The organism is Pectobacterium actinidiae, assembly GCF_000803315.1.
GTDB lineage: Bacteria > Pseudomonadota > Gammaproteobacteria > Enterobacterales > Enterobacteriaceae > Pectobacterium > Pectobacterium actinidiae.
Window position 1 is genome coordinate 2,592,135 of record NZ_JRMH01000001.1, and the last position, 57,671, is coordinate 2,649,805.

Consider the following 57,671-nt stretch of genomic DNA (forward strand, 5'->3'; position numbering starts at 1 on the left):
AGTGAAGACAGTGGTCGCGAAACGCACATAAAAATCGATGATCTTACGGTTCGGCCAGCCGCCGTATTCCGTCACCAGCGTCAGCGGCATTTCATAATGTGACAGCGACACAATCGGTTCGATGTTGTGCTTACGCAGTGCGTCAAAGACCTTATCGTAAAACTGAAGCCCCGCTTCATTAGGTTCCTGCTCATCACCACGCGGGAACAGACGCGTCCAGGCAATCGACATGCGAAAACACGTGAAGCCCATCTCGGCAAACAGCGCGATGTCTTCCTCATAGTGGTGATAGAAATCGTTGCCTTGTCGTTTGGGATAGTATTTTTTACTGTTGGGATCCTGCGCTTCCGCTACCTGCGCGTGCGTCATGCCAGCCCATTGATCCAGCCAGCGCGCTTTCGGCGCACTAGCATCAAAAATGAAGACATCAGAAGCAGACAGACCTTTACCATCAACATCGTGCGCACCTTCCAACTGGTTTGCGGCTGTCGCACCGCCCCACAGGAAATCTTCAGGGAATGTTTTATTAAAATTCATCATTTCTCCTTACACCGCAGCAGCGGACAGTTTCAAAAATGCTTCGCGGGAATCGACGTCATTCTCTTTTATCACGCTGATTTCCTGATAATTTTCTGTATTGGTTACAATCATAATGACGCTCGGATCAATGTTTTCCGCACGCAACGCATCAAGATCAAAGCTAATCAGCAGGTCACCCACCGACACATTTTGTTCATCCTCAACATGACGAGTAAAATGGCGGCCATTGAGCTTAACGGTGTCGATACCGATGTGGATTAGCACCTCAGCTCCCGCGCGACTTTCCAGCGTAATGGCATGATTGGTGGCAAAAATCGAACCGACAGTGCCATTAACCGGTGAGCGCAATTCCCCTTTTTGCGGCACAATCGCAATCCCTTTGCCAAATACTTCATCGGCAAAAACCGGATCGCTAAGCTGATGTAACGGCACAACATGACCGGCCAGCGGCGCGAAAAGCGTTTCGTCTTTTGTCGCCAGCATCGTGCTAGCCGTTTTTCCCTCATCAGGTGCTGGCGGCGCGTTGGTTTCTTCTGTTTTATCCACCGGATCGTCAAACCCAATCACGTACGTGATGGCTGTCGCCACCGTAAATGCGATAACCAGACTGACTAATGCCCAACCAAACGTTTCGCCCACTAAGGCAGGCAGGCCAGGAAGACCACTTAACGCATAGGCATAGGTTTTCACACCAAATGCTGACGCGAAACCACCGCCGCAGGCACCGCCGATTAATGCCGCTGCAAATGGGCGTTTAAACCGGATATTGATGCCGTACATCGCCGGTTCCGTCACCCCCATCAGGGCGCTGAAAGAGGTCGACAGTGCCAGCGATTTGATTTTTTTGTTACGGGAACGCAGGAATACGCCGAATGCCGCGCCAGCCTGACCGAAATTGGCGACGAAGATAAGAATTTTGATCGGATCGTAACCGAGCCGAGTGATGTTATTGATGATGATCGGCACCAGCACATAATGCATACCGGTAATAATCATCAGAGACAGCGTGCCGCCAACGATAATGCCTGCCAGCGGCCCCATGTTGTCCACCAGCCAGATGATGCCGCCGGACAGAGAATTACCGATAAAAATCCCCGCAGGTCCAATGAGAATGAGCATAATCGGGGCGACAATCAGTAAGCTCAACAGCGGGACAAACATCATCCTGAGTGCGGAAGGCATATATTTACTGATAAACCGCTCCACATAGCTCAGCAGCCAGACGGAGATGATAATTGGGATTACCGATGACGCGTATGACACCGGAGAGACGCCAAACCCCAAAAATTCGACGGGCTGCCCTGATTTCAGCAACGTTGTTATGGTGGGATGAAATAGCGTCGCGGCCAGTGCCACGCTGACAAACGGGTTAGCGCCAAATTTCTGCCCAGCGCTGAACGCAAGCACCATAGGGATGAAATAAAACACGCCGTCGCCAATCGCGGACAGAATCAGGTAGGTCTGGTTAGTGTTGGCGACCCAGCCAAACGAGATAACCAGCGACAGCAGGCCTTTTAATATCCCCGCACCAGCGATGGCAGGAATAATCGGTGAAAAAATGCCAGAAATAATTTCAAAGGCCGCCGAGATAGGATTTCTTTTTTTCGGCTTATCACCCGATTTTTCGTTCTCAGCATCACTATTAATTTGCACATGCGGTAATTCGTCAAAAATAGCCTGACAAACCTGCGCCACTTTCCCGCCAATAATAACCTGAAATTGATCGCCCGACAGGTTTGTCCCCATCACACCCTCAAGATTTTCCAGCGCATTGCGATCAACTTTGTTGACATCTTTCAGGCTAAATCGCAATCGCGTAATACAATGGAACAAGGAAATGATATTCGGGGCACCGCCCAAATGTTCAATAATCCTTGACGCTGTCTGTTTATAATCCATAGATTATCTACTCCAGAAAGAAACACAGTTAAGGTCGAATAAATACCGACAGTTATCTATACTCTAAATAATTCAAGTTTCAGGTAGGCGGCAAGAGAAGGAGTCCCGATGAGCTTACTTGAGTAAGTGATTCGGGTGACTAAACGCAGCCAACGCACATGCAAATTGAAGTATGACGAGTATATCGGTTTCATAGCTTCCTCTGGGCTTTGCCTGATTAAACAGTAACAATCCTAAATGGAATTCTTTTGTCGCTGCATCATATTTTCTATATGCACCGTCAGATATAATTTTTCAGAGTCAGTCATTTGATACTGATAATTCTTTTTGATGAAGTCGCCAATCGCATTGACGCAATTCACCGTTTTCTCATGTTTCTTTTTGACCAAATTAAACAGGTCATCGACATCATCATTGAGTTCTGTCTTTCTTAATACACGCTGTGCGAAAAATTTAATATGGGTAATAAAACGCTGGTAGTTGATGCTTTGCTCATCAATCGTTACGCCATACCAGTATTTGACGATATTTTGAATCTGATAGATCAACTTTGTTATTTCAGTCACTTGGCCATCTGCATTTTTCATCCCTGCGTTAACAATATGCAACGCGATACTGCACGCCTCGGCGTTCGGTAATAATACACCACAGCGAGAAGCAATAATGGCCAGCGCCTGCAAGGCGACGGAATATTCGTCTTTATAAAAATGGCGCACTTCCCATTCAAGCGGATTATTGATTTCCAACCCCTGCTTATGCCTCTCAATGGCATAATGCAAATGATCGGAGAGCGAGACATAAAGGCCTTCGCTAATTTTATAATTCAGCGCATGCTGCGCCAAATGCACAATATCATCGGTTAACTGAATAATTTCCATCGGGACTTCATTCAGCAACACCATAAAGCGGGAATAAATTTTATCATCATGCAGGTGAAAAGTTTTCTCGACCTTGTCTGCCGAAATGCTATCCCCTACGTGCGCCTCAAAACCCAGTCCCCGACCGGTTAAAATAAGCTCATTGCCCGACGAGTCCGTGGCGCTGACAACATTATTATTTAATATTTGTTTGATATAAAATGTCATACCACTCCCCAAAAACAAAAAAACGGGCAAAACGTAAATACAGTCAAGGAAAGAAATAAAAATTTCCCTGTATCTGCATCTAGGTTTTGCCCGCTTTGCGGTAACAAGCTCTAAAAGCAAGGTGAATCTAACACCCAGAAAAAATGATAGCAAGACACGCGCACACTTTTACTTAGCAGGGTGTTAAATTTGTGATCTATCCAGCGTTATTCCACCCGCGATTCGATCACCACCACGTACTGTCCTGCGCGAACCGATGCACCGGGCTGGCAGCGTATATCCCGCACAATGCCGCGCTGCGGTGACACGATGGGGATCTCCATTTTCATCGATTCAAGGATCATCAGCGTGTCTCCTTCGGCCACCGTTTTGCCTACTTCCGTCGTCACCTGCCAGAGATTGCCGGAAATCGGGCTTTCTACCCCCACTTGTCCCGGTTGGATCGGTGGTTCACTCGCCTCTTCAATCACCCCATCCACGCTATCCGCTATCGATTGACCGGCCATACGCCAGCGCTCGCGCTCCGCTTCAAACGCGGCTCGCTGGCGCACGCGGAATGTTTCAATCTCTTCCGCTTCACACGATAAGAAATCCTGATAAGCGTTTAACGCCAGTTCGCTTTGTTCGATCCGTAGTGAGTAGCGTCCTAGCGGGAAATCCCGTCGAATGGATAACAATTCGTCAGCCGATACCGGATAGAAACGAATTTGGTCAAAAAAACGCAGCAGCCACGGTTTGCCGTCAAATGCGTCAACGCCGCGATAGCGATCCCACATTTGCAGCGTGCGTCCAACAAACTGGTAACCACCCGGCCCTTCCATGCCGTAAACACACAGGTAAGCGCCACCGATGCCCACCGAGTTTTCCGCGGTCCAGGTACGCGCCGGATTATATTTAGTAGTGACTAAACGGTGGCGTGGATCCAGCGGCGTTGCCACCGGCGCACCGAGGTAAACGTCACCCAACCCCATCACCAGATAGCTAGCGTCAAAGACCGTGCGGTAAACCTCATCGAGATTATCCAGTTCGTTAATACGGCGGATAAATTCAAGGTTGCTCGGGCACCAGGGCGCATCGCTGCGTACCGTGGTCATGTACTTTTGAATCGCCAGTTGGCAGGCGGGATCGTCCCAGGACAGCGGCAGATAAACCACTCGTGATGGCACAGTCAGATTCTGCTGGGTGCAAACGTCCTGCCATAGCGTGGAGAGCACATCCAACACATGCTGTAGCGAAAGCACTTCGGGACGATAGTGCACCTGCAACGAGCGAATGCCCGGCGTCACGTCAATGATGCCATCAAGCGCCTGTTGCTCTAACGCCAGCATGAGTGCATGGACGCGGAAACGCAGCGCAACATCCAACTCCGCTGCGCCCACCTCCAGCAGCAAGTGGGTATCGCCGGATAGCCGTGCAACCAACCGCTTGTCCGCCTCACCGCTATCCAACACCACCGGAGAAATGAGCGCGGCAGGTGACCAATCAATCGCGATCGGAGCAAGCTGTTCCACCTCCGCCTGACGTGCCTGCGCCAGTGCACGCGCCGTCGGGAGATCGACAGGAATAAAGCGCACACGGTCGCCCGCAGTAAGCTGCCCCAACGCCCACAGGTCAGCTTCGATTACCGTCACCGGACAGACGAACCCACCGAGGCTCGGGCCATCCGGCCCCAGAATAACCGGCATATCGCCGGTGAAATCCACCGCGCCGATGGCATACGGGTTATCATGAATATTCGAAGGGTGCAGCCCGGCTTCTCCACCGCTGTCACGTACCCACTCCGGTTTTGGCCCAATCAGGCGCACGCCCGTGCGGCTGGAGTTAAAATGTACTTCCCACTCGGTGGCGAGAAAGGTTTCCATATAAGCAGGCGTGAAATAATCCGGTGCGGCATGTGGGCCGTAGACCACACGCAGTTCACGCACGACAGACAACGTGGTACGCAATTCGTCCGGCAGGCTATCGCCGGTGTATCTGTCCCTCAGGGGAGCAAGGTGCAATACGTCTCCCGCCCGCAGCGCCCTGCCCGCGTGGCCGCCAAACTGCCCCAGTGTGAAGGTGCTTTTACTGCCGAGATAATCCGGCACATCGAACCCGCCGCGCAGGCAGAGATAGCTACGTACGCCCTGATCCAGCATGGTTCCTAAACGCAGCGTGGCACCCGCCGGTATCGCAAATACGCTATCCATCGGTACAGACTGACCATCCAATTCGATAACGATAGCCGCACCAGTAACCACCGCCACGGCGTCCGTATTAAAACGCAGTGTTGGCCCATTCATCGTGACTTCCAGCGCCGCCATTCCCGCCGGGTTCCCCACCAGACGGTTGCCTAAACGCAGTGCGCGATCGTCCATCGGTCCCGACGGCGGCACGCCGACCGCCCAGTATCCGAGACGGCCGGGATAATCTTGTACGGTGGTCTGTGTGCCAGCACTCACCACTTCGCAGGTTGTCGCGTTGTAAACCAACGTATCCAGACAGCGCGTCCACGGCTGGCCGCTGGCAAACGGCTCTGCCGCCAAAATCTGACGCAAATAGTCACGGTTATGTTCAACGCCGTAGAGTCGCGTGTCCGCCAGCGCCCGATCCAATTCGACTATTGCCTGCTCGCGGGTGGGTGCACTAGCGATGATCTTAGCCAGCATCGGATCGAAAAACGGTGGGATCTCGCACCCGGCCGTCACCCACGTATCGATGCGTAGGCTCTGTCCTTCTGACGCGGGGAACGCAACTTCCGTCAATAATCCCGGTGACGGCTGGAACTGTTTACCTGGATCTTCCGCGTACAGGCGCGCCTGAATCGCATGACCCTGCGGATTCAATCTAACGGCCAACTCTCGCAGCGGCGGCAAATCGCCTGCGGCCAGTTCGACCATCCAGCGCACCAGATCCACGCCCCATACCTGCTCCGTTACACCGTGCTCGACCTGAAGGCGCGTATTAACTTCAAGAAAGTAAAAACGGTCCGTCGCGCTGTCATAAACGAATTCCACCGTTCCGGCACTGCGGTAATTTACCGCCTGTGCCAGACTGATTGCGGCAGAACACAGCGCTTCGGCAACGCCATCTGGCAGATTGGGCGCGGGCGTTTCTTCAATCACTTTCTGATTACGGCGCTGTACCGAACAGTCCCGAACCCCTAGCGCGAGCACATCGCCCTGCCCATCGCCAAAGATCTGTACCTCCAGATGTCGGGCGCGTTCGATATATTTTTCAATGAAAACGCCTGCGTCGCTGAAGTTGTTCTGTCCCAAACGCTTTACCGTTTCAAACGCGTCGGACAGTTCCGTGGCGTTATAGCAGACGCGCATCCCGATCCCACCACCTCCGGCTGTGCTTTTAAGCATGACCGGATAGCCGATCGCTGCCGCCGCACCGAGAGCCACATCAATATTGTCCAGCAGCTCAGTGCCTTCCAGCAGCGGTACGTTGTGCTGCTTCGCCAGCGCGCGCGCCGTATGTTTTAAGCCGAATACCCGTAGCTGCTGCGGCGTCGGCCCGACAAAGGCAATCTGTGCCGCTTCGCAGGCTTCGGCAAACGCCGCATTCTCGGATAGAAAACCATAGCCGGGATGAATCGCCTGCGCGCCGCTGCGCTGCGCCGCAGAGAGAATTTTTTCTACATCCAGATAGGTGTGAGCCGCCGCGCCCTCTCCCAGGCTAAGGGCTTCATCGGCGTCCTGAATATGCAGGCTACTGATATCGGCATCAGAATAAACCGCGACGCCGCGGACGTTCATCTCGCGCAACGAACGCAGAATACGGCACGCAATCGCGCCACGGTTGGCAATCAGAAGTGTGTCGAACATACGCTAGACTCATGCAAGGGCGGGTCGTCCCGCCAAAATGCGATCCGCATGATGGTCGTCCATCGCGGTAAATGTCATTGGGTGCAGAGGCCTGCTACCACGCTAGAATCACGGGGTTTTGTCAGACTGAGCACGGCTCGACAGCGGCAGAAAATAGCGATTTGCCCTTGCCTCCAGCGCGCTCACCAGCCACGCTTTCACCCGCTGCCAGCGCGTAGGTTTTTCATCGCCTCGTTCCGACGTCAATTCCATATCAGCACCTCCGCGGGCGTCGGGTTCCAGCCGTTGCACGGATTATTCAACTGCGGACAGTTGGAAATCAGCACAATGACATCCGCTTCGGCACGCAGCTCCACGTATTTCCCCGGAGCGGAAATACCGTCCTCAAAGGTCAGTCCACCTTCTGCCGTCACCGGCACGTTCATGAAGAAGTTGATGTTCGCGCCGATGTCCTTTTTGTTCAGGCGACCATCGTGCAGGCAGGCACAGAGAAAATTGTCGCGACAGCTATGCATGTAGCGCCGATCGAGCGCATAGCGCACGGTGTTACTCTCCTGCGCACAGGCACCGCCCAGCGTGTCATGACGACCACAGGTGTCGGCGACAATCGTCAGCAGCGGATTGCCAAGATTGGAGTACAGCACGCTGCCCGTCGTCAGGTAGACGCTATTTTGGCGGCGCAGCGTACGTTGCGGATCGTAGCGTTCACGCGGATCGTTGACGCGATAAAACAGCGTATCCACCGCCTGATTACCTTCCAAATCCAGCAGTCGCAACGTCTGTCCCTGCTTCACCTCAAACAGATAGGGTTCTCCGGCAGGAATCACATGGCGGAATACCGCATCCTCGGCCGTTTTATTGCTGGCAATTAACGTCATGTCCGGCCTCCTTACAGGCAAAAGCGTTCGGTGTTGTGAAACGCACGTGCATTTTCCTCACGGAATTCACGGCAGTAGCCAGCAGCATCCTCGCTTTCCGCCCGGCGCCAGGTGAGCGCGATTGGTCGCGGCGCATACGTCGGGTTGGGATCCATCGGATGCTGCAAAGCGGTGAGCACCACCAGCGTATCCATCGGCGCATACAGCTCGATGTAGTTCCCCGCCTGAGAATGATTGGCGTGAAAATGAAACTGCCCCTGCGCATCGACGGTCACTTTGCTAAACAGGTTGATGGTCATCAGCAGATCTTGCAGATTAAGATTCCATTTCCCCATCTCGACCAGCAGGTTATCCATGCCATTACGGAAAAAACCGTTACGCCATTCCTGATAGCGCCCCTGCCCGTATTTCGCCTGCACCTCCTGCGCATTGAGCACACCGCCGAAGCTGTCGTGCCAGCCACAGGTATCAGTAATGATTGCCGCCAGCACGCGTCCCATATCGGAATAGAGGCAGTGCCCAGCCGTTAATTTGGCGGTGTGTTGCCCTTTAAGGGTATCCGGCAGGTTCAGGCGTTCGCTGGTCTGGTGCGCGTTGAATAGCAGCAGGCCAACGTTGCCGCCACCTTCCACATCGGTTATCCGTAGAATCTGTCCACGCTTGAGAATGAAGGAGGTATGCCCTCCCCCCGGCACCGTTTCTTCGTCAAACGTTGTTCGGCCTGTTGGTGTCTGTATCTCTGTCATCACACAAAGCTCCTTAAATGGGGGATGTTGCCGCGCTGGCTACAGAAGGCAGCGGCGTCAGCGCACGCTGACGCGTGGCGAGACGCTCCTGATTAAGCGGGATGTCATAGGTAATGCGCGCGCCATAAGCTTCCGGCGCATGGGGATCGACGCGTACTTTGTCGAACACCAGCAAACGCGTGCCGAGATGGAACCCCTCCGGTAAATCGTGGGTAACCATAAAGACCGTTAAGCGTGTTTCTCGCCACAGCTCCAGCAGCAGCGAGTGCATATCGCCGCGAATACCGGGATCCAGCGCCCCGAACGGCTCATCCAGCAGCAGGATGCGCGGCTGGACAATAAACGCCTGCGCAATCGCCAGCCGTTGCTGCATGCCGCCGGAAAGCTGGTTGGGGTATTTATGCATGGCGTGCCCCAGCCCGACGCGCGCCAGCATACGTGCGGCACGGTCTCGAACGTCCTGCTTACGCTGTCCGAACAGCCTGCCGAGCCAAGGGGAACCCGGTATTTCCAGCCCAATCACCACGTTTTCCAGTACGGTTAAATGCGGGAAAACCGAATAGCGTTGAAATACCACGCCGCGACTGGCATCGGGTTCAGCTGGCAGCCGCTTGCCTTCGAGCCGGACTTCACCACGGCTGGGCGTTTCCTGCCCCAACAGCAGGCGTAGAAAAGTGGATTTACCGCAGCCGGATGCCCCAACCATCGTGCAGAACTCCCCTTCCTCAACGTTCAGGTTGAGCCGTTCCAGCACCACGTGGTCGCCGTATTCCTGCCAGATGTTATCGATCTCGATAAAACTCATGCTTTGCTTTCCTCTGACCACGGGAACCCACAGCGATGCAGCCACCGCAGCGCCATGTCCATGAACCATGCCAGCAGCGTGATCCACACGACGTAAGGCAGGATGACGTCCATCGCCAGATAGCGGCGTACCAGAAAGATGCGGTAACCGAGCCCCGCCGTTGCCGAAATCGCTTCGGCAGAAATCAGGAACAGCCACGCCGCGCCCAGCAGCAGCCGCAGTGAAATCAACAGCCGCGACAGCAGTTGCGGCAGAATGACGCGCAGCACCACGACCCAACTGCTTGCCCCCAGCGTCTGCGCTTTAATCAACGTTTCCTGCGGTATGTTGCGAGCACGCTGTTCGAGGTCGCGCGCCAGCATCGGCGTAACCCCAATCACGATCAGCATCACTTTCGAGAGTTCATCCAGCCCAAAAACGATGAAGAGAATGGGCAAAATCGCCAGCGGCGGGATCATCGACAGTACGGTCATCAGCGGCGAGAGCGATGCACGAAATAGCGGGAACGCCCCGGCCATAATCCCGAACAGCAGGCTCAACAGGCTGGCGATCCCCAGCCCCAGCGCGAGACGCGCCAGACTGGCCTGCGTATCCAACCAGAACAGGTAATCGCCGCTGCGTTTGTCCTCGGTCAGTGCCATGCGCTGAATCGCCTCGGCCATTTGTCCGAGACTCGGCAGAAGTTTGTCATTGGGGTTAGCCTCCAGCCGCACTGCCGACCCGATGAGGTACAGCACGAGCAGTACGACAAACGGCAGCAGAACCAGTAACAGCCGTCCGCCCCGACTGGGGTAGCGATTGATCAAGCGCACGATAGTCTCTCCAGTTTGCGGGTCAGAGTTTGTTCTCTGCGGCCAGACGCACGAAGGTGTCGTCAAAGCGCAGTTTCACATTGGCGCTGTCACCCAGCGTTCCCTGCCCAGGGAACGTCATGCCGATAAAATCTGCGCTCTGTGCACCGGTGCCGAGTAACCCCTTGTCGAAGGAGAAATCCGCGACCCGCTTCATGGTATTAGGGAGATCCGGGCTGGTCAGAAACGCCAGATTGTCCTGTGGGGAATAAAACAGATGGGTGGTTTTCAACTGCGCCTGATAGCCGGCTAAATCGGTACCAGAGGCAGCAGCCATTGACTCCAGCGCGGGTTTATCGCCCGCTTTCATTAGCGTCATCATTTCAAACCAGGCACCGGCCAGCGCTTTGCCCAACGCCGGATTGTCCTGTAACGTTTGCGTGTTCACGACCATCATATCGATGAGTTCACCGGGGATCTGACCAGACTGAAAGACTTCCGTGGTGTCCGGCTGGCTTTTGATTGCAGAAAGCTGGGGGTTCCAGGCGACGGCGGCCTGCACGCTGCGAGTGGCAAAGGCAGCGACAATATCGGCATCCGACGTGTTGACGATAGTGACATCCCGCTCACGCAATCCGGCGGTTTCCAGACCGCGAACCAGCAGGTAATGCGAGACAGAGAGTTCAGGCAGGTTAACCTTCATCCCGCGCAAATCACTCAGCGTTTTCCCTTTGCCTTTGAGCACGATGCCATCGTTGCCTGCGGAGAAACTGCCGAGCAACAGCGCTGTGGTATCCACACCGCCCGCGGCCGGAATGGTCAGTGCATCCATGTTGGTCATCGTGCAGCCGTCAAACTGCCCGGCGGTGTATTGATTAATCGACTCGACGTAGTCGTTAAGCTGCGTGACCTTGATCTTGATGCCGTACTTGTCGGCCCATTTATCGATAATGCCCTGCGTGCCGATGAACCCCCACGGCATCCATCCGGCATAGATAGTCCAGCATACGTTGAATTGCGTTTTAGGCGCAGCCTGAGAAGGGAAGCTCAGCAATGCTGAGAGACTGAGGACGCAAACGCCCAGTAAACGAGATAGGTTCATGCCAGACCTCCGGTTGAGTAGGAAAAAAGCGGGAACAGCGCGACACCATGGGTGTTGCTGTCTCCCGGGCTTTTATCCCGCCGTGTAACCTCAACTGGAGGTCGCCAGCTCTCGGACCAGACATCCATATGGTATGGATCGGAACCCTAGCCAGCTATTCAGGTTGTTCAGCGCCATGCGTGGTGCTGTCCCGAAGAGATAAGAGCAAAATGCGTGCCAGTACCGAAAAGCCCAGTACGGCTGTGGTTTATAAGGGGAATTATGCGGGGAAGCACGCCGCTCTCGCGCCATCTCGGTGCAGCAGCGCAGCAGGTGCGCATCACGGCGGTGCAGATACCGTTGGCAGGTGCAAGATTCAGCGAACGGCAGTACTCGCCGCGATTTTTTCCAACAGCACACTAAATACCGCTTGTTCGTCAGAGGACAAGGCCTGAAGCATTCGCGCCTCTATCTGCTTTTCCTGATGCAGAAAAACCTGCGTAAACGCGACGCCCTTATCGGACAAACTGAGCCACACGCTGCGGCCGTCATCCGGATTATCGATCTTGCGGACATAATCACGTTTGACCAGCTCCGCGACCATGCGGGTGATCTGTGCCTTATCGCGCCCCACGGACTTCGCCAGTGACTGAGGCGTAATGCGCCCTTCCGTCGCAATAATCTTGCATAAGCGAATGTGCACCACATCCAGATTGATGTCGTGTGCTTTCATCTGTTCCTGCATCTGTGCCTTAAAACTTTCCAATAAGGCAAAAAGGGGTTTCATCATGGTTTATTGACTCAGTCAATCAATGATCATATAGTTGATTTTATCAACTATCTATCACGAGTTCAATTTACCGGGGGCATTATGGGCAACGTTTATCAGATCACGCTGGAAGAAAAAGCCGAGCAGCAACGTACGCTGTCGTTTGAATTCTCGATTCACGATGATGTGTTTACATTACTGGAAAAAGTCGATGGCAAGATGGACATGACGCCGGAACAGACTCAGGCCTTTCTGGTGGGGTTGAAGCTATTCAGTGAAGTGATGATGCAGAAAAGAAAACATCCGCTGTTTAAGGAATTTGCAGCCCCGTTCAGGGAATTTATGCTTAATCTTAAGAAGCAGTGATCCACACAGGGTCATGCAGAAAAAATGATGCTCCCCACGCTGTTAAAACACCCGCGCGAGGAGCCTTACGTCTTACTCTGCCAGATCGAAGCGATCTGCATTCATCACTTTCACCCAGGCAGCAACAAAGTCATTCACAAACTTCTCTTTGCTGTCGTCCTGTGCGTAAACCTCAGCGTAGGCGCGCAGAATGGAATTGGAGCCAAAGACCAGATCCAGACGCGTCGCTGTCCATTTGACTTCACCCGTTTTACGATCGCGGATTTCATACAGGTCTTTACGGTAGGGCTTCCACGTGTATTTCATATCGGTCAGGTTGACGAAGAAATCATTCGTCAGCACCCCTTCACGATGGGTAAATACACCGTGTTTAGTGCCGCCGTAGTTGGTGCCCAGTACACGCAGACCGCCAACCAACACCGTCATTTCTTTCGCCGTCAGCCCCATCAGTTGGGTGCGATCGAGCATCAACTCTTCTGGGCTCACGGCATAGTCTTTCTTCAGCCAGTTACGGTAACCGTCATGAATCGGTTCGAGGACGTCGAAAGACTCCACATCAGTCAGGGCATCGGTGGTATCGCCACGTCCCGGAGCAAACGGTACGGTGATATGTACGCCAGCCGCTCTCGCCGCTTTCTCAATCCCCACATTGCCCGCCAGCACAATGGTATCAGCCACGCTGGCTCCCGTGGCGGCGGCAATACTTTCCAGAACGACTAATACTCGCGCCAGACGTTCAGGTTCGTTCCCGATCCAATCTTTCTGTGGAGCGAGACGAATACGCGCACCGTTAGCGCCGCCGCGCATATCGGAACCACGGAACGTACGCGCGCTGTCCCAGGCTGTTGCGACCAGTTCACTGATGGAAAGGCTACTGTCGGCAATGCGAGCTTTGACCACATCAACATCATAGTCGGTACGGCCAGCCGGAACCGGATCCTGCCACAGCAAATCTTCCTGCGGCACATCTGGGCCGATGTAGCGCGCTTTTGGCCCCATATCGCGGTGCGTCAGTTTGAACCACGCCCGAGCAAACACTTCAGAGAAGTAGGCCTGATCCTGGTAAAAACGCTCGGAAATCTTGCGATATTCAGGATCCACTTTCAGCGCCATGTCGGCATCGGTCATCATCGGGTTGTAGCGGATAGACGGGTCTTCAACGTCAACGGGCTTGTCTTCTTCTTTAATGCTGACGGGCTCCCATTGTGATGCACCCGCTGGACTCTTCTTCAATTCCCATTCGTGATTGAACAGCATGTGGAAGAAACCGTTATCCCATTGCGTCGGATGTGTGGTCCAGGCGCCTTCCAGCCCACTAGTGACAGTGTAACGCCCCTTACCCGTTCCTGTCGGGTTACTCCAACCAAAACCTTGTTCTGCCACATCCGCACCTTCCGGTGCCGCCCCCAGCAGGCTGGCATCGCCATTACCGTGGGTTTTACCTACCGTGTGCCCGCCCGCTGTCAGGGCAACAGTTTCTTCATCATTCATCGCCATACGGGAGAACGTCACACGCATATCCTGTGCGGTACGCAACGGATCGGGATTGCCATCGACGCCTTCCGGGTTAACGTAAATCAGCCCCATCTGTACGGCCGCCAGCGGGTTTTCCAGCGAGGTACGATCGTCGCTGCCATAACGCCCTGTGCTCTCCGCCAACCACTCTTTTTCCGATCCCCAGTAGGTATCTTTTTCCGGGTGCCAGATGTCTTCACGACCAAAAGCGAAGCCGAATGTTTTCAGCCCCATGGATTCATACGCGATATTGCCCGCCAAAATAATCAGGTCTGCCCAACTGAGCTTATTGCCGTATTTTCTTTTGATTGGCCACAGTAAACGGCGCGCTTTATCGAGGCTGACGTTATCCGGCCAAGAGTTAAGCGGTGCGAAGCGCTGATTACCGGTTCCGCCGCCGCCGCGACCATCGGTCGTACGGTAAGAGCCCGCCGAGTGCCAGGCCATACGAATCATCAGGCCGCCATAATGACCCCAGTCCGCTGGCCACCACTCCTGGCTATCGGTCATCAGTGCATGCAGATCTTTTTTGAGGGCATCGACATCAAGGGTTTTGAGGGCGTCGCGGTAGTTGAAATCGCTGCCTAACGGGTTGGTCTTGGTATCATGCTGATGAAGAATGTCGAGATTGAGGGCATTTGGCCACCAGTCGGTGTTTGATGAGCCAGTAGAAGTATTTCCGCCGTGCATAACCGGACACTTGCCGGCTGGTTTAGTGTTATTTTCGTCCATCGTTATCTCCCAGTATGTTGCATTGCCTTAATCACTGCGCAAGAAGGTGGGGTCGTTCTCCAATAGCCTTACCTTATGGCAGCGGATCACGTCACCGATTCCTTCTTCTTGATGCAAGACAGTGCCAGAGTCTCCCTATCATTTATAATTGTATATGCTAACTTCTGCGATAGCTTAACCTGATTAAAAGCGGCTCAATGCACATTTTTCCTATCTGCATCAATAATCTCGCCGATAGAACAGCTTGCGATAATGAGCCTGCTTATCATGGATAGTTCCCATCGTTTTAGGATTGAGGTATCGGGACTACCGCGACGGCGAGCGGAGTATGAACTGAGTAATTTCGGCGCGTTTCCCTAAGCGGATCGGAAAACCGTTCCACAGGCCCGCGCCGTTGCTCACGTAGAGGTGCATGCCATCCACGTCATAGCCGCCGGACACATAGCCTTCATTCGCCAATTGCGTCACCCAATGCATACCCAACACCTGACCGCCGTGAGTATGGCCGGAGAGCTGTAAATCCACTCCGGCACGCGCATTCTCTTTCGCCCCCGTTGGCCGATGACTAAGCAGAACAACGGCGGTATCCGTCGCTATCCCGCTGAGCGCCGCAGCCGTATCTGGTAGCAGCTGTTGAAAATCAGCAGCGGTGCGATCGGTGATCCCTGCCAGCACAAACGCAGCATTGTCGCGTTCAATCGACACATTTTCATTGAGTAACATACGTAAGCCCAACGTATTCAGTCGTTGCACCCATTGCGTATATTCCACGTAATATTCATGATTGCCCACGATGGCAAACACGCCGTGTGGCGCGGTCAGGTTACGCAGCGGTTCCATATCATCGTGGCGAGCACTGACGGTGCCGTCGGCCAGATCGCCAGTAATCACCGTCAGATCGGGCTTAAGTGCATTGGTTTTTGCCACCACTGCCTCCATCCAGGGGCGCTGTAACAGGCGGCTGGCATGTAAATCCGTTAGCTGCACCAGCCGGAAACCATCCAGGGCGGGCGGCAACTGCTTCAACTCAACCTCTACCGTACGTACCTCGGGAACGCGCACCGCTTCCCACACGCCAATCGCCGCCAGCCCCATCGCCACAACGAAAATTCCGCCACGCAGCGCCATATTGTTCAGCAGAACCTGTCCAGCAGACCGGGATAACAGACGCCCCACGACACCGATAAGATCGATAGCCAACAACAAGAACGCGGATATCAGCAGCGCGCCAAACGCCCATCCCAGAAACATCAGGACAAACGCGGGCACTTCCGGCGACGCCATCGTGCCAAAGAAGGTACGTGTAATCAGATGATGCTGCGACACGAGCAGCAGCAACAGCGCCAGTATGCGCTTCACTGGCACACCGACACGCAAGCGCCAGACCAGACGCCAGATAACATAGAGGGCGATAAGCCCGGTAATGACATGAAACACGGCTAGTTTTCTCTCTTTATCGGTGATGTCGGTATATTGACGCGTAAATTTTACACTATGACGCACACATTGCAGATCAACGCGGTAGAGGTGTTGTGTTGCCAGAAGGTGCAGATTAACATGGCGCCATTCCGTGCTGTACACATCATTGAGCAGAATGAACCCCGCTCGCTGGCGGCAGGTTGTGCATCATTTTGATTAACCAAGGACATTTATGTTCGATTACACCGACTTTCCCGAGCAACGGCAGTCCAAAATCAGGCAGATCCTCAGCGAGGAAGGTAAAGTCGTCTGCGCCCAGCTCTCACGTGAATTGAACGTATCCGAGCACACCATACGGCGTGACCTGAAAGAACTGGCGCAATCCGGTGCCTGCAAACGCGTCTACGGTGGTGCAGTCAGCATGCCACCAGAAGTGATTGATTTTGCCAGCCGAGCCACTATTGATGCCGCCCAGAAAGATCGCATCGCTCAGGCGGTCATCCCGCTAATAAAGCCCAACAGCTGTGTCTTCTTTGACACTGGCACCACCAATCTGGCGGTGGCGAAACAGATCCCAATGGGCCTGAAGTTTACCGCCGTGTGTAATTCGCCCATCATCGCGGCAGAACTGATGCAGTATCCGGATGTAGAAGTGATTTTTCTTGGCGGAAGGATTCAGAAAGAGGTCGGCGGCGCGATTGGCATCGATACGCTCAGGCAGCTAGAGAAGATGTATTTCGATCAATGCCTGTTAGGAGGCTGTGCCTTTGATGCCAATGAAGGCCTGACCGTTTTTGAATATGACGACGCCGAATTCAAAAAATGTCTGGTGATCCGCAGCAGCGAAGTGATCGTGGCTCTGACCGCCAATAAGATCTCCGCATTAACGCGCTATCGCGTGGCGGCATGTGATGAAATCACCACGCTGGTGACCGATGATGAAATCTCTCCTGCCTGCCAGAGCGTATTAAGCGAAAAAAATCTCGATGTGATTATTGCCCGATAAAGCGACGGTAGCCCCAGCGGCTGCCGGTTCACTTTATGAAAGCAGCAGCTTTATCGTTTTTAATACCCCATCGTCGTCATTGCTGCGGGCAATAAAATTCGCCGCTGCTTTAGTTTCCTCAAACGCATTGCGCATCGCAAAGCTGTAAGCCGCACGGCTCATTAGCTCAATATCATTGTAACCATCGCCGAACACCATCGTTTCATCGGGTGTAATCGCCAATTTATCCTGAAGGATTTCGACGGTGTGTCCTTTGTGTACGCCAACGTTGGCAATATCTATCCAGGACGCTTCGGAAACCACGATATAGACATGGTCGTGAAACGCATCGAGGTACTTCGCCGTCTCGTGACAGTGCCCTTCTGGGTCATAAACCGTGATTTTCACAAAATCATCGGTCACAGCAGCAAAACTGGGTATCAGCGTCACATTGGTGTACGACTTTTTCACCTTTTCCAGTAAGGCAGGGCTAATCGTTTCCTTCACCATCGCCCCCTGTGGGGTACAACCGATGACCACGTGCCGATCGTCTACGCTTTCCAACACGCCAATCAGGCTCAAGGCAAGACGGTTTTTGATGAGCGATTGGTAAACGTAATTTCCCTGATGCTTAATGCGCGTCGCGCTGTCACCCAGAATCCAGATATCTTTCGCTGCATCGCCAAAAAGCGCGTCGACCCGCTCGCACTGTTTGCCTGTGCAGACAGCAAACCGCACATCCTTCTCTTTCATTAATGCATAAACGTCGGCAAACAAGGCTCTGTTGTAATCGCCATCGCTGTGAAGAAACGTGCCGTCCAGATCGGTAACTACCAACTTGATCATTCCACTCCCCTTTCAGATTGTACGTACACAGATAGCCGCGAGTCAGGCCGGAATCTGCCTGAACAAAGAGACATCGCTTTTGTGCGGTGTGTTAGATGATTGACGTAATGATTAACCGTCAATGCTCGATATAGCTCGATAACGTCATAAACACACTACAATGAGCATAATACGGACAATGACAATCACTTTTCGTCAGATTTATTGAGATATTACGCGAAAACAAGCATAGCATTTATTGATAATGCGCAACAGGAAGCAACATCAATCAATAATGAGCAATAAAGAAAAAGAGTGAAAAGCAGTGGCAGAGCCGCGATGAAGATGGCTCTGCCACACGTCAGAGGTTATTCAGAAAGTCAACATCATGAAGATAGCTTCATCAGAACCAGGCCGCTAACGATCAACAGCGCAGCAATAATCCTCATCAAGCTGGCAGGTTCATTCAGGAATACCAATCCCACCACAAACGCCCCCACCGCGCCAATTCCCGTCCAGATAGTGTAAGCCGTGCCCAAAGGGAGAGATTTCATCGCCATGGATAACAGCGCAAAACTGACGATCATGGCGACAATCGTGACAGCCGATGCGCCTATTTTCGTGAAGCCATCAGACAGTTTCATGCTGTAAGACCAGACAATTTCAAACAAACCGGCGAGCGCTAACAGAAACCAGGCCATACCCAGTTCTCCTTTACAGTGAAGATGGGTCGTCCCGTGAATCCTTTTCGCGCCAGGGGTCGTCCCCTGTCAGGATGATATGCCGCGATACGATAACGTTGCGCTATCAGGGAGTAAAGTCTTTGCGCAACAGGCCACCAGCCGTCTAATCGCTTAAAAATTTTCGGGAGAAATTTTTAACGTTGCGTCAGCAACAGCCCGTAAAGGAGGCAGGTGGGAAGCTCGTCATAAAAATGAACCACCACAGCGGCGTCATTCGACGAATTCGGCTAAACATTCAACACTTGAAAGAAGATGATAAACAAAGCGCTTGCCACCAACGCCGGAGCCGTCCATAATAGCGCCCATTCCAAACGCTGGAATGAAGAAAAGCATTCTAATCAAAACGTTACTGATTAAGATGTTATCTACTGTACGACCGTAGCTCAGTTGGTTAGAGCACCACCTTGACATGGTGGGGGTCGGTGGTTCGAGTCCACTCGGTCGTACCAATTCATGTTCTGCAATTTTAACCTGCGCCCGTAGGTTGATGAATGTGAATTGAAATTCTCCCTACTCGTATCCTGTTAAGTTCATCGAAATCGATTGTTTATTCATTCGTTTTAAGTCGAATGATTCAAGCTGCTACGGCTCGCTAATACTGCCGCAAACCAAAATCCAGCCTCAGTCTATTCCGCCAATGCCCGATCGATATAGCGGGTAAACTGTTGGTAGAGTTTCCCGGGTCGCGTCACGCTAAGCACGAGCTGAATTGCCGGAACGCTGGGTGCGCCATCTTCCGATCCCAGAACATATAGCGCGTCGGACAGCGCGCTCTTCGGTAGTAAACCAATCCCCAGCCCCTTTGCCGCCGCGCTGCGGATGTTATCGAAAGACCCGCTCACATAAGAAAAGTAATACGGGCGTCCGACATGCTCCAACGCAGAAACCGCGCATTTCCGAATCACACAGCCATCAGGGAACGTGACGAGAGGAACTTCATCCATTTCACTGAAATTCACCGCACCGGAACTGACCCAGTGGAGAGAGTCAACCCGCAAAATTCTTTCTGTTTCAGAAATCAGCGGCTGTCCCGCCAGCCCTTTTAGGATCACGACATCCAGGCGTTGCTGGGCAACCATCGAAGACAGCACGGTCGATGAAGCCGCCGTGATTTCCACCTTTAGGCCTGGATTCTCCTCAAGACATAGCGAAATGATGTCGTGCAGATTCTTAACCTCAAAATCATCTGGGACGCCGAGCGCTACGCGGCCTGTCATAGGGGACTTCTGCAATGCGCCGATGGCCCGATGCGTACGTAGCAGGATGTCACGCGCGGCAGGCAGCAGCTGCCGCCCTTCTTCGGTCAAACCAAGAATGTGTCCCTGACGCCGTTCGATGAGGCGGCAACCGACATCCTCTTCTAAGCGTTTCAGGCCAGCACTCAGCGTTGATTGCGTCCGTCCCAGCTCTTCACCCGCGCGTCCGAAGCCACCGCACTCCGCGATGGAAACAAAGATACGCAGTTGCTCCAGCGTGACACCGCGCCCCTCTATCTGCTTTACCTGTGCTCGCACCGTTATCCTGACCTCTTGAGATTATCGCTATTGATTAAATCAATTATGAACACATCATAATTCATCTAGCGGTTTATGAAACACCCCGCACAATCCAGACATCGATATCTTCAAAAATAGAGAAGAAAGAGGCTCATCCATGTTCTTGATTGTCGTTCCCCTATTTCTGGTGATTCTCGTTGGTTATTGGTATGGAAGAACAAAGCCCGATAGTGGCAATGCAGATAAGTTAATCAACGACTATGTCCTGTATATTGCGCTGCCAGCCTTACTGTTCATTGCCGTGGCACGTGCCGACACCAGCGATCTGAAACAGTGGGGTTTTATACTGTCAACGCTCATCGGAATCGCAGTGTCCTACATGCTTGCCGCATTGCTAGCGAAGCGCATGGGGATCGGATTGCCCCACTCTTCCCTTCTTAGCATGGGCGCGTGTTATGGCACCACGGGATACATGGGCGTGCCGATTTTGATTTCAGTCTATGGCGAACAGGCGGCACTCCCCGCAGCGATGGCGACTATTTTGCATAATATCCCCGCCATTATGGCTGTGATCGTCAGTTGGGATGTGTTCTCTACACGAGCGACAGACACGAATACGCAGCTGATTCACAGTGTGGGACGCTCGGCGCTGGCTACCGTGAAGAATCCATTAACGATCGCGGTGCTTGCCGGTCTGGCGTTCGTTCTGCTCGACATTCAGGTTCCCGTTGTCATCGAGTCTTTTGCACGTTTTCTAGGCAACGCCGCTGGGCCCACCGCGTTATTTGCTCTCGGGCTGGGTCTTGCCAGACTGAAGGTAAAAGAGCACCTGAACGTCACGGTCAGCAAAACGGTGCTACCGATGGTTGTGCTAAAACTCGTGATACAGCCTGCCATCACGTTCGCGATAGCCGTTTATGTATTCGGGATGGATGGGTCTCAGGGGGTCTGGCTGGCAACCGCCGTCGTGATGGCCGCGCAGCCCATTGGCGCGGGCGTGTATGTCTTTGCCAAGAAGTATCACTATCAGCAGGATGTGATTGCGTTATCGATTATCGTCTCGCTACTGCTCGCACTCGTTACGATTCCCGCAGTATTGAGCCTTTTCCCGCCTTCATGAATAACCGTCTGGGCTTCTGGCAATGATTCGGAAGCCCTATTAACAGCGTCTATTTCACGCATCAGCGGCCCTACTGGCCGCGCGTCTCCAGATATAGCACCGTGGCGGCGACGCGGGAGCGTACGTTTAGCTTGCGCAACATGTTGCGGATATGCACTTTTACCGTCTCTTCTGAGATATACAGCACGCCAGCAATTTGCTTGTTGGATAACCCAGAGGCCACTTCCTGAAGTACATCCAGTTCGCGCTCCGTCAATACGGTAAAAGGCGACGGCGTATCCTTTATGGCAATACGGTGGCGCAAGACCTCGCGCACCTGTTCACTGAAGGCATCATCGTTACGAATGGCATCTAATAAGTGTTCCGGCGCGCTGTCTTTAAGCAAATAGCCATCGGCACCCGCGTCCATCAGCGCATAAATATCGCTGGGTGCATCAGAAACCGTCAGCACAATAACGCGAGCGCAGATCCCATCACGCCGCAGCGCGTGAAGCGTATCCAGTCCGCTCAATCCTTTCATGTTGAGATCGAGCAGGATGATATCAGGAGAATCCCGATTCGCGAGGCTTAACGCCTCCATGCCATTACTGGCTTCCCCAATCACGTCAAAGATCGCGTCAGTTGCCAGTAACTGACGGATTCCCCGGCGCATAAGCGGATGATCGTCAACGATCAGCACGCGATAAGATGGTTTTTCTGACATGCCCAGCCCCAATGTGATATGAATCTTATTATTGTTTTATTTATGAATTATTCTGGATAGAAATCGTTCGTGTTGTCACGTTCACGCGCGGGCGTCGGCGTCGAAAAACAGACGCTAACCTGCGTTCCTCCTTCTGGGTGGAGGCCAATAGATAGCTGTCCTCCTAACCGTTCGGCGCGCTCCTGCATAATATTTAAGCCATAATGTCCTGCGGGTTCCTCCTGATTGATAATGCCACAGCCGTCATCGCGAATATCAACACAGTAACGTCCATCAGGCTGCGTACGGCAGTTAACGGTTATCGTCGTCGCCTGCGCATGTTTAATGGCGTTCAACACCGCTTCACGAATGATTTGCAGCAAGTGAACCTGCTGCGATGCATCCAACGCCTGCGTAGGAATACGGCAATCAATATCAATCGTCGCTGGCGTCTGCGCTCTTAGCGGCTCAATCATCTCCTGCATCGCCGCCGGCAAATCGGCCTGTTGCAGCGTCAGCCGGAAGGTTCCCAGCAGCTCCCTCAGTTGACGGTAAGCATCGCTTAACGCCTGTTCAAAATCTGTGATGATCTGCCGAGCCTGCGCATTTTCTTCCGCTACCGCACGCTTTAATAACGCCATCTGGATATTCAGGTAAGACAGCACCTGAGCCAATGAGTCATGCAGTTCACGCGCGATGGTGGCGCGCTCTTCCATCAGCAACAGTTGCTGATAGTGCTTTTGTGCCTGATTAAAATAGAGCCCGCGACCCAGCATATTAGCAACGCTCTCCATCAGTTGCGCGGATGGCTGCTGCGCTGATGCCTGCCACCGCAGCTGTCCAAACTCGACCTCTTGCAAACGGATCGGCAATGTCTGCCATACAATCCGCTCATCCGGTTGACCTTCACACAACCGCCAATTCTCCCCTACCCGCATTTCCAGACAGCCGACCGTTTCATAGCGGCGAACAATTTGCAGAATCTGCTGAAAGCAATGCCTGTCGATCGTGCTGACGTTCATGGCCTGAGAACAGTTGTACAGCACCTTCAGCATGCGGTTCACTTCCTGCAAACGCAGCGTTTTCTGTCGAACCTTATCTTCCAGAGAACGATACAGTTTTTGTAATTCGTCCGTCATGCTACTGAAGGTTTGCGCCAGTAGCCCCAATTCGTTAGGCAGATTGACGTCCAGTTGCGAAGGGGTAAAACGCCCTTTCTCGATGGATGCACAGGCCGCCATCAGCTTATTCAACGGCACGACCACCTGACGACGAATGCGGCGCAGCGTAAAGAAGATCAGTATATAGATAGTGATCGAGCCAATTATTGATGTTGCAACAACTATCATCATCTTGCGCTCGGAATAATGCTGCAACGCCAGCACAAAGAGGTCGATCTGGGTGACATAGCGAACAATATTGTCCTGATACCAGACCCGATCCCCCGCACTCAGGCGCTCATCCATCGTTTTCCAGCTCTGCAACAGCGCCGCATAACGATCGCGCACATCACGCGGTACATACCAGCGATCCAACAGGTGAAAAACCGGGGAGTCCAGCGTTTGCGCATAGAGGCGGCGATGCGGTTCTAACGCGGCACGATCGCCCTGTAGGTCATACCCCATGCGATAGCTTTGCATACGCATCGATCCGGCAACGTTGATCGCTTCCGCATCGCGTAAACCGCTAGCTAACGTCAATAGCGCAATGCCCGTCGTCAGGAATGAAAGCAGCGCGATATAAAAAAACGCACGAGCCAGGCTGGTAGAAACAGGACGTTTGACCATCACAACGAATAATCCTCTTTGGCGTCATACCTACTCTAAATAAGTAGATCGGCATTTCAGCGTACTATCACGATCCCCACTCGCTCAGGCAAGCCGATAAGGCGTGAATCCCACATAAGCTTGATCCGGCACCACCATTTACCTCTAAAGGGTGATTATCGCATACAGCCTAAGAGGAATAGTGTAACCCCTACAAAAACAGCGTGTTTTCTATTGGATATTTCACTGCGTGCCAGAGCGACAAACTGCCATGACTAACCTTTCCCGGCGTTCCTTACTGACTGGTGGCCTACAGCGGGCAGACAACGCGTTGCGTCCGCCGTGGAGCGGTGCAGAAAGCCATTTCCTGAGCCAGTGCACACGCTGCAACGTCTGCGTTGAGGCCTGCGGAACGGGGATTATCCAGCGTGGTTCAGGCGGTTTTCCCACCATCGATTTTCAGCGCGGCGAATGCACGTTCTGCTACGACTGCGCACGTGCGTGTCCACAGGCGCTGTTCGCGGAGAGTCACACCTCGCCGTGGGAATACCACCTGACGATCCAAAGTGCCTGTTTATCGCTGCATCAGGTGGAATGCCGCAGCTGTCAGGATGCATGTGAAACAGGCGCGATACGATTCCGCCCCACCATCGGGCGCGTTGCTACACCGTCCATCGACGACGACGCCTGTACCACCTGCGGCGCCTGCATTTCCGGCTGCCCTGTCGGCGCCATATCGATGAAAAAAATCACAGCGGGATATCACACCGCGCCAGCGCGTCTGCCGACGCAACAGGAAAACCGATGAGCACAGTCTGGCATGTTTGCAGTGTAGTGGTTCACGTCAACACGGCGCAGATGGCTGCCGTTGGCGAGGCGTTAGCGACGCAACCCAATCTGGAAGTGGGTGCCAGCGATAGCGATACCGGAAAAATGGTCGTGGTGCTGGAGTCAGATTCAGAAGACACGTTGTTAAAACAAATAGCATCAATACGCGAGCTTACCGGCGTACTGGCGGTTTCGCTGGTTTATCACCAGCTCGATGAGCCGTCTTTTGATGAACAATCTTTTGCTTTCGATGAACAACCTCTTGATCAACAAGCTCAGGGTGAGGAAATACTATGAAACTCAGTCGACGACACTTTATGAAGGCGAACGCTGTCGCAGCGGCAGCCGCGGTCGCAGGCATCACCATACCCACCGCGGTTCGTGCCGTGACCGAACAGTCAGAGGCTATCCACTGGGATAAAGCCCCATGCCGCTTCTGTGGCGTAGGGTGCGGTGTGTTGGTAGGGACGCAAAACGGCCGCATCGTCGCCAGCCAGGGCGATCCCGAAGCGCCGGTTAACCGCGGGTTAAACTGCATCAAAGGCTATTTCCTGCCAAAAATCATGTACGGACAGGATCGCCTGACCCAGCCTTTGCTGCGTATGCGTGACGGCAAATTTGATAAAGAAGGCGAATTTACTCCGATCTCCTGGGATCAGGCATTTGACATCATGGCGGAGAAATTCAAAACCGCCCTGAAGGAGAAAGGCCCGAACGCGATAGGCATGTTTGGCTCTGGGCAATCCACCATTTGGGAAGGCTATGCTGCCGCCAAACTGTTCAAAGCGGGCTTCCGCTCCAACAATATTGACCCCAACGCGCGTCACTGTATGGCATCGGCGGTTGTCGGCTTTATGCGTACCTTCGGTATGGATGAACCGATGGGCTGCTACGACGATATTGAGCAGACCGATGCATTTGTGCTGTGGGGCTCTAACATGGCGGAGATGCACCCGATTCTCTGGTCGCGCATCACCGACCGCCGCCTGTCGAACAGCAATGTCACCGTCGCCGTGCTGTCCACCTACCAGCACCGCAGCTTTGAGCTGGCGGATAACGGCATGGTGTTTACGCCGCAAACCGATCTGGCCATTCTCAACTACATCGCTAACTACATTATTCAAAACAACGCGGTGAACGAAGCATTCTTTACCCGCCACGTGAATTTGCGTCGAGGCATGACCGATATTGGCTACGGGCTGCGTCCGACGCATCCGTTGGAAAAAGCGGCGAAAAATCCCGGCTCCGATGCGTCTGAGCCGATGAGTTTTGAAGAGTACAAAACCTTTGTCGCCGACTACACGCTGGAAAAAACGGTCGCGCTCAGCGGCGTTCCCGCCGATCAGTTGGAAGCGCTGGCAAAACTCTATGCCGATCCGAAGAAAAAAGTGATCTCTTACTGGACGATGGGCTTTAACCAGCACACACGCGGCGTCTGGGCGAACAATCTGGTTTATAACATCCACCTGCTGACGGGCAAGATCTCGCAGCCGGGCTGCGGACCGTTCTCGTTAACCGGGCAACCGTCTGCCTGCGGCACCGCGCGTGAAGTCGGCACCTTCGCCCACCGTTTGCCTGCGGACATGGTGGTGACCAACGAAAAACACCGCGCGATGGCGGAAAAGCTGTGGCAGTTACCCGCAGGCACGATTCCTGAAAAGATCGGCTTGCACGCCGTCGCACAGGATCGGGCGCTGAAGGACGGCACGCTGAACGCCTATTGGGTGATGTGCAACAACAATATGCAGGCTGGCCCGAACATTAATCAGGAACGTATGCCGGGCTGGCGCGATCCACGTAACTTCATCGTCGTTTCCGATCCCTACCCGACCGTCAGCGCGCTGGCCGCCGACCTGATTTTGCCGACCGCAATGTGGGTGGAAAAAGAAGGTGCCTACGGCAATGCCGAGCGCCGGACACAGTTCTGGCGTCAGCAGGTTAAGGCACCGGGTGAGTCAAAATCGGATCTGTGGCAGGTTGTGAGCTTTGCCAAGCGCTTCGCCGTGGAGGATGTATGGCCGGAAGCACTCCTGGCGCAAAAACCGGCCTATCGCGGTAAGACACTCTACGACGTGCTGTTTGCCAATGATGTCACTACGCGTTTCCCGCTCAGTGAGTTAGCGGAAAACCAGTTGAACGATGAATCGCGCGACTTCGGTTTTTACCTGCAAAAAGGCCTGTTTGAAGAATACGCCGCATTTGGCCGTGGGCACGGTCATGACCTGGCACCGTTCGACACCTACCACAAGGTTCGCGGGCTGCGCTGGCCGGTCGTTGACGGTAAAGAAACGCAGTGGCGCTACAGCGAAGGGCACGATCCTTACGTGAAAGCGGGAGAAGCCTACCGTTTCTACGGCAAACCGGATGGCAAGGCGGTGATTTTTGCGCTGCCATACGAACCTGCCGCAGAAGCGCCGGACGACGAATACGATCTTTGGCTCTCTACCGGTCGCGTATTGGAGCACTGGCACACCGGCAGTATGACGCGTCGCGTACCGGAACTGCATCGCGCCTTCCCCGAAGCCGTGCTGTTTATGCACCCGCAGGATGCCAAAGCACGCGATCTCCGTCGCGGTGAGAAAGTGCGCATCATCTCACGCCGTGGTGAAGTCGTCTCCGTGGTTGAGACGCGCGGTCGTAATAAACCACCGCGTGGACTGGTGTATATGCCGTTCTTTGACGCCGCGCAGATGACCAACGTCCTGACGCTGGATGCCACCGATCCACTGTCGAAAGAGACAGACTTTAAAAAATGTGCCGTCAAGCTGGCTAAGGTGTAACGCGCATGGCACGCCCGGAGAATTCATCACCCGCTCGCCGTCGCTTTCTGCGTGACGCCGTCCGCGCCGTTGCGGGTTTATCCGCCGCGGTGACGGTTCTCGGCATTCAGCAGCGACGCGCTCAGGCAGACGAACTCCGGCTGCGGCCACCGGGTGCGCTGTCTGAGGCGGCGTTTTCCGGTGCCTGCATACGCTGTGGCCAATGTGTTCAGGCCTGTCCGTACGACACACTGAAGCTGGCAACACTGGTCTCCGGCTCCGCAGCCGGTAGCCCTTACTTTGTCGCACGCGATATCCCATGCGAGATGTGTGAGGACATTCCCTGCGTGGTCGCTTGCCCCAGTGGGGCATTACAGCCGTTGGAAACGATTGACGACGCCCGTATGGGATTAGCGGTACTGCTCGATCAGGAAAACTGCCTGAACTATCAGGGGCTACGCTGCGATGTGTGTTATCGCGTCTGTCCCCTCATCGACAGCGCCATCACGCTGGAGCCAGAGCGCAATGCCCGAACCGGAAAACATGCCCGTTTTCTGCCTACGGTGCATAGCGATGTCTGTACCGGCTGCGGCAAGTGTGAAAAGGCCTGCGTGTTGGAACAGCCGGCGATCAAGGTCTTACCACGCGCGCTGGCAAAAGGCGAACTCGGATATCACTACCGTTTCAGTTGGCTGGAGGCACGCGATGGCAAATCGTAAGCAAGATGCCGGACGAGAAGCCCAGGCGAAAAAAGGCTGGTGGCGCAGCCACCGCTGGCTGGTATTGCGTCGGCTGACACAGTCTCTGGTGCTGCTCATGTTCCTCAGCGGTCCGCTGTTAGGCTTCTGGATCCTGCACGGCAATTACAGCGCCAGCCGCTTGCTCGACACCGTACCGCTTAGCGATCCGCTGATGGTGCTGCAAAGTCTCGCCAGTGGTCACCTACCCGCAACCCTCGCGCTGGTCGGTGCGCTGATTATCGCGCTGAGCTATGCGTTGTCAGGCAAGCGCCTGTTCTGTAGCTGGGTCTGCCCTGTGAATCCGCTCACCGATTTAGCCGCCTGGCTACGGCGTCGTTTCGGCATTACCGCCTCAGCGACGATCCCCCGCAATCTGCGCTATCTGCTGCTGATACTTATTCTGGCAGGGAGTGCACTGACGGGTGGGCTGCTGTGGGAATGGGTCAACCCTGTCTCACTGGCGGGTCGCGGGCTAATTTTCGGATTTGGTGCAGGTATCTGGCTGCTGCTGGCGCTGTTTTTGTTTGATTTGTTGGTCGTGGAACACGGCTGGTGCGGGCACCTTTGTCCAACGGGCGCGTTGTATGGCGCGCTTGGCAGCAAAGGCGCACTGGTTGTGGATGCCGCTGAGCGTGAACGCTGTACGCGCTGCATGGACTGCTTTCATGTCTGTCCAGAGCCACAGGTACTGCGCGCACCCTTGCTCGATAAACACAGTCCGGTACAGATCACTGACCGAGACTGCATAACCTGCGGACGCTGCATTGATGTCTGCGCTGAAGACGTTTTTAAAATAACCCTTAGATGGAAATCGGGAGCAAAGTCATGAAAAGCCTGAGAATGGGATGGTGTCGCTGGATCACTGCCCTGACAATAATGGGCAGTACACTAATAGGTAGTGCGCTAGCCACTGCACAGGTCGATTTAAGCCAATCGCCGGAAGTCGCCGCGACACAGCCGGGAAATAGCCGGATGCCGAAGCAGCAGGAGCGTATGGCGCTCAACTATGTCAACCAACCACCGATGATCCCGCATAGCGTGGATGGCTATCAGGTCACGCCAACCTTTAACCGCTGTTTACAATGTCACGGCGTGGAGAGCTATCGTTCCACCAGCGCGCCCCGCGTCAGCCCAACCCATTTTGTCGACAGAGACGGCAAAGTGCTGAGCAATGTTGCACCTGCACGCCATTTCTGCCTGCAATGCCACGTACCGCAAGCGGACAGTTCGCCGATTACCGGTAACACGTTCACCCCTTCTAAAGGCTTTGGTCAGTGAGGTTTGCTATGAAACAACCAGGAAAAGTAGGACGGTTGTTGCGCCAACTGTGGCAATGGTGGCGCCGCCCGAGTCGGCTAGCGCTGGGAACGTTGCTCATTATCGGCTTCGCGGGCGGTATTTTCTTTCTGGCAACATCCCAGAAAGGCATGGAAATGAGCAACAGCGAGGCGTTCTGTATCAGCTGTCATGAAATGCGCAATACCGTGTATCAGGAATATATGGAAACCGCGCACTACAGCAACCGCAGCGGCGTGCGCGCCACCTGCCCGGATTGCCACGTTCCGCATGAATTTGTGCCGAAGATGGTGCGTAAGATTCAGGCCAGTAAAGAGCTGTACGGCAAAATCATGGGCACCATCGATACGCCACAAAAATTTGAAGCGCACCGGCTGACGATGGCGCAGAACGAATGGCGGCGCATGAAAAACAATAATTCTCAGGAATGCCGCAACTGCCACAACGTTGACTATATGGATTTCTCAGGGCAAAAAACGGTCGCGGCGGAAAAACACAACGAAGCGATAAAACTCGGTCAAACCTGTATCGATTGCCACAAAGGCATCGCCCACAAACTGCCGGACATGCACGGCGTCAAGAGCGGGTTATAAGCCACACCTCGAAGTAACGGGACGGCGTCTGCCGTCCTATCGTTTCTGACAAAGCCCGTCGAGCGGGAGTAACGAAGACGTTGTGAATACCGTGAGGGTTTCGTGCGCAGTAAGCCGCGTGACTTTCTGCAACTCGCGTCGCACGCGCCCGACGCGGGGCGGCTCAATTGCCGTCGCCCCGCGACCCCTGGCTTTTTGCGGTAAATCGCGCCGCTTCGCGGTGCCTTCGGTATTCACGCCCGCTGTTCGAACCGCCTGCGACGCGTTCCATACGCGGCGCAGGCTTTCGCGGCATCCATGCCGCTCATCCGGCGGTCATGTATACCTCTACGCGATTTTTTACGCAGGAAATCTTCACTACAACGGAAAAAAAGAAACAACAAAAGGGCAACATACCGCCCTTTTGCTATTTATGATGAAAGATTAAAACACTTATTTGCCAGTAACCGCCTGCACCGATAATGACGCTTTGGCCTGTGCCACGCTGCGCTCGATGACCGCACGGCGCGTGTCGTTTTGCGGTAGCAGTTTCAGCATCATTTCCCAGGCATCAATCGCGTCCTGATAGCGCTGGGCTTCATAAGCATTGAAAGCCAGCAGGCTCAGCACGCGCACATTGGTCGAGCCGGAATTTAGTAGTTCACGCAGCATGTCTCCACCGCGTTGGCTATCACGCGGGTTGGTAGAGCGCGATAACAGATCGGCATAATCCAGCGCCAGATCCGTATTTTTCGGATCGAGCTGGAATGCTTTGGCAAATGCCTGCACGGACATGTCGTAGTTATTCAGCAAACCGGCAATACGCCCCAGCATCCACCAGTCTTGTGGGTTGTCTGGCTGCGTTTCCAACTGGCTACGCAACCCCAGACCGAGACGCGCGACCTCTTCAATGGTCAGCGGCTCCGCATCAGGATCCAGCGCTCGCTTCATCAGGTCCGGCGTTAACGCCACAACCAGCTGCAATTCCTGCACGCGATTCACCGCCGAAGTCTGCCAAAATACGCCGAGGCTGACGATGACCAGCAACAGCACGCCCGGCAGCAAAACCCAACCGTTCAGCGGACGCTGCTGTGCCTTCGCACCGCCGGGAATGTCCTGCAATAGCGTATGCTGGAGTTCCTCAACCAGTTGGGCACGTTCCTGCTCATTGACGACATCCGCAGTAAGTTCACGCAGACGATCGTGATACAGCGCCTGATTGATCGCATCGCGATCGTATTCGCCCCGTGACGACCACGGCGCAAGCAGCAGCGCGGAAAGCGTAATCAGCGATAAAACAATGATGGTTGTCAGTAACATCATTCCGATTTCCCCTCACGTTCCAACAGCGTCTGCAAGCGCTTCTTATCCTGTTCGCTCATCGGTTCTTTGGCACTTCTGGTGCGGCGGGTACGCCGAATAATCACCCATGATCCCACAGCCAGAAACAGCGCAGGCAGGAGCCACAGCAGAACCGTAAAAGGTGTGATCGGCGGTTCATACGTCACAAAATAGCCGTAACGATCCACCATATAATCGACAACCTGCTCTTTCGTTTGTCCCTGCTGCATCAGTTCATACACTTTCTGCCGCATATCCGAAGCAATCATCGAATTGGAATCGGCGATGCTGTTGTTCTGGCATTTCGGGCAGCGCAGTTGCATGGTCAACTCACGAAACTGTTGCTCTTGCGTATCATTGTCAAAACGCAATACCTCGGAGGATGCCAGTACGCTGAACGACAGCAGCAGTGCGCTAAGGAAGCCGATCGCTCTCATGCGCCGCCCTCCTTACTGTATTTGTCCCACAACGGTTGCAGCGTTTCTTGCCACACCTGCATGTTGAGATCGCCCGCGTGGCGATAGCGAATGATGCCTTTCCCGTCGATCAGGAACGTTTCCGGCGCGCCATACACGCCCAAATCCAGACCCAACATACCGTCGCCATCAAATAAGCTCATCGCATAGGGGTTGCCCAGCGTCTTCAGCCATTCGACCGCTTTGGGGCGTTCATCTTTATAATTCATGCCCACGACGCGGATTCCCTGCGCCGCCAGCGTGTTGAGAAACTGGTGCTCCGCGCGGCACGTCGGGCACCAGGTCGCCCACACGTTCAGCAGCAGCGGCTTGCCATCACTCAGCTCAGATTGGTTATAAATTTTTCCCGGCTGATCCAAAGATTCAAGACGAAACGCGGGAATCGGTTTGCCAATCAGGGCTGACTCCAGCCGCATGGGATCGTCGCCGTCGCTATTACGTACCAGTTGCCACAGCAAGGCAACGGCCAGCAGTAAAAACAGGACGAGCGGAATTAACAAGATCTTACGGCTCATGACGATGCCCCCCGAACCGCGCGACGCAGGCGATAGCGCGGGTCAAACATGCACAGAATGCCCCCTAGCGCCATCAGCCCTCCGCCGTACCAAATCCAGCGGATAAACGGTTTGTAATACAGCCGCACCGCCCAACTGCCGTCATCCAGCTTTTCCCCCAAGGCTGCATAGAGATCGCGCGTCACCCCCGCATCAATGGCGGCTTCCGTCATGATCGCGCCACTGGTGTTGTAGAAGCGTTTTTCCGCCTTCAAGATCGCTTCCGGCTTGCCGTTGTGCGTCACCTCAATCGTCCCTTTCGCGCTTTGCCAGTTCGGCCCCACGACATCACGCACGCCTTGAAACGTAAAACGGTAATCGTGGATCTGAATACTGTCACCCGCCCGCATCCGTACATCCCGCTCAACGCTATAATTCTGGCTGAAGGCGATACCTACCACCGTCACCGCCAGCCCAATATGACCGCACACCATGCCCCATTGGCTGCGTGAGAGTGTGGTCAAACCGCGCAGCAAACCATGACGACGGGTGGAACTGGTATGCAGCTCGTACACCGTTAAGAAGAACACCCACAGCGCCATCGACAGGCCAACCACCGTCATGGCAACAAGGGAATCCTGTAACAGCCACGGCAGCAGCAGCGACAGCGCCGCCGTCACGGCCACCGCTATCAGCAGCAGTTTACGCAGCTTTTGCGGTTCGTCACGCCGCCAGCGAACTAACGGTCCGACGCCCAGCAGTAAGGCAAAAGGCGCCATTAACAGGGTAAACATCGTATTGAAGAACGGTGCGCCAATCGAAATGCTGCCCAAGCCCAGTTGCTTATGCACCAGCGGCAGCAGCGTTCCCAGCAATACCACAAGCGTGGCCGCCATCAGGATCAGGTTGTTGCCAAGCAGAAAAGTCTCACGCGACCAGAGCGAGTTCGTTACCCGCGCCCGTACCCGGTTGCCTTTGATGGCAAACAGCAGCAAAGAACCGCCGATGACAATGACCAGAAACGCGAGAATAAACATGCCGCGCGCCGGATCGGAGGCAAATGCGTGCACCGATACCAGTACACCAGAACGCACCAGAAACGTCCCCAGCAGGCAGAGCGAAAACGCGCCGATGGCCAACAACACCGTCCAGGCTTTGAAACTGCCGCGTTTTTCGGTAACCGACAGCGAATGCAACAGCGCCGTGCCCACCAGCCACGGCATCAATGACGCATTCTCCACCGGATCCCAGAACCACCAGCCGCCCCAGCCGAGCTCGTAATACGCCCAGCCCGAACCGAGTACGATACCCAGCGTCAGGAACGACCAGGCCGCCTGCGTCCACGGTCGGGACCAGCGAGCCCATGCGCTGTCCAGCCGTTCAGCCAGCAGCGAGGCGACCGCAAACGCAAACGCCACGGAGAACCCGACATAGCCCATATAAAGCAGCGGTGGGTGGAAAATTAACCCGACATCCTGCAACAGCGGATTGAGATCGCGCCCGTCAATCGGATAGTCCGGCAGCGTGCGCGTAAAGGGATTCGAGGTCAGGATGATGAACAGCAAGAAGCCGACATTAATCATCCCCATCACGGCCAGCACGCGGGCGACCGCATCCAGCGACATCCCCCGGCTGAATACCGCCACGGCGAAGGTCCAGCCGCTCATCAACAGTACCCAGAGCAGTAGCGATCCTTCATGTGCACCCCACGCTGCCGCCACGCGATACCAAACGGGCAGCGCACGGTTCGAGTTGTTGGCTACATAGAGGACGGTGAAATCGTTAACCACCAGCGCATGCACCAACACCAGGAAGGAAGCCAAAATACATGCAAACAGTGCCCAGGCGAGAGGACGCGCCAGCGCCATTAGGCGGGTATCCTGACGCGACGCGCCCCATAGCGGATATACACTGAGCAACAGCGCAACGCCCAGCGCCAGACAGAGCAGATAATTGCCTACCTCAGGCATCATAATCGTTTGCCCTCTGTCGCTGCCGCCGGTGCATGACCGTGCTGTCCTTCCATCGCCGCTTTGATTTCCGGCGGCGTATAGTTTTCATCATGTCGGGCAAGCACTTCTTTCGCCGCAATATGATCGTCGCTATCCAGAATGCCCTGCGCTACCACGCCTTGCCCCTCGCGGAACAGATCCGGCAGCATCCCGTTGTAGGTCACCTCGACTGAACCCTGCGCATCATAAACAGTGAAACGGACTTCCAGACTTTGACTGTCACGGCGCACGCTGCCCGGCATCACCATGCCACCGACGCGCAAACGCTGCCCAATCGCCGGTTTTTCCTGCGTTTCGTTCTTGCCGTAAAGAATTTCACTGGGCGTATAAAAGAGATCGATATTTGAGCTCAACGCATAGAGCGTCAGCGCTATCGTCACTACCGCACCGCAGACCACGGCCACGATGGCATAGAGGCGGGTTTTACGCGGTGTACTCATTGCACCACCTCCATCGTTTCCGACTGGCGGGCCGTATTCTTACGCTGCTCGCGCGCCTGCTGGCGGCGGATATCACTGAGCAATGCGCGGCGACTCAAGAGGGTATGACCGACCAATGCGCTCAGCGGTAACAGCGTCAGCGCCACAGCCAGCCAGACGTAAAAGGCATAGCCGCCCATCGCAAAGAAATCTTGCCAACTCGTGAAAGCGATGTTCATCGTGCTATTCCTCCTTTATTAAGAAGCGCAGCCACCCAGGGCGCGCGGCGCTGCTGCACCAGTATCAGGTTACGCAAGCGCATGAGTGACAACGTCACGAACAAGCTCATAAATCCTAACATCATGATTCGCAGTGGGAGACGCATGGCGGGATCGATCGTTTTCTGCATTTTTGTCGATCCCTGATGCAAGGTATTCCACCACTCGACCGAGAAATGGATGATGGGTAAATTCACCACGCCAACCAGCACCAGAATGGCCGCCGCACGACCGGCAAGGCGGCGATCGTCAAAGGCGTTGTAGAGCGTGATGATGCCCACGTACAGAAACAGCAGAACGAGTTCCGACGTCAGACGCGCATCCCACACCCACCAGGTTCCCCACATCGGTTTCCCCCAGGTGGCACCCGTCGTCAGCGCAATAAAGGTAAACACCGCGCCGACCGGTGCCATCGCCGCCACGGCAAGTTCTACCGTTTTTGACTGCCGAATCAACCCAACAAGCGCAAACATCGCCATCACGGCATAGACGCCCATCGACCACACGGCTGCTGGGACATGCAGGTACATGATGCGATACCCTTGCCCTTGCTGATAATCCGCAGGCGCAAACCCAAATCCCAGTAGACAACCGCCGATCAGCAACGTGGCACTGATCAAGGCAATCCAGGGGATAAGCCTGCCGCAAAGGCCATACAGGCGATCCGGCTGCGTAAGCTGATAGTTTTTTTTCAACATAATCGTGTGCTCACTTTGCGTAAAACTCATCCCAACGGGACGATAAAGGCGATCCTGAGATCGGAAAATTATTGTATGCTCACCCGCAACGCCGCCGCCGTGGCAAACGGGCTAAGGGTGGCGCTGCCCGCCAGAAAGGCGCCGAGGATCGCCAGATACCCGCCGACCGGCAGTTGCATCATCGCGGCCTCGACCGCCGCCGTCGCAAAAATCAACAGCGGTATGGTGAGCGGCAAAACCAGCAGGCTTAACAGCACGCCGCTGCGGCGCAGCCCGACTGTTAATCCCGCGCCAATCGCCCCCAGAAAACTGAGCGTGGGCGTGCACAGCAACAGCGTTAGCGCCATTACCCGCCAGCCGTGGCTGTCCAGCCCAAACAACAGTGCCGCCAGCGGAGAAAGCAGTAACAGCGGCAGCCCGCTGACCATCCAGTGCACCACCACTTTCGCCAGCACCACTAACGGCAGCGGCAAAGGCAACAGCGTCAGCTGTTCCAGTGAACCGTCCTGATAGTCATCGCGGAAAAGGCGATCCATCCCCAGTAGCGAAGCGAGCAACGCCGCCACCCACACCACGCCGGGTGCCACACGCATCAAGAGCTGCGGCTCTGGTCCAATAGCCAGAGGAAATAAGATGATGACGATCAGGAAGAACCACAGAGGGTTAAGAATTTCCGCGTTATTGCGCAACGCGACGCGCAGTTCTCGAGCAATCAGCCGCCGCATGATGGGGTTCCCTCACTCGGCGTAAGCTGGATACAGCGAATATCCTGAGCGAACGGACGCAGCGGCTGGTGAGTGGTTAAAATGATGATGCCGCCGCGCGCAATATGGTGTTCCATACGCTGCGTCAGCATTTCGACGCCCGCTACGTCAAGCGCGGTCAGCGGCTCATCCAGAATCCACAGCGGGACATCGGTAAGCCACAAACGCGCCAGAGCGACGCGACGCTGCTGTCCCGCCGAAAGGCGCGCCACGGGAATATCTTCATAGCCAGCCAGCCCGACGGCGGCCAGCGCTTGCCAGAGTGCATCCTGATCCTGCTGCGGATAGAAAAAGCGCAGGTTCTCCTCACCCGTCAGGACACTCTTGATGCCCGGCTGATGGCCTAACCACAGAAGCTGCTCATTAAACTGCTCGCGCATACGGTTGATGCGTTGCCCTTGCCAGCAGATTTCCCCCGATTCAGGCGTCGTTAGGCCGCTTAAAATGCGCAATAGCGATGTTTTCCCCACCCCGTTGGCACCGGCAATCTGCACCATTTCTCCTGCGCAGGCCGTAAACGACAACGCGCTGAACAGCACATGCTCATCGCGTATGCAAACCACGTCGCGCGCTTCTAACATCGGGGTGTACTCCTACTTTCTAATGCCATATACCCTAGGTATAGAATAACATGGCGCCCTTACTCCCCCCTCTTGGGGGCCGTAACCATAAAGAGTTAATCTTTTTTATTGAGATCAATAAAATCGGTGATTCCGGTTATTCCTGTCATCGCACCGTACCGAAAACCACACCAACATGCTTAAACAGGAAATCTATTAGGCATATTTTTATGCAGCCGCCGAGACTGTTTCGTGCGCCACAAGACCTTCATTTCATGCTACCGCGTAGCTCGCGCCCGACGCAGGGCGGCTCAATCGCCGTCTCCCTGCGAACCCTGGCTTCCGGCTAAAGCAAAACGTATCACCCACTATTTCTGGCTATTCTTCAGCAGCGTTGCGGTGTTGATCGCCTCGATCAACTGGACGCGATTAACCCGCGGGCTGTAGGTATCCAGCAGGCGCTGCCAAATCGTAATCGCGCGCGCATAGTCCGCTTTCAGGAACGCATCGGATGCCAGCAGCATCAGCGCCGTCACTTCATTGGCATCCAGCGCCAGCGCTTTATCGACCATCTCTTGCATCGGCTCTGTGACAGCCTGACCGGCCTGGTAATACAGCACCGTCGCCAGTGCCGAATACAATTCCGCGCTATCGTCCTTGAGCGCAATCGCCTGCCGATAAGCGCGCAACGCGTTGTCATACGCGTTACGGTAAAGATAATATTCACCCAACTCAGCCCAGAGGATGCTGTTGCCCGGCGTTTTACGAATGTTGCCCTGCAAGGTTGTCAGCTGTTTTTCCTGTTGTTGCACGTCGCTAAAACCGTGTAGCGGATCGGCAAGTCGCTGGCGTTCCGCCTGAACCAGCGCAGCACGCGGGCTTAATATGTAGAACGTTGCACCACTCAACAGGATAGCGATGACCGCGACCACAACGGCGATGGCGGGCATTGGGCGCTGTGCACAAGAAGAAGGAGAGGCTAACGGCAGATCGTGGACCAGTTCTCGATCCAGCATCTTTGCCTCATGTTCGGACAGATGCTTCTCTGCCTGTTCACACTGAAAATGCCAGATGCGCTGCACTAAACGCGGTAGCTTGCCCTCCTCCTCCGACTGGCGCTGGGGCAGTAGCGGCCATAACAGCCCACCAGCCAGAATGACAATCGCGAGAACGACGAACACCATGCTGAACAAATTCAGGTTCAACAGACTCATGGGCGCCCCCCTCGCTTCTGCTGCCGCATCACCCGCCACGCGATAACCGTAATCGCGAACAGCAAAAGCAGTGGCGTGAGCCAAAGGATGCCTGTTTGCATTTTCATCGGTGGGTTGTACTGAACAAAATCACCATAGCGTTGGTTCATAAACGCGATAATGTCTGACTTGTCCTTACCCTGCTCCACCATGGAAAAAACCTCATGACGCATACTGACCGCCACGGGCGAATTCGATTCCAGCAGACTCTGGTTCTGGCATTGTGGGCAACGTAATTCGCCGGCAATCGCCATCGCAGCCTGACGCTGCCCCTGACTGGAAAACGCCCAGGTATCAACCACCTGAGCCGGTACAGAAAAAGCCAACAGCATGAAAAGGAGCGCAAGATATTTAGTCATAGGCTCTTCTCCCTCTGAACCATCCCAGCAGTGCACCCGCGACCATCAGCATGCCGCCGCCCCACACCCAGCGAACGCCGGTTTGCACATAGAAACGCATGGCATAGCGGTTTTCGCCGGTTTTCTCTCCCATCACGGCATACCATTCTCTGATTGGCCCCCAGGCAATGCCCGGTTCGATCATCTGCTGTTTACGTGCGTTGTAATAACGACGTTCCGGCCTCACCTGAGCGATCGGTGAATCGCCACGAGAAATCGCAATCACGGCCTGCTCGGCGGTGTAATTCTGCGCTGCGACTAACTCCAACTGTAAAAACCGGAAATGGTAGTCGCCCAGCGTGACCTGTTCTCCCTGACCCACATTGGCGCTGATTTCCTGCTTGCTGCCCGCAGAGAACGCAATCCCCAGAGCAAAGAGCGCCACGCCCGTATGCGCGAGCAGTGCAGGAAGTTGCTGACGTATCGCCGACAGCGGCTGTAACCACTGCGCAGCCATGACCCAGCCGATCAGACCCGCAGCCAGTGCAACGGCATACCCATGCGGCCATAAGACCAGCGTGATGATGGCACCAACAGCCAGCGTCACGTCGACACGCCGGACAGGCCAGCGAGCGCTACGTTTCCAGTAGCCTCCCGCGGCGACCCCAATGAGCAACAGCATCAGGACACCGAAGGGCAAAAGCACACGGTTAAAATAGGGCGCGCCCACGGAGATTTTCCCCCAGCCCGCTAGCCCATAGATCATCGGGTAAAGCGTGCCAAGTAATACCACTAGCGCGACGGCACTGAATAACAGCAGCGCCAGCAGTATCATCATTTCCCGCGACCAACCGGAGAAACGGGCAGCAGAATGGACAAGCTGAGCACGCCAGCCATAAACCGCCAACGCCGCCATACTCAAGCAGGCAAACAGGATAAATAGAGGCACCGCCCGGTCATGTTCGAGAGCAAAGGCATGGACAGAAACCAGTATCCCGGAGCGAACAATCAGCGTGCCCAACAGGCATAAAATGAACGTCAGCAGCGCTAATATCAGCGACCAATGGCGGAAGATGCCGCGCATGCGGGTGACAGACAGGCTGTGCAGTAATGCGCTGGCCGTGAGCCACGGGAGCAGCGAGGTGTTCTCTACCGGATCCCAGAACCACCATCCGCCCCAGCCCAGTTCGTTATAGGCCCACCACGATCCGAGGATGATCCCCAGCGTTAACAGGCTCCAGGCGGGCAGCGTCCAGCGCCAGCAGATCCAGGCGGCTGACGCCGTAAACTCACCGTGAATCAGGGCGGCTAACGCCAGCGCCGCACTTACGGTTAACCCGCCATAGCCTAGATAGAGCAGCGGAGGATGCAGGATAAGACCAATATGTTGCAGCATGGGGTTGAGATCCCTTCCCGCTACCGCAGGCGGGAAGAGACGCACAAAGGGATCGGAGAAAAAGACAATGAACACCAGCAGCGCAGTCGCGATCACGGCCAGCATTGCCAGCGTCAGCGGAAACAGATCGCTCGTCGCTTTACGATAGCGACAGGCGAACGCCGCACTCCAGCTGGTTAAACATAGCAGCCACAGCAGCAGCGATCCTTCATGTCCGCCCCAGACCGCCGCAATTTTTAACCCCAGCGGTAAATCACGATGGCTGTGCTGGGCGACGTAATTAATAGAAAAATCATCCTGTACCACACTCAGCGTCAGCGCGATAAACGCGAACAGCACGAGACCAAACAGCACCAGTGTCCAGCACCGCGCCAGTCGGTAAGTACCCGACCAACGCAGGGAGTAGCCTGAAAATGTCAGCAACGCCGTCGCTATACCAACGCAAACCGCCAGCGACAGCGCGACATATCCAAATTCTGGCAATAACAACATCAACAGGCCTCTCGCTGGGAATTAGACAACGGTTAATTGCCCCGCATAGAGGATAAAGAAGCGCAGCAGCAAAACGCCCACCAGACTCATGCCGCAAACCGCCAACACGCCATAAGGTGAATGCTGTCGGTTGGCCCATGACTTGAGCAGCAAGGGAAGGATTAATCCAATCCCTACCACACCGAGCCAGAACCACATGGCCCAGAACCCGCCGCCCACGGCGGCCACCAGCGCCCGCTGCTTTCCATCGTCCCCTAATGCAAGGCCGATAAAGAACGCAAACAGTAAGAAGATCTCTAACCACACGACCGGCGTTTCGACACGGTGTACAAAGTGCGCTTCTTCGTTATGCGGATTGCGGCGATAGCGGCAGGCCATGGCGATCAGCGCGACGGCAGCACCGGAGGACACCCCCGAAAACAGGAATAGCGCCGGTAAGATCGGGTTATTCAGCAGCGGATAGGTCTTAAGCGCGGAGAGTAAAAAACCAGTATAAGCCCCTAGCATCACCGCCAGCAGTAACATCACGATATCCAGCGATTTCTGCATCGGTGCCAGCCAGCCGAGCACCTTGGGAAGCATGACCAGCTTCGGCAACCAGCGCTGTTGCAGCACGATAATCTGCTCGCTGAAAATATTGGCTAACCACACTGCCAGCGCCGCCATGTAGACCTGAAACAGCATGACCCCAACCGACATCACCGAGGTAACGCTGTAATGGAACATGAGCTTCCAGAACGTCCAGGGACGTGTCAGGTGGAAAACCAGAATCAGCAATCCCAAAATGATGGTGCACGGTGCAAGAATCAGCGTGGTGCGCATTAGCGTACTGTCGGCCGTTGCCTGTTCGGGATGGTAGCGTCGCAGTAAGGCCGATAGCGTCACCAGCCCCGCAGAAATGCCCACCAGAAACAGGTAAATCGCAATCGGCCAGTCCCAGACTAACGAAGCAAAATGGAATGCGCTTGAAGACACGGGCGTCATTGATGAACCTCCCCGTATTTAAACGATACGCGATAAACCTTAGGTCGAGTGCCGAGCGCGATTTTGTAACGATACGTCGGCTGTTGACGAAGCAGGCGGGAAATCTCGCTGTCAGGATCGTCAAGGTTGCCGAACGTCAGCGCGTCAGTCGGACAAGACAACACACAGGCGGGCAGTTTTCCGGCCTTCAGATTGGTCTTGCGGCAAAAATCGCACTTGTCCGCCGTTTTCGTCTGCGGATGAATAAAGCGCACCTGATAAGGACAGGCGGCAATACAATATTGGCACCCGACGCACAGATCGGGATTCACATCCACAATGCCGTTTGCCGCATCGCGATACGACGCCCCGGTCGGACACACGTCAACACAAGGCGCATGATCGCAGTGCTGGCAGGAGTGACGGAAAAAGCGGTATTTCACGTCAGGGAAAGCCCCAATCGGTTCGCTGCGAATAATCGTCAGGCGCGATACGCCTTCCGGCACCTGATTGACTTCGCGGCAAGCATCCATGCAGGCTGTGCAACCGATACAGAGCGATTCATCGTGGATCATGCCGTAGCGAACGCCGTTGATATTCAGCGTCTGCGCAACGACCTGCCCCGCCGTACTGGTGAGGGCAATGAGCCCCCCCATACGGGCAAGAAATTGACGACGAGAGCAACTCATGGCTGCCTCTTATTACCCAGATGCACTGAGGCTGGGTTGAAGTCTGGGTTATTGCGCTGATCGCTATGGCAATCCACGCACAGTTTGATGCGGCTCTTGTCGTTCAGCGTCTGCATATTATCCTGCGTGGGGTGCAACTGGTGGCAGCTGGCACAGGCCACTTTCGCGACATGCACATCGTGTGGCCAAAACGATTTCTGCAACTGTTCCGGCGTATGGCATGACATACAGACGCTGTTTTGTTCTTCCACCTTATACATCGGGAAGTTAAAGCGCATGACATCTCTAACGCCTTCGCGGTGCAGCGGCGATGGCTTGCCGTGACAGTTTGTGCAGGTCAGCTGTTGCTGATTATGCGGGTTGACGGCGGAAGCATGCTTGCCCTGCATGCCATCCTCTTCCGGTTTATGGCACTGTAGACACGCCTCATCGGGATTGCGCTGCGGCATAACCTCCCAGCGCTCTCCTTTTTCCGCCTGAGGTGCGGGCTGCGTCAGCCCTGGCAATGCCCAAAGCATGCCTGATACCAGCACCCCGGCAGTCAATAACGAACGTAATACGCTCATATCCACTCCACTTTATGATCGCCCGCGTCCACGGGCGATGAGGGGTTATTAGTTCAGTCGTCCCGCTTTGCGCGCTTGCTCATCCCACTGCGGCACTATCGTATTCAGGAAATCCTGTTTTTCGGCTTTGATTTGCTGCATGTTGAGCCCAATCGCCTGCTGTGCTTTCTCTTTCGTCGAGATATCTGGCAGCTTGACTTCGCCTGTCACGCCTTTTTGTGCCAACAGACGCACCAGTTTGGTTCTCGCCTCGGCGGATTTACTCAGCGAAGTGCCGAGCATCCGTAAGCCTTCATCCGGCGCATGCATATGAATACCGTGAGAGGCAACCGCCAGATCCCAGCGCCATTGCGCATGGCGGATATCCATCAGAATCGGCTGCATTTCTGCTTCGGTTGCACCGGCATCCCAAGCCGCTTTCGCCTCAAAATGCGCGTGAACCAATTGCTCTTCTGCTTTCAGTTTTAAGTCCTGAATGGCCGTTTTGCGTTCAGCGACAACCGCCTGCATCGCCGCTTTATCTTGCGTGTGGCAATTGGTACAGGTTTCGCCGTAATTATCGAAAGGGTTACCTATCTTGTGATCGGTATACAGCTTGCCGTCCGCGTTTTTCACTTTCGGCATATGGCAGTCGATACAGGTCACGTTGTTTTTACCGTGAATACCAATGCTCCAGGTTTCATATTCTGGGTGTTGGGCTTTCAGCATCGGCGCACGAGAAAGGGAATTGGTCCAGTCGGAGAAGGAAATGGCGTCATAGTATTTTTCCATGTCTTCGACTTTCGTGCCGTTATCCCATGGGAATTTCACCGCTTTGTCCTTACCGGAAAAATAATACTCAACATGGCATTGCCCGCAGACCATCGATTGCTGCCCAAACCGACTGGTTTGATCAAACGGTTTGCCAATGGCTTCCATTGCGCGCTCTGCGTAAGGACGGGACAGCGTCAGCGCCGGTTTACCCTGAGCGAAATCCGGGGACGCAGTATCATGGCAGTCCGCACAGCCGAGATCGTTAGTAATCTCCGGCCCGCCTCGCGCCCACTTACCTTTGAAGTAGCCGTCCTCGCCGTCCTGTTGGATCAATCGGGCGACATCCGGGCTCTTACAACTCCAGCACGCCATCGGCAAAGGGCCGTCTTCTGCCGTCTTTGGTGCGCCGGTACGCAACGTTTCACGCACATCTGTTAATGCGTAGGCGTGGCCGCGCGGCTTGTTATAGTCTCTGGAAAAGGGATAACCCGCCCAGAGGATCACCATGTAGGGATCTTCTGCCAGCGCATCATGACGCTCAGACTGTTCACTGGTCGCTTTCCACGAGTTGAACTGATCGGGGTGTTGAGCGGTGAAGACTGAATTTCTTGCTTCTATCGGGGCGGGAGGTGGTGGCACCGGGGCATCAGCGGAATAGGCTGGCATCATGAGAAAGAGACTGGCTACCATGCCCCACAGATAGGAGATTGACGTGCTTATCCTGACCATGCGTTTGTGTCCAAATTAAGCCGCCTGCTGGCGGTCATTTTAGTTATCTATTTGACAGAAACCACAACAACTGTCGTGACATTACTCACCCTATGAATAACAAAAAGATGCATTCAAAATATTGTTTTTGATCAAAGGTAAATAAAAGTAATGAATCGTATCGAAAGTTATATGAAGATTGTCTCAGTTATGGAGGGGCATTGCAGAATATAGCAAAGGGCTTAAACGCAGATGACTTAAAAATTAAGCACTTAAAAACCGGACATTTAAGGATGAAGGTAGGTGGCACGAGCACTGGGATGACACGCCATTCGGCAATTCATCCCAGAGTATTTGCTGATAAAGCGCGGCGTGTTACCCGATAGAGCACATCAGAAGCTAAATAAGTGGGGCTTAAGTGAAAAATAGTGCCCCAGTGCTTGCCCTTCCAAGATTTTTATTTCCCTTGACCATAGGCCAGCGCCAGCTTGGCGTAGAAATCTTCCAGCGTGAAGCGAGCATCAACGGCGTTATACACTCGGATCTGGCGCGCATTGTTCTGCGGTGCATAGGTCAGGTCGTCGTTTAACTGCGGTGCGTTGACCAGCGTGTAGTGATATTCATGGTCATCCAGCAGCAGAGAAACCGAGGGGTTGTCACCCAATACCCAGACTTCGCTTTTCGGCCAGGGAACATCCTTGATGGTTTCGGAAATCGCACGATTAAACTCGATCAGCTGTTGCCACAGGTACTCCCCGACTTTCCCCTGCGGCTTAACGCGTACAGCAAGCTCAGACAGCGAGACGCGCACGGACATATAGACATTATGCGGAACCTGCCACAGCGGCACCTGAGATTTGAATATGCGGTTCGCCGCGACCGGATCGTTGAACATATTGTATTCCCAACCGCCTTTTGGATAAGGCATTCCGCCAATCCACACCACCGTCATTTTGCTGGCGATCGTCGGCTCAGCTTGCAGCGCAGCGGCAATGTCCGTAATCGGCCCCATGACCAATACAAACAGTGGATGCGGATCGTCTTGTAACGCTTCCTTGATCAGCATTTTCGCGCCTTCACTCAACGCAGGCGCACCACCGTCGGCTTTCAGCGCCTGCGTCGCACCGCGATAAACGGGAATGTCCGTTTTTCCCATCACGTTCATCAGGCGTTGCAGTTCATGGTAGCTTTCCATCATGCTGTTTTCGCCATCACGTTTCATCAACGGCGCAGTACGGGAGTAATGGGCAGCAATCAGTCCTTTCACCTGCATCGTTGGCGTCAGCACCGCATGGGCAACGGCAAAATCATCGTCAGCCTCGTTTTTAGCATCGGCACTGATAATGACGCGGATCTGTTTATGATCGGCTACATCAAAAGGTGAAGTTTGAGCCTGCACAGTGAACGCGCAGAGGAACGGCAATGCCACGACCAGTATGGCAAAGCGGGAAAAGTACCTGTGAATAGACATGATAATCCTTAACAGTGCTTGGCAATCGTTGATATAGCAGCTCAGCGATTCAGGCTGCCATCAGAGAAAGCGGGCAGGCAACGACGCTGCCCGTACATGAAGACGCTATTTAAAAAGCTTCTGAACAAATTCGCTGTAGGCCGGTCGCCAGACATCCATTTCATGACCAAGATTCGGATAATGGCGGTAGTCAAACCGGATATTTTTCTGTTCCAGCGTGGTTTTCAGACCCGCGATATCCTTCCCCGTGATGTTGTCAGTTTCGCCAATCACCACCGTGAAGTTCTTTAGTTGCTGATTAATCTGCTCAGGCCGTTCAAGCTGTGCGGCAACGGCTGTATTTGGCACTGTTTCCGTGGTAACGCCGCTCAACGTTGCCAGCCAACCGAAATGCTCCAGATGGCTCATGCCGGATACCAGCGCCTGATAGCCGCCCTGAGACAGTCCGGCCAGCGCCCTGCCGTTCGCATCCTGACGCACGTTAAAACGTTTGCCGATCTCGGGGATAATGTCATGGATGAGTTCTCTGTCCGCCGCTAGCGCATTGCGCGGATAAAACACTTTGCGTCGCTCCTGAGGGGGATACTCTTCCGGGATGATGCCGGGAACGTCCGTTTCCGTATCAGGAATGACGACCAACATCGGCTCAATTTTTTTCTCCGCCAGCAGGTTATCCATCATCTGCGGTATGCGCCCCTGCACCACAGCCGATGCCCCCGTGTCACCAAAGCCGTGATAGAAGTAAAGTACCGGCAGTGGTTTTGACGACTCGCTATAGCCCGGTGGCGTCCAGACATACATCTGACGCTCTGATTTCAATTCTTTCGAATGATAAGTCAGCGTTCTCAGCTCACCGTGTGGAACCTGACGCACATCCAGAATGCTCCCCGGCACCAGAATCAGGCTGGTATTCACCTGACGCTGCGGTTTAGTCATCGCCGTACCGGTATCGATGGTGCGAAAGCCATCCACGCTGAAGAAATACTCATACAGATTCGGTGCCAGCGCTGACGTTTTGAACGTCCATACACCAGATTCATCTTTCGTCATCGCATGGGATACGATGCTATCGGGCGTCGAACCGGTAAAAACGCTGACCTGCTTCGCCGTTGGTGCAAACAGGCGGAAAGTAATGCTGCTATCGGCATTCACCGCGGTCACATACTGGCTCACGGGAACGGTTGCCGCGGGCATAACGGGAAAATCGGCAGGTAGTGCAGACACGTTGACAGAAACGCCCGCCAATACACTCAAGGTCAACAATGATAACGATATTTTCTTCATGTTCATTCCCATAACTCCATTCCGAATATCACTTAATCGAGTCTGTTTTTGCTAAATGTAACAGCACCGCCGAAGCGGTGCTGATGCGATGACAGGTATTACCACCAGACTTCCGCCTGAACACCCAAGGAGAATTGATCGCTCTTGCTGTCGTTAAATGTGGCATTACTGATATCGTTATCTTCAATTTTCAGGTAAGTGCCATAAAAACGAATTTCCGGTCGTGACGTCAGGATACTGGTATTCACTTTAAGTGCGTGATACAGCGTCGTTTTATAACCTGACTCATGATAGTTCACACCATTCGTTTTATTGGTCTGATTAAAATATGCCAATTCCACACCCGTCTGGTTGAATTTATCCCAAATATAGGCCGGACGAAGTACGGCACGGATACTGTCAAAATCGGTATTTTCCCCCGTGTCATAACTATAGATATCATTGCCTTTTGAGTAAACTAACGCATTTGCCATAATAATATCATCACGCAAATACATTTCGCCTTGTGAGATCAGACGGAATGCATTTCCTGAATGATTGCCGTAATAATCACCATTTCGGCTATACGTCGGATTGGCATCAGATATATTGGCAAAGCCGCTCGCGATTGCATTGCTGGCACCTTGCACGGTAAATTCATTAAAGCCACCGTTATATAACCCCTGACGTAGAATTACGCCCGCAGTCCAGGCATCTTTCAACTTATAAGATGAACCGTCGCTTTCATCATTCTTCTGTATATTGTCTTTATTGGCCTGCGCATATTTACCAATCAGAGATAGCGTTGCATTATCCCATAGCGGAATACCCTTGTAGCGAATATCAACGGCATTGGTATTGACCTGGTGTTTATCCTGGGGTGAGCTGCTATTGCGCGGGTTATATAACGCATGACGTGCGTTAACATCTTCACGATTCAAAGAAAGATCAAGCTGACCCACGCCCAACTGCCAGTTCTCAATACCTACACCGCCGGCCGCTTCTGAACGGTGGCTTTTCCAGTCCAGCATCTGAATTTCATAGACGGGTAAGGTATTTTTACCGACCCAAAAATCAGCGTCTGGCGCGAACGGTAAAAACCCTTTCGTTGTGACGTACATTTGGGAGAATTGCAGTTTATTTTCGTTAGTCGCGTCTTCACCAAACCAGGCGCTGTTGTACTGCATTCCTACATTGCCATCCAATTGGACAACGGCATCAACACGCTTGTTACCTTCTTCAAATACCTTTTGATTTAGGGAAAGATCGAACCAGCCGCTGTGCTCATTACCAAAACGCCCCAGCGAACCAATCGCATAAGATTTTGGTGAACCATGATCGGCAGTCGCCCAACCCGAACGGAAATAGCCTGTGTAGCTGAAACCGAGGTCATTTTTGACGTATTTACTAATTTCAGCCAGCGTCAGCGGTTTTGGTTGCGTATTGGCGGTAGTCGCAACATCAACCGAGCTTGTCGCTGATTGCACAACAGGAGCAGCTACGGCATGGTTAGCGGGAGAATTGTCAACGGATGCAGCAACTAGTGTTTTATCTTTCGCCGTTGAATTTGTGGCTACTCGTGTTTTGTTCTCCGCTATCGTTTTATATTCACGCAGCTCTTTTTTCGTTGACTGCAATTCGGCCTTATTTGCCGCCAGCTCTTTCTCCAATAGTTCAAGTCTTTCTTCTACGGTCAATTTTGCAGCCATAGCACCATTAGACAAAAACACTGACGACATCAGTAATACCATCATCTTTACAGGGAATTTTTTACGCATGATTATTATCCGAGTAGGGTACATTTTAAATTGAAAACAACATTCTTTCGACGTTAGCCGAAAGCTCGTCTATTTATATATTTTTGTAAAACCCAAATAATCGTTTATATAATTTAATAGCTAGCCTATTCCCTCCTGCTTCATCTTATTTCCTCGCTATCTTTCCCATAGGTAGTAAAAAAGAGAGTACGCATTCATTCCAAAATATTATCTCTCTGAGAATGAATGCGTAAATGATCCATCGATACGATGATTTATTTCAACGCTCCACCATTAGAGGAAATCACCTCTTTATACCAGTAGAAACTTTTCTTACGCCGACGTTCTAAGGTGCCATTCCCTTCATCATCACGATCGACATAAATGAAGCCGTAGCGTTTAGACATTTCAGCTTTTGAGGCACTGACCAGATCGATAGGCCCCCAACAGGTGTAACCCATTACTTCAACGCCATCTTCCAGCGCTTCACCCACTTGATAGAGATGATCGTTCAGATATTTGATGCGGTAGTCATCGTTAATGCTGCCATCACTTTCCAGTTTATCTTTGGCACCCAAACCATTTTCCACAATGAACAGCGGTTTTTGGTAACGGTCATACAAATAGTTCAGTATGTAGCGCAGCCCTTCCGGGTCGATCTGCCAGCCCCATTCTGAACTTTCCAAATGCGGATTCGGCACCATATTCAGGATATTCCCGCGAGCTTTCTGGTTCACTTCTTCATCGGTGGTCACACAACCCGTCATGTAGTAGCTGAATGAGATGAAATCGATAGTTTCTTTCAGTGATTCGCGGTCATCTTCCGTCACCGTCAGCGTAATACCATGCTGTGCAAAGAAGCGTTTCATGTATGCAGGGTAGTATCCTCGACTTTGAACATCGCCGAAGAACAGCCAGTCTCGGTTCTGCTGCATCGTTTCCATGACATCCACAGGCTTGCAAGTTAATGGATAGAACATGGAACCCAACATCATATTGCCGATTTTGGCGTCAGGGATGATTTCATGGCAGGCTTTTACCGCTTTAGCACTGGCGACCAACTGATGGTGAATAGCTTGATAGATATCCTGTTTGCTGCTGTCATTCCCTGTCGGCAAACCAATACCCGTAAACGGCGCATGTAATGCACAGTTAATTTCGTTAAACGTCAGCCAGTATTTCACTTTATCTTTGTAGCATTGGAATACCGTGCGGGCGTAGCGCTCGAAGAACGTAATCGTTTCACGGCTTCCCCAGCCACCGTAGTTTTTCACCAAACCGTATGGCATTTCATAATGTGACAGCGTCACAAGCGGCTGGATACCATATTTCGCCATTTCATCAAACAGGCGATCGTAAAAGGCTAGACCGGCCTCATTTGGCTGGGTTTCATCGCCTTGTGGGAAAATACGCGTCCAGGCAATTGAGGTTCTCAGGCATTTGAAGCCCATTTCAGCAAAGAGCGCGATATCTTCGGGATAACGGTGATAAAAATCGATCGCTATGTCTTTAATACCGCTGTCGCCCGGCGTACGCGTGACGATCTCGCCAAAAATACCCTGTGGTTGTAAATCGGACGTTGATAACCCTTTGCCGTCCGTTAAGTACGCACCTTCGACCTGATTAGCGGCTACGGCGCCGCCCCACAAGAATGTTTTTGGAAACTGATGGCTCATCTTTTCTCCTCCCAATTGGGTCATAAATTTCAATGTCAGCGGATTAACGTTAACAGCGCGCCCTGTTCCTGCACGGTGTTTCCGGCGGTAGGCAGAACATCAACGTAATCTTCGCTATTGGTGATAATGACGGGCGTTGTTGTGTCATAGCCGGCTTTCTCAATCGCCTGATAATCAAATTCCACCAGAAGATCGCCCTGCTTCACGACATCGCCGGTTTTAATGTGTGCAGTGAAATACTGACCATCCAATTTCACCGTATCGATGCCAACGTGAATAAGTACCTCCGCCCCCTCTTCCGATTCGAGGCCAATGGCATGATGAGTCTTGAACAGTGAGGCGACGGTGCCATTGACAGGTGAAACAACACGACCAACCTGCGGCTTAATCGCGATGCCTTTTCCCATTAATCCACTGGCGAACGTTTCATCACCGACCTGCTCAAGGGGCAGAATTTCACCCGCGATTGGGCTAATAATGGCTTGCTGACGAACGGAGGTAGACGCCTTTTGTTCCTGTACAGCTTCACTCGCCACAGTTTCCGTCACAGGTTCTTTTTTAAGCCCAAACAGATAACTGGCCAGTGCAGAGAAGAGAAACGCGACGAACGTTCCGATGATAGCTCCCCAAACAGAGCTATCCATGCCCGTTGATGGGATCATTTGCGTGAACGCGAAGATGCTGGGTAAACCGAAAGAGTATTGTGTCGCACCGAAGTAACCCGCCACGCCACCGCCAAGTGCTCCACCGATGCAGCCAAAGATAAACGGACGACGCTGAGGCAGGTTTACGCCGTAGATTGCCGGTTCGGTGATACCGAATATCGCAGCAGGGAACGCCGAGCCAGCGATGCCTTTTAGCTTTGAGTCACGGGTACGTAAGAATACGCCCAGCGTCGCCCCAGCTTGTGCAAACACCGCCGGCGTCAGCACCGCAATAAGCGTATCGTGACCCAACGCGCTGAAGTTGTTGATCATCAATGGAACAAAACCCCAATGAAGCCCAAACATCACAAACACCTGCCACAGCCCGCCCATAAAACCACCGGCAAGGGTTTGGTTAGCGTTATAGATGACCTGATAGCCAGCAGCCAACTGGTGACTCAGTAAGGTCGTCACAGGCCCGATAGCTAAAAACGTCAGCGGAACCGTGATAAGCAAACATAATGCAGGTGTGAAAAAGTTGCGGATATTAGCATGTAGAACTTTGTTCAGCGGTTTTTCCAGACGGCATGAAACCCATGCGGCGAAAATAATGGGAATAACCGATGATGAGTAATTAATAAAGGTAATAGGGATACCGAAAAAATGTAATGGCTGATAATTTGCCGCTGACATGGCATTAAATTCCGCGATCATCGTTGGATGGACTAATGCGCCACCAATCGCCATCGTCACGAATACATTCCCGCCAAATTTTTTCCCCGCGGTATAACCAAGAATTATCGGGAAGAAATAAAATAATGCGTCACTAGCAGCAAATAGCAATTTATAGACACCGCTACTATCCACCATCCATCCACAGGCAAGACTAAGAGCTAAAAACCCCTTCAATATCCCGGAAGCAGCCATTACGCCCATGAGTGGAGTAAATATACCTGCAACAATATCAATCAGGCGAGAAAGTATATTTTCCTTTTCGCCACTATCCTGATTTTCAGTCGTCGCGTTCTCACTCATGCCGGAAACATTGAGCAAGTCCCGATAAACGTCACCGACGTGATTACCCACAACGACCTGAAATTGCCCGCCACTTTCGACGACCATAATGACGCCTGAATTATTCTTCAGCGTAGCGGCATCGGCTTTTTTGTTGTCTTTTAGCTTAAAACGCAATCGGGTTGCACAGTGTATTACGCTAATGATGTTGCCGCGTCCGCCGACACCATCGAGTATCTCATTTGCTAATGCTTTGTATTCCATCGTCTATCCTTAATACTAAACAGACTTAAATATCAGTAAGTTAAGATTGCCAGTTCTGTTTGAGACAAAAAAAAACCTAAATCGTTTTTCCCAATAAACATTGAGAAAACGATTTAGGTTTTGCCTGCCCGCCGAGACTAGCCTGACAGTAACAATCCTGCTTGTTTGCCAGCGCGACCACTCCGCCGGCAATGAAAATCTATTTCATCTGATAATTCACTTTCCACCTACTCTATGCTTTCACTTTCACCGCGTGCAAGTAAATTCACCTTACCACATGGCTATTTTGTGACGAAAAGCAAATTAGCGGAAATTATTCTCCATCACCAGGTTCTATTTTATCCTGACCTTCTGTCCGCACGCGCTCAATATGAATAGTTAAGAACATCAACTCTTCTTTCGTTAACGTGTAATGATACTTTTGGACAATATGAAGCTGTATTTTTTCTGCGCAACGATAAGACAATTGATATCTTTCCTTCACAACATCATGTAATGATTCATCATCACTAAATACCGTGCTTTTTCCTATTAGCCGTTGCGCAAAAAATTTCAAATGCGTCACAAAACGATGATAGCTTAACGCCTGCTCGTTATAATCCAGACTCAGCTGATATTTCACAATATTCAGTATTTCCTGCATGATTTTGGTAATCTGCAAGACTTCCGGCATTTCGCTGTCGAGCTGCGCATTCACCAAATGCAGCGCAATAAACCCTGCCTCATCTTCCGGTAATCGCACGGCAAGACGCTGCTCAATAATATCCAGCGCTTCAAGACCAACAGCGAACTCCTTTGGATACAGGCGCTTTATTTCCCATAACAGCACATTACGGATATCCACGCCTTGCTTATGGCGCTCTATCGCAAAGTGACAGTGATCCGTTAGGGAGATATAAACGCTGTTTTGCAGTTTCCCAGGCAAACGGTCTTTTGCCAGCAGAATGATCTTGTCTGCCGTCGTGATGACCTCCATCGGAATCTCTGACAGCAGTTCCTGCAGGCGAGATGTCAGCTCGCCGGATTTCATCACAAACACGCGTTCAATCAGCGTTTCGTCCAGCAGATCGCCAGAGTGCTTTTTGAAGCCCAGCCCGCGCCCCATCACAACCGACTCATTATTGTTTTCGTCGATTACGGTGACGACATTATTGTTGAGTATTTTGGCAATCTTCATTTTTCAAACCCTGGAAACAAAAAAACCAGACACCCGTAACAAGAACGAGCATCTGGTTTTGCCTGCTTACGCAGTAACAATCCGCAATGGCGGGTAAACTACCATTTGCATTCATCTTCTCAAGAAGCATGACACAAAAACGTGATACGGATCGACAGAAAAACATGCAGCTTACATGCGCTTTCTTTATTTATTGTCGGCCATTACAAGAATCAACCACTTACAGCCAGTCGGTATAATACCATATTTGTACAGTGGGTTTCTTAGGCAGTTGCGCAACAAAGTTAGGTAAAAAAACCAAATCGCTCGGTTTTTTGCGTAAACACGACAAAATATTCATTTTCATCCCTTTTACCACCTTGTTTCTCGTCGCTTAATAACTATAATACGGAACGTCGTTTCAATTGAATGGTTTCAGCTAAACAACGTGCCACTATCAATAACATTATTATCAACGGCATCGCCAACGCGAATCCCGCTAATCTCATGCGACGAGCGGTTGCGCACTTCATCACCCATTCACGACGACCATCTATACTTACCTCCTATACTGTTTCCTCATACATTCTTTCCAGCGGCTTGTTTCGCATCGCCACTGGTTCACTCGTTTTTTTATCCATCACAACTTGTAGAAACTATCGTATGAAAAAGACAAAAATTGTTTGTACCATCGGGCCGAAAACAGAGTCGGAAGAAATGCTTGGCAACCTGCTGTCTGCTGGCATGAATGTTATGCGCTTGAATTTCTCTCACGGGGATTACGCAGAACACGGTCAACGCATCAAGAACCTGCGTGCTGTCATGGAAAAAACCGGTAAGCAAGCCGCCATCCTGCTTGACACCAAAGGCCCAGAAATTCGTACCATGAAGCTGGAAAACGGCGCTGATGTAACGCTGACCGCAGGTCAAACGTTCACGTTCACCACCGATCAAACTATCGTGGGTAACAAAGATCGCGTCGCAGTAACCTACGCAGGATTTACCGAAGACCTTAGCGTCGGCAACACCGTTCTGGTTGATGACGGCTTGATCGGTATGCAAGTTACGGCAATCAACGGCAACGAGGTCGTTTGTAAAGTGCTTAACAATGGCGATCTGGGCGAGAACAAAGGTGTCAACCTGCCAGGCGTTTCCATCCAACTGCCTGCATTGGCCGAAAAAGACAAACGCGATCTGATTTTCGGTTGCGAACAAGGTGTCGATTTCGTTGCAGCATCCTTTATCCGCAAACGTTCTGACGTTGAAGAGATCCGCGCCCACCTGAAAGCACACGGCGGCGAGCACATCCAGATTATCTCCAAGATCGAAAACCAGGAAGGTCTGAACAATTTCGATGAAATCCTGGAAGCATCCGACGGCATCATGGTTGCCCGTGGCGATCTGGGCGTTGAAATCCCGGTTGAAGAAGTGATCTTCGCGCAGAAGATGATGATTGAAAAATGTAACCTGGCACGCAAAGTGGTGATTACCGCCACGCAAATGCTGGATTCCATGATCAAAAATCCACGTCCTACCCGTGCAGAAGCTGGCGACGTCGCCAACGCCATCATCGACGGCACCGATGCCGTTATGCTGTCTGGCGAAAGTGCGAAAGGTAAATACCCGCTGGAATCCGTTACCATCATGGCGACGATCTGTCAGCGTACCGATTCTGTGATGAAAAGCCGTCTGGATACCATCAAGACGCCTGGCGTATTACGTATCACCGAAGCCGTCTGCCGCGGTGCAGTAGAAACTGCCGAGAAACTGGATGCCCCACTGATTGTCGTCGCGACCAGCGGCGGTAAGTCTGCCAAATCTATCCGTAAATACTTCCCGAATGCCCGTATTCTGGCGCTGACAACGAACGACGTCACCGCGCGTCAGCTTCTGCTGAGCAAAGGCATTGATACGCTGCTGGTGAAGGAAATCGCCTCTACTGATGATTTCTACCGTATCGGTAAAGAAGCGGCGCTGAACAGCGGTCATGCTCAGGCTGGCGATGTGGTGGTTATGGTGTCTGGTGCACTGGTTTCCAGCGGCACAACCAACACCGCTTCCGTACACCGTCTCTGATCCCAACGCTCAGATCGGTAAAAAGCGCCTTAATGGCGCTTTTTTTATATTCTGAAACGACTTTCTACAGTGCGATAACCTAATTAATGCGTCTATGTAACACGTCATTTAATAGCCTAAAGCCTCAGAGTTATCCGATAAAAATAGCACTGTTTTCCTTACTTTTTTAATGAATATGTAAAACTCGCTGTTTCTTTGAGCGAACGATCAAAATTAAGCATGTTCTCATCAAAAATTTATTCTCATTAGAAAAAAGTTTGTGTAATACTTGTAACGCTACATGGAGATTAACTCAATCTAGAGGGTATTAATAATGAATCGTACTAAACTGGTACTGGGCGCGGTAATTCTGGGTTCTACTCTGCTTGCTGGTTGTTCAAGCAACGCTAAAATTGATCAGCTGTCTTCTGACGTTCAGACTCTGAACGCTAAAGTTGACCAACTGAGCAACGACGTGAACGCAATCCGCTCTGACGTACAAGCTGCTAAAGATGACGCAGCTCGTGCTAACCAGCGTCTGGACAACCAAGTTCGTACTTACAAAAAGTAATCGAACTGGTTAAGTCGTGAAAATGGCGCACAATGTGCGCCATTTTTTTTGCCTGCGTTTTACCCTTTCCGCGTTTCCTTGCAATCCTTTTTTCGCTTTATCAGGCTTCTTTATTCTTTTGCCCTATCCCTGGGACAGCACAGATGCGCCTAAACGCATCTGGCCGATTTATTTCATTATTACCGAGCGGTGGTGTTGATCGCCGTGATTGGCGCAACCTGAGGCGTTTTAGGCGCTTCTGGAGCCGATTCTACAGGTGGCTGATAGGTATTGATGTCTTGCCCTACGCTAACCACGATTGGCATGCCTGAACGACGCACAATCGCATCAGCAACAGCTTTACTGTCCGTCTCCGCGTCCTTAACAAACTTCTTCGTCTTCGCCGTCAGCGTAATCGGCATGGTTTGTGGATCATCCTTATCGGTCTTCGACAGAGGCTGATGCACTTCAACGTAGCGTTTGCCATCGGGTTCAACGGACGTTTTAATCGCATCGTTAACAATCTGTACTCGCGTACCGACTGGCACGTTGTCGAACAACGCTTTGATGTCATCCGGGCGCAGACGAATACATCCAGAACTTACACGCATGCCAATACCGAAGTCCGCATTCGTACCGTGCAGTAGATAAACGCCGCCGTGCGCTGACAGACGCAACGCGTGTAACCCCATCGGGTTATCAGGGCCAGCCGGAACGACAGCAGGCAGTTTAATGCCCTGCTCTTCGAGATAATGCTTACGGATGTTCGCCGTTGGCGTCCAGGTCGGGTTTTCACGCTTCTCGCTTATGCTGGTCGTCATCAGTGGCGTGTTGCGCCCCAACTGACCAATGCCGATCGGGTACACGATGACGGTATTCTTCCCTTTCGGGTAGTAGTAGAGGCGCAGCTCCGCCAGATTGACCACAATGCCTTCACGCGGGGTATCCGGTAGCAGCATTTGCGTTGGGATCGTGATCGTGGAACCTGCTGTCGGCAAGTAAGGATCCACGCCGGGATTCGCTTCCATCATGCCCAACAGACCAATCTTGAAATCCGCAGCGATCGCCTCCAGAGGACGGCCATCATTGGGGACCGTATAAGCGACATTCTCGCCGATAAGGCGGCTATTAGGGGGTGGTAGCGGGTATTCTGTCGCTTTAGCGGCGGTGCTGGCCAGATATGCCGCAAAGGCCATACCAAGTAAAGTTAACGCGCGTTTCATATTAGGTTCCCTACATCACAGCTATACCCGTCATACTTCAAGCTGCTTGTGCGTTGGCTGCCCTTACTCACCCCAGTCACTTACTTGTGTAAGCTCCTGGGGATTCGTGCGCTTGCCGCCTTCACGCAACTCGAATTATTTAGGGTAT

At 53.1% G+C, this 57,671-nt stretch carries 53 protein-coding genes, 1 tRNA gene and 1 riboswitch (1 of these 55 only partly in view); of the genes, 13 read left to right on the forward strand and 41 right to left on the reverse strand.

All coding sequences use genetic code 11. The features are described 5' to 3' along the window. From KKH3_RS10995 to KKH3_RS11040, 11 genes are all read right to left on the reverse strand, one after another. Nucleotides 1-537, reverse strand: the 5' end (the start) of a protein-coding gene (locus KKH3_RS10995) for a glycoside hydrolase family 1 protein (protein ID WP_039359353.1). Its footprint begins 936 nt before the window's first position; only the first 537 of its 1,473 coding nucleotides appear in the window; its start codon is at nt 535-537; the stop codon falls past the left edge of the window. A 9-nt stretch (nt 538-546) separates the two neighbouring features. After that, nucleotides 547-2,439, reverse strand: a complete 1,893-nt coding sequence (locus tag KKH3_RS11000) for a beta-glucoside-specific PTS transporter subunit IIABC (protein ID WP_039359356.1) — start codon at nt 2,437-2,439, stop codon at nt 547-549. Between the two features lie 233 nt (nt 2,440-2,672). Beyond that, a complete protein-coding gene (gene licT / locus KKH3_RS11005) occupies nt 2,673-3,524 on the reverse strand; it encodes a BglG family transcription antiterminator LicT (RefSeq protein WP_039359360.1) in 852 nt (283 codons plus the stop codon). A 206-nt stretch (nt 3,525-3,730) separates the two neighbouring features. Then, on the reverse strand, nt 3,731-7,336 hold the full coding sequence (gene uca / locus KKH3_RS11010; protein ID WP_039359363.1) for an urea carboxylase: 3,606 nt from the start codon (nt 7,334-7,336) through the stop codon (nt 3,731-3,733). Nucleotides 7,337-7,444: 108 nt separating this feature from the next. After that, entirely contained in the window at nt 7,445-7,588 is a 144-nt protein-coding gene (locus KKH3_RS22285; protein ID WP_167371722.1) for a hypothetical protein, read from the reverse strand. Beyond that, on the reverse strand, nt 7,579-8,214 hold the full coding sequence (locus KKH3_RS11015; RefSeq protein WP_039359366.1) for an urea amidolyase associated protein UAAP2: 636 nt from the start codon (nt 8,212-8,214) through the stop codon (nt 7,579-7,581). Before KKH3_RS11015 ends, KKH3_RS22285 begins: the two co-directional genes overlap by 10 nt. A gap of 11 nt (nt 8,215-8,225) precedes the next feature. Next, nucleotides 8,226-8,960 (reverse strand): urea amidolyase associated protein UAAP1, encoded by a 735-nt coding sequence (locus KKH3_RS11020; protein WP_039359369.1) that lies wholly within the window; start codon nt 8,958-8,960, stop codon nt 8,226-8,228. Nucleotides 8,961-8,973: 13 nt separating this feature from the next. Beyond that, a complete protein-coding gene (locus tag KKH3_RS11025) occupies nt 8,974-9,765 on the reverse strand; it encodes an ABC transporter ATP-binding protein (protein ID WP_039359372.1) in 792 nt (263 codons plus the stop codon). Then, nucleotides 9,762-10,577 carry an ABC transporter permease gene (locus KKH3_RS11030; RefSeq protein WP_039359375.1) on the reverse strand — a complete coding sequence of 272 codons (816 nt, stop codon included), beginning with the start codon at nt 10,575-10,577 and terminating at the stop codon, nt 9,762-9,764. The genes KKH3_RS11025 and KKH3_RS11030 overlap by 4 nt, the downstream gene beginning before the upstream one ends. A 22-nt stretch (nt 10,578-10,599) precedes the next feature. Further along, nucleotides 10,600-11,658, reverse strand: a complete 1,059-nt coding sequence (locus KKH3_RS11035) for a putative urea ABC transporter substrate-binding protein (protein WP_039359378.1) — start codon at nt 11,656-11,658, stop codon at nt 10,600-10,602. 59 nt (nt 11,659-11,717) lie between these two features. Next, nucleotides 11,718-11,819: riboswitch (guanidine-I (ykkC/yxkD leader) on the reverse strand. A gap of 194 nt (nt 11,820-12,013) precedes the next feature. Then, complete coding sequence (locus KKH3_RS11040) at nt 12,014-12,427, reverse strand: MarR family winged helix-turn-helix transcriptional regulator (RefSeq protein WP_039359380.1); 414 nt, start codon at nt 12,425-12,427, stop codon at nt 12,014-12,016. A gap of 81 nt (nt 12,428-12,508) precedes the next feature. Between KKH3_RS11040 and KKH3_RS11045 the strand changes: the two genes are divergently transcribed. Beyond that, nucleotides 12,509-12,772 carry a DUF3861 domain-containing protein gene (locus KKH3_RS11045; protein ID WP_039359383.1) on the forward strand — a complete coding sequence of 88 codons (264 nt, stop codon included), beginning with the start codon at nt 12,509-12,511 and terminating at the stop codon, nt 12,770-12,772. Nucleotides 12,773-12,844: 72 nt separating this feature from the next. On the opposite strand, the gene katG is transcribed toward KKH3_RS11045, so the two are convergent. Then, nucleotides 12,845-15,019: a catalase/peroxidase HPI gene (katG, locus tag KKH3_RS11050; protein ID WP_039359385.1), complete on the reverse strand. Its 2,175-nt coding sequence runs from the start codon at nt 15,017-15,019 to the stop codon at nt 12,845-12,847. Between the two features lie 306 nt (nt 15,020-15,325). Further along, nucleotides 15,326-16,456, reverse strand: coding sequence for a metallophosphoesterase (locus KKH3_RS11055; RefSeq protein WP_039362361.1), 1,131 nt, complete (start codon nt 16,454-16,456; stop codon nt 15,326-15,328). A gap of 214 nt (nt 16,457-16,670) precedes the next feature. On the opposite strand from KKH3_RS11055, the gene KKH3_RS11060 reads away from it, so the two are divergent. Further along, nucleotides 16,671-17,444, forward strand: a complete 774-nt coding sequence (locus KKH3_RS11060; RefSeq protein ID WP_039359388.1) for a DeoR/GlpR family DNA-binding transcription regulator — start codon at nt 16,671-16,673, stop codon at nt 17,442-17,444. A gap of 33 nt (nt 17,445-17,477) precedes the next feature. Here KKH3_RS11060 and KKH3_RS11065 read toward each other — a convergent pair whose 3' ends face one another. Both KKH3_RS11065 and KKH3_RS11070 read right to left on the reverse strand, forming a co-directional pair. Next, nucleotides 17,478-18,269, reverse strand: a complete 792-nt coding sequence (locus KKH3_RS11065; RefSeq protein ID WP_039359391.1) for a Cof-type HAD-IIB family hydrolase — start codon at nt 18,267-18,269, stop codon at nt 17,478-17,480. 365 nt (nt 18,270-18,634) lie between these two features. After that, nucleotides 18,635-18,949 carry a DMT family transporter gene (locus KKH3_RS11070; RefSeq protein WP_039359393.1) on the reverse strand — a complete coding sequence of 105 codons (315 nt, stop codon included), beginning with the start codon at nt 18,947-18,949 and terminating at the stop codon, nt 18,635-18,637. Between the two features lie 414 nt (nt 18,950-19,363). Between KKH3_RS11070 and KKH3_RS11075 the strand changes: the two genes are divergently transcribed. Continuing rightward, nucleotides 19,364-19,440: transfer RNA gene (locus KKH3_RS11075), tRNA-Val, on the forward strand. A gap of 177 nt (nt 19,441-19,617) precedes the next feature. Here KKH3_RS11075 and KKH3_RS11080 read toward each other — a convergent pair. Continuing rightward, on the reverse strand, nt 19,618-20,505 hold the full coding sequence (locus KKH3_RS11080; RefSeq protein WP_039359395.1) for a LysR family transcriptional regulator: 888 nt from the start codon (nt 20,503-20,505) through the stop codon (nt 19,618-19,620). A 139-nt stretch (nt 20,506-20,644) separates the two neighbouring features. On the opposite strand from KKH3_RS11080, the gene KKH3_RS11085 reads away from it, so the two are divergent. Further along, nucleotides 20,645-21,607 carry an AEC family transporter gene (locus KKH3_RS11085; RefSeq protein ID WP_039359398.1) on the forward strand — a complete coding sequence of 321 codons (963 nt, stop codon included), beginning with the start codon at nt 20,645-20,647 and terminating at the stop codon, nt 21,605-21,607. Nucleotides 21,608-21,677: 70 nt separating this feature from the next. Here the strand turns inward: KKH3_RS11085 and narP are convergent, their stop codons facing one another. Next, on the reverse strand, nt 21,678-22,310 hold the full coding sequence (gene narP, locus KKH3_RS11090; protein WP_039359401.1) for a nitrate/nitrite response regulator protein NarP: 633 nt from the start codon (nt 22,308-22,310) through the stop codon (nt 21,678-21,680). 47 nt (nt 22,311-22,357) lie between these two features. Then, nucleotides 22,358-24,076: a nitrate/nitrite two-component system sensor histidine kinase NarQ gene (narQ, locus tag KKH3_RS11095; protein ID WP_039359404.1), complete on the reverse strand. Its 1,719-nt coding sequence runs from the start codon at nt 24,074-24,076 to the stop codon at nt 22,358-22,360. A gap of 250 nt (nt 24,077-24,326) precedes the next feature. On the opposite strand from narQ, the gene napF reads away from it, so the two are divergent. Genes napF through napC form a run of 7 tightly spaced genes read left to right on the forward strand, consistent with a single transcriptional unit; the run spans nt 24,327 to nt 30,271 of the window. Further along, the gene (gene napF / locus KKH3_RS11100; protein ID WP_039359407.1) at nt 24,327-24,863 is read left to right on the forward strand and encodes a ferredoxin-type protein NapF; all 537 of its coding nucleotides are present in this window, start codon (nt 24,327-24,329) and stop codon (nt 24,861-24,863) included. Beyond that, nucleotides 24,860-25,180, forward strand: a complete 321-nt coding sequence (gene napD, locus KKH3_RS11105) for a chaperone NapD (protein ID WP_039359411.1) — start codon at nt 24,860-24,862, stop codon at nt 25,178-25,180. The genes napF and napD overlap by 4 nt, the downstream gene beginning before the upstream one ends. Continuing rightward, nucleotides 25,177-27,663 carry a nitrate reductase catalytic subunit NapA gene (gene napA / locus KKH3_RS11110; RefSeq protein ID WP_039359414.1) on the forward strand — a complete coding sequence of 829 codons (2,487 nt, stop codon included), beginning with the start codon at nt 25,177-25,179 and terminating at the stop codon, nt 27,661-27,663. Before napD ends, napA begins: the two co-directional genes overlap by 4 nt. A gap of 5 nt (nt 27,664-27,668) precedes the next feature. Further along, nucleotides 27,669-28,361, forward strand: coding sequence for a ferredoxin-type protein NapG (gene napG, locus KKH3_RS11115; protein WP_039359418.1), 693 nt, complete (start codon nt 27,669-27,671; stop codon nt 28,359-28,361). Beyond that, nucleotides 28,348-29,211, forward strand: coding sequence for a quinol dehydrogenase ferredoxin subunit NapH (gene napH, locus KKH3_RS11120; RefSeq protein WP_039359421.1), 864 nt, complete (start codon nt 28,348-28,350; stop codon nt 29,209-29,211). The genes napG and napH overlap by 14 nt, the downstream gene beginning before the upstream one ends. Beyond that, nucleotides 29,208-29,660: a nitrate reductase cytochrome c-type subunit gene (gene napB / locus KKH3_RS11125; protein ID WP_039359423.1), complete on the forward strand. Its 453-nt coding sequence runs from the start codon at nt 29,208-29,210 to the stop codon at nt 29,658-29,660. Before napH ends, napB begins: the two co-directional genes overlap by 4 nt. 8 nt (nt 29,661-29,668) lie before the next feature. Further along, complete coding sequence (napC, locus tag KKH3_RS11130) at nt 29,669-30,271, forward strand: cytochrome c-type protein NapC (protein WP_039359426.1); 603 nt, start codon at nt 29,669-29,671, stop codon at nt 30,269-30,271. Nucleotides 30,272-30,703: 432 nt separating this feature from the next. Here the strand turns inward: napC and ccmI are convergent, their stop codons facing one another. The 22 genes from ccmI to licT (KKH3_RS11240) form a co-directional block, all read right to left on the reverse strand. Next, entirely contained in the window at nt 30,704-31,573 is an 870-nt protein-coding gene (gene ccmI, locus KKH3_RS11135) for a c-type cytochrome biogenesis protein CcmI (RefSeq protein WP_039359429.1), read from the reverse strand. Beyond that, nucleotides 31,570-32,028, reverse strand: a complete 459-nt coding sequence (locus tag KKH3_RS11140; protein ID WP_039359432.1) for a cytochrome c-type biogenesis protein — start codon at nt 32,026-32,028, stop codon at nt 31,570-31,572. Before KKH3_RS11140 ends, ccmI begins: the two co-directional genes overlap by 4 nt. Further along, nucleotides 32,025-32,582 carry a DsbE family thiol:disulfide interchange protein gene (locus KKH3_RS11145; protein ID WP_039359435.1) on the reverse strand — a complete coding sequence of 186 codons (558 nt, stop codon included), beginning with the start codon at nt 32,580-32,582 and terminating at the stop codon, nt 32,025-32,027. Before KKH3_RS11145 ends, KKH3_RS11140 begins: the two co-directional genes overlap by 4 nt. Further along, nucleotides 32,579-34,534 carry a heme lyase CcmF/NrfE family subunit gene (locus KKH3_RS11150; protein ID WP_039359437.1) on the reverse strand — a complete coding sequence of 652 codons (1,956 nt, stop codon included), beginning with the start codon at nt 34,532-34,534 and terminating at the stop codon, nt 32,579-32,581. The genes KKH3_RS11145 and KKH3_RS11150 overlap by 4 nt, the downstream gene beginning before the upstream one ends. Further along, nucleotides 34,531-35,013, reverse strand: a complete 483-nt coding sequence (ccmE, locus tag KKH3_RS11155; RefSeq protein ID WP_039359440.1) for a cytochrome c maturation protein CcmE — start codon at nt 35,011-35,013, stop codon at nt 34,531-34,533. The genes KKH3_RS11150 and ccmE overlap by 4 nt, the downstream gene beginning before the upstream one ends. Further along, the gene (gene ccmD, locus KKH3_RS11160; RefSeq protein WP_039359443.1) at nt 35,010-35,231 is read right to left on the reverse strand and encodes a heme exporter protein CcmD; all 222 of its coding nucleotides are present in this window, start codon (nt 35,229-35,231) and stop codon (nt 35,010-35,012) included. Before ccmD ends, ccmE begins: the two co-directional genes overlap by 4 nt. After that, nucleotides 35,228-35,968, reverse strand: coding sequence for a heme ABC transporter permease (locus KKH3_RS11165; RefSeq protein ID WP_039362363.1), 741 nt, complete (start codon nt 35,966-35,968; stop codon nt 35,228-35,230). The genes ccmD and KKH3_RS11165 overlap by 4 nt, the downstream gene beginning before the upstream one ends. Before the next feature lie 68 nt (nt 35,969-36,036). Beyond that, entirely contained in the window at nt 36,037-36,693 is a 657-nt protein-coding gene (gene ccmB / locus KKH3_RS11170) for a heme exporter protein CcmB (RefSeq protein WP_010276475.1), read from the reverse strand. Next, a complete protein-coding gene (gene ccmA / locus KKH3_RS11175; protein ID WP_039359446.1) occupies nt 36,681-37,313 on the reverse strand; it encodes a cytochrome c biogenesis heme-transporting ATPase CcmA in 633 nt (210 codons plus the stop codon). Before ccmA ends, ccmB begins: the two co-directional genes overlap by 13 nt. A 347-nt stretch (nt 37,314-37,660) precedes the next feature. Next, entirely contained in the window at nt 37,661-38,506 is an 846-nt protein-coding gene (nrfG, locus tag KKH3_RS11180; protein WP_080756535.1) for a heme lyase NrfEFG subunit NrfG, read from the reverse strand. Then, nucleotides 38,503-38,904: a heme lyase NrfEFG subunit NrfF gene (gene nrfF, locus KKH3_RS11185; RefSeq protein ID WP_039359450.1), complete on the reverse strand. Its 402-nt coding sequence runs from the start codon at nt 38,902-38,904 to the stop codon at nt 38,503-38,505. Before nrfF ends, nrfG begins: the two co-directional genes overlap by 4 nt. Next, nucleotides 38,897-40,771: a heme lyase CcmF/NrfE family subunit gene (locus tag KKH3_RS11190; RefSeq protein ID WP_039359452.1), complete on the reverse strand. Its 1,875-nt coding sequence runs from the start codon at nt 40,769-40,771 to the stop codon at nt 38,897-38,899. Before KKH3_RS11190 ends, nrfF begins: the two co-directional genes overlap by 8 nt. Nucleotides 40,772-40,792: 21 nt before the next feature. Then, nucleotides 40,793-41,755, reverse strand: coding sequence for a cytochrome c nitrite reductase subunit NrfD (gene nrfD / locus KKH3_RS11195; RefSeq protein ID WP_039359455.1), 963 nt, complete (start codon nt 41,753-41,755; stop codon nt 40,793-40,795). After that, nucleotides 41,752-42,423, reverse strand: coding sequence for a cytochrome c nitrite reductase Fe-S protein (gene nrfC, locus KKH3_RS11200; protein ID WP_039359458.1), 672 nt, complete (start codon nt 42,421-42,423; stop codon nt 41,752-41,754). The genes nrfD and nrfC overlap by 4 nt, the downstream gene beginning before the upstream one ends. Then, nucleotides 42,420-42,989, reverse strand: a complete 570-nt coding sequence (nrfB, locus tag KKH3_RS11205) for a cytochrome c nitrite reductase pentaheme subunit (RefSeq protein WP_039359461.1) — start codon at nt 42,987-42,989, stop codon at nt 42,420-42,422. Before nrfB ends, nrfC begins: the two co-directional genes overlap by 4 nt. Nucleotides 42,990-43,037: 48 nt before the next feature. Next, entirely contained in the window at nt 43,038-44,411 is a 1,374-nt protein-coding gene (gene nrfA / locus KKH3_RS11210; protein WP_052201381.1) for an ammonia-forming nitrite reductase cytochrome c552 subunit, read from the reverse strand. Between the two features lie 496 nt (nt 44,412-44,907). Continuing rightward, on the reverse strand, nt 44,908-45,921 hold the full coding sequence (locus tag KKH3_RS11215; RefSeq protein ID WP_052201328.1) for a nucleoside hydrolase: 1,014 nt from the start codon (nt 45,919-45,921) through the stop codon (nt 44,908-44,910). Between the two features lie 105 nt (nt 45,922-46,026). Then, nucleotides 46,027-47,217, reverse strand: coding sequence for an alpha/beta hydrolase (locus KKH3_RS11220; protein ID WP_181939653.1), 1,191 nt, complete (start codon nt 47,215-47,217; stop codon nt 46,027-46,029). Between the two features lie 86 nt (nt 47,218-47,303). Then, on the reverse strand, nt 47,304-48,962 hold the full coding sequence (locus KKH3_RS11225; RefSeq protein WP_039359470.1) for a carbohydrate porin: 1,659 nt from the start codon (nt 48,960-48,962) through the stop codon (nt 47,304-47,306). Nucleotides 48,963-49,216: 254 nt separating this feature from the next. Then, the gene (locus KKH3_RS11230) at nt 49,217-50,617 is read right to left on the reverse strand and encodes a glycoside hydrolase family 1 protein (protein WP_039359473.1); all 1,401 of its coding nucleotides are present in this window, start codon (nt 50,615-50,617) and stop codon (nt 49,217-49,219) included. A gap of 35 nt (nt 50,618-50,652) precedes the next feature. Then, on the reverse strand, nt 50,653-52,539 hold the full coding sequence (bglF, locus tag KKH3_RS11235; protein WP_039359476.1) for a PTS beta-glucoside transporter subunit IIABC: 1,887 nt from the start codon (nt 52,537-52,539) through the stop codon (nt 50,653-50,655). Nucleotides 52,540-52,852: 313 nt separating this feature from the next. Beyond that, a complete protein-coding gene (gene licT, locus KKH3_RS11240; protein WP_039359479.1) occupies nt 52,853-53,716 on the reverse strand; it encodes a BglG family transcription antiterminator LicT in 864 nt (287 codons plus the stop codon). Nucleotides 53,717-54,358: 642 nt separating this feature from the next. Here licT (KKH3_RS11240) and pykF point away from each other — a divergent pair. Both pykF and KKH3_RS11250 read left to right on the forward strand, forming a co-directional pair. After that, nucleotides 54,359-55,771: a pyruvate kinase PykF gene (gene pykF, locus KKH3_RS11245; protein ID WP_039359482.1), complete on the forward strand. Its 1,413-nt coding sequence runs from the start codon at nt 54,359-54,361 to the stop codon at nt 55,769-55,771. 313 nt (nt 55,772-56,084) lie between these two features. Continuing rightward, nucleotides 56,085-56,321 (forward strand): major outer membrane lipoprotein, encoded by a 237-nt coding sequence (locus tag KKH3_RS11250; protein ID WP_005970385.1) that lies wholly within the window; start codon nt 56,085-56,087, stop codon nt 56,319-56,321. Between the two features lie 179 nt (nt 56,322-56,500). Here KKH3_RS11250 and KKH3_RS11255 read toward each other — a convergent pair whose 3' ends face one another. Continuing rightward, entirely contained in the window at nt 56,501-57,523 is a 1,023-nt protein-coding gene (locus KKH3_RS11255; RefSeq protein WP_039359485.1) for a L,D-transpeptidase family protein, read from the reverse strand. Nucleotides 57,524-57,671: the final 148 nt, after the last annotated feature.

What these genes read in the sequence shown, in the direction of transcription:
- KKH3_RS11015 (WP_039359366.1), bottom strand. Translation starts at nt 8,214, where the DNA reads ATGACGTTAATTGCCAGCAATAAAACGGCCGAGGATGCGGTATTCCGC.
- ccmB (WP_010276475.1), bottom strand. Translation starts at nt 36,693, where the DNA reads ATGCGGCGGCTGATTGCTCGAGAACTGCGCGTCGCGTTGCGCAATAAC.
- KKH3_RS11145 (WP_039359435.1), bottom strand. Translation starts at nt 32,582, where the DNA reads ATGAGCCGTAAGATCTTGTTAATTCCGCTCGTCCTGTTTTTACTGCTG.
- bglF (WP_039359476.1), bottom strand. Translation starts at nt 52,539, where the DNA reads ATGGAATACAAAGCATTAGCAAATGAGATACTCGATGGTGTCGGCGGA.
- KKH3_RS11020 (WP_039359369.1), bottom strand. Translation starts at nt 8,960, where the DNA reads ATGACAGAGATACAGACACCAACAGGCCGAACAACGTTTGACGAAGAA.
- nrfF (WP_039359450.1), bottom strand. Translation starts at nt 38,904, where the DNA reads ATGACTAAATATCTTGCGCTCCTTTTCATGCTGTTGGCTTTTTCTGTA.
- napG (WP_039359418.1), top strand. Translation starts at nt 27,669, where the DNA reads ATGGCACGCCCGGAGAATTCATCACCCGCTCGCCGTCGCTTTCTGCGT.
- KKH3_RS11230 (WP_039359473.1), bottom strand. Translation starts at nt 50,617, where the DNA reads ATGAGCCATCAGTTTCCAAAAACATTCTTGTGGGGCGGCGCCGTAGCC.
- KKH3_RS11085 (WP_039359398.1), top strand. Translation starts at nt 20,645, where the DNA reads ATGTTCTTGATTGTCGTTCCCCTATTTCTGGTGATTCTCGTTGGTTAT.
- napC (WP_039359426.1), top strand. Translation starts at nt 29,669, where the DNA reads ATGAAACAACCAGGAAAAGTAGGACGGTTGTTGCGCCAACTGTGGCAA.
- narQ (WP_039359404.1), bottom strand. Translation starts at nt 24,076, where the DNA reads ATGGTCAAACGTCCTGTTTCTACCAGCCTGGCTCGTGCGTTTTTTTAT.
- KKH3_RS11190 (WP_039359452.1), bottom strand. Translation starts at nt 40,771, where the DNA reads ATGTTGTTATTGCCAGAATTTGGATATGTCGCGCTGTCGCTGGCGGTT.
- napD (WP_039359411.1), top strand. Translation starts at nt 24,860, where the DNA reads ATGAGCACAGTCTGGCATGTTTGCAGTGTAGTGGTTCACGTCAACACG.
- KKH3_RS11070 (WP_039359393.1), bottom strand. Translation starts at nt 18,949, where the DNA reads ATGGCCTGGTTTCTGTTAGCGCTCGCCGGTTTGTTTGAAATTGTCTGG.
- nrfA (WP_052201381.1), bottom strand. Translation starts at nt 44,411, where the DNA reads ATGATGCCAGCCTATTCCGCTGATGCCCCGGTGCCACCACCTCCCGCC.
- KKH3_RS11045 (WP_039359383.1), top strand. Translation starts at nt 12,509, where the DNA reads ATGGGCAACGTTTATCAGATCACGCTGGAAGAAAAAGCCGAGCAGCAA.
- katG (WP_039359385.1), bottom strand. Translation starts at nt 15,019, where the DNA reads ATGGACGAAAATAACACTAAACCAGCCGGCAAGTGTCCGGTTATGCAC.
- narP (WP_039359401.1), bottom strand. Translation starts at nt 22,310, where the DNA reads ATGTCAGAAAAACCATCTTATCGCGTGCTGATCGTTGACGATCATCCG.
- napA (WP_039359414.1), top strand. Translation starts at nt 25,177, where the DNA reads ATGAAACTCAGTCGACGACACTTTATGAAGGCGAACGCTGTCGCAGCG.
- KKH3_RS22285 (WP_167371722.1), bottom strand. Translation starts at nt 7,588, where the DNA reads ATGGAATTGACGTCGGAACGAGGCGATGAAAAACCTACGCGCTGGCAG.
- KKH3_RS11140 (WP_039359432.1), bottom strand. Translation starts at nt 32,028, where the DNA reads ATGAGAGCGATCGGCTTCCTTAGCGCACTGCTGCTGTCGTTCAGCGTA.
- pykF (WP_039359482.1), top strand. Translation starts at nt 54,359, where the DNA reads ATGAAAAAGACAAAAATTGTTTGTACCATCGGGCCGAAAACAGAGTCG.
- KKH3_RS11040 (WP_039359380.1), bottom strand. Translation starts at nt 12,427, where the DNA reads ATGATGAAACCCCTTTTTGCCTTATTGGAAAGTTTTAAGGCACAGATG.
- ccmI (WP_039359429.1), bottom strand. Translation starts at nt 31,573, where the DNA reads ATGATGTTACTGACAACCATCATTGTTTTATCGCTGATTACGCTTTCC.
- ccmD (WP_039359443.1), bottom strand. Translation starts at nt 35,231, where the DNA reads ATGAACATCGCTTTCACGAGTTGGCAAGATTTCTTTGCGATGGGCGGC.
- ccmA (WP_039359446.1), bottom strand. Translation starts at nt 37,313, where the DNA reads ATGTTAGAAGCGCGCGACGTGGTTTGCATACGCGATGAGCATGTGCTG.
- KKH3_RS11225 (WP_039359470.1), bottom strand. Translation starts at nt 48,962, where the DNA reads ATGCGTAAAAAATTCCCTGTAAAGATGATGGTATTACTGATGTCGTCA.
- KKH3_RS11165 (WP_039362363.1), bottom strand. Translation starts at nt 35,968, where the DNA reads ATGTTGAAAAAAAACTATCAGCTTACGCAGCCGGATCGCCTGTATGGC.
- KKH3_RS11220 (WP_181939653.1), bottom strand. Translation starts at nt 47,217, where the DNA reads ATGGGAATGAACATGAAGAAAATATCGTTATCATTGTTGACCTTGAGT.
- napB (WP_039359423.1), top strand. Translation starts at nt 29,208, where the DNA reads ATGAAAAGCCTGAGAATGGGATGGTGTCGCTGGATCACTGCCCTGACA.
- KKH3_RS11060 (WP_039359388.1), top strand. Translation starts at nt 16,671, where the DNA reads ATGTTCGATTACACCGACTTTCCCGAGCAACGGCAGTCCAAAATCAGG.
- KKH3_RS11000 (WP_039359356.1), bottom strand. Translation starts at nt 2,439, where the DNA reads ATGGATTATAAACAGACAGCGTCAAGGATTATTGAACATTTGGGCGGT.
- napH (WP_039359421.1), top strand. Translation starts at nt 28,348, where the DNA reads ATGGCAAATCGTAAGCAAGATGCCGGACGAGAAGCCCAGGCGAAAAAA.
- KKH3_RS11065 (WP_039359391.1), bottom strand. Translation starts at nt 18,269, where the DNA reads ATGATCAAGTTGGTAGTTACCGATCTGGACGGCACGTTTCTTCACAGC.
- KKH3_RS11150 (WP_039359437.1), bottom strand. Translation starts at nt 34,534, where the DNA reads ATGATGCCTGAGGTAGGCAATTATCTGCTCTGTCTGGCGCTGGGCGTT.
- licT (WP_039359360.1), bottom strand. Translation starts at nt 3,524, where the DNA reads ATGACATTTTATATCAAACAAATATTAAATAATAATGTTGTCAGCGCC.
- nrfB (WP_039359461.1), bottom strand. Translation starts at nt 42,989, where the DNA reads ATGAGCGTATTACGTTCGTTATTGACTGCCGGGGTGCTGGTATCAGGC.
- nrfD (WP_039359455.1), bottom strand. Translation starts at nt 41,755, where the DNA reads ATGACGCCCGTGTCTTCAAGCGCATTCCATTTTGCTTCGTTAGTCTGG.
- uca (WP_039359363.1), bottom strand. Translation starts at nt 7,336, where the DNA reads ATGTTCGACACACTTCTGATTGCCAACCGTGGCGCGATTGCGTGCCGT.
- KKH3_RS11255 (WP_039359485.1), bottom strand. Translation starts at nt 57,523, where the DNA reads ATGAAACGCGCGTTAACTTTACTTGGTATGGCCTTTGCGGCATATCTG.
- KKH3_RS11215 (WP_052201328.1), bottom strand. Translation starts at nt 45,921, where the DNA reads ATGTCTATTCACAGGTACTTTTCCCGCTTTGCCATACTGGTCGTGGCA.
- licT (WP_039359479.1), bottom strand. Translation starts at nt 53,716, where the DNA reads ATGAAGATTGCCAAAATACTCAACAATAATGTCGTCACCGTAATCGAC.
- ccmE (WP_039359440.1), bottom strand. Translation starts at nt 35,013, where the DNA reads ATGAGTACACCGCGTAAAACCCGCCTCTATGCCATCGTGGCCGTGGTC.
- KKH3_RS11250 (WP_005970385.1), top strand. Translation starts at nt 56,085, where the DNA reads ATGAATCGTACTAAACTGGTACTGGGCGCGGTAATTCTGGGTTCTACT.
- nrfG (WP_080756535.1), bottom strand. Translation starts at nt 38,506, where the DNA reads ATGAGTCTGTTGAACCTGAATTTGTTCAGCATGGTGTTCGTCGTTCTC.
- napF (WP_039359407.1), top strand. Translation starts at nt 24,327, where the DNA reads ATGACTAACCTTTCCCGGCGTTCCTTACTGACTGGTGGCCTACAGCGG.
- KKH3_RS11025 (WP_039359372.1), bottom strand. Translation starts at nt 9,765, where the DNA reads ATGAGTTTTATCGAGATCGATAACATCTGGCAGGAATACGGCGACCAC.
- nrfC (WP_039359458.1), bottom strand. Translation starts at nt 42,423, where the DNA reads ATGAGTTGCTCTCGTCGTCAATTTCTTGCCCGTATGGGGGGGCTCATT.
- KKH3_RS11035 (WP_039359378.1), bottom strand. Translation starts at nt 11,658, where the DNA reads ATGAACCTATCTCGTTTACTGGGCGTTTGCGTCCTCAGTCTCTCAGCA.